Below are 57,671 nucleotides of genomic sequence, written 5' to 3' on the forward strand. Positions count from 1 at the left end.
ATGGGAGGGTAGTTGCCATAAGAATATTGAGGGAATAAGGCCTTCAAAAAAAATAGTGAGGACGTTTGTTTGCTATACAAAAATTCTTGTTTTCAGTATTAAATACTATGAAATATCCATAAATAAGTAATTATTTGTCAAATTAACAAAGTTAAAAACTTAATAGATACATTGAGTTATCAAGGAAAATTAATTAAAAAAACTATTTACAAATAGGGAGAGAAAAGATGTTAGATACACATGGAAGAAAGTTTGTACAGCCAATAATTAAATATCTTGCAGATAGGTGCATAAGGGCGGGTCTCAGTGCTAATCAAGTTACGATTATAGCCCTTCTATTGGGACTCAGTGTCCCTTTATCTATACATCTGGGTTATTCATTGGTAGGAGCGATTCTTTTATGGGTATCCGGGCTTTTGGATGCTGTAGATGGAACCATTGCCAGGTTAAAAGGGTCTAACCTTTTCGGGGCACTTATGGATATTACCTTTGACAGGATAGTAGAGATTGGGATAATATTGGTGCTGGCTGTAAAATATCCGGAAAATAATTTTTTATTTCTCCTCCTTGCATCCAGCATCATAATCAGTATGACTATATTTTTAACGGTGGGAACGTTATCAACAAAAATAAGTGAAAAATCTTTCTACTACCAGCCAGGTTTAGCAGAAAGAACTGAAGGTTTTATATTTTTTACAGGGATGATTTTATTCCCGCAGTATTTAAAAATAATAGTAATTATATTTATCCTGATAATAATATTTACTGCCGGTCAGAGGATGGCAGAGGCCAGAAAGATATTAAAATAAAAAAAAGAGGAATATCTATCCTGAAATTTGGCAGATACTCCTCTTTTTTTTATTAAGTAACCCAAGTTGCTACCTCATAAGATATTTAAATTTTCATCAAAAAGTAAGGGTCATAGAACTATTAGTTTATTTCATAAATATAGAATTTTAAGAAAATGAGATAAAGAGACTCGCTAAGAGATCATTTTTGAGGTTAAAAACCATTTTTTGACGCAGACCAATATCTGACTTTTCTTTGGACTTTTATCTGAAGTTTATAGTCGTCTAGCTTTTCTTTTAAATTCCTTTTTCTAGATGTTTCCTAGCTTCTCAGTAAATATATTGCTAGTTTCGTCGTGCCCACCATGCCCGTCAGGCACCCCGATAAGAAACGGGGATCCATGGACTTACCCCTATAACATCGTTTAGAAAAAGTCTGTTTTTCTTTCCTCTATTTCTTTTTCAGATAAAAAGAAACAGAGCCAGTTAAGGATGGAATCCTTAGGTCTTTTTTACAAATAGCAACTTAGGTTGAATATATATATTTGCTATAAAATTTATTCAACTGTGAATAGCGGCATTTTAAATTCTTCTACCCCGTATGCAGAGATAAGTTTTTTAGTTTCCTTGGATGTGATCCAATTCATAAATATTTTGGCATTTTCATAGTGGATCATCTTATTTTTATCTGGGTTTATAGTAATAACGCTATATTCGTTGATTAGATTTTTATCGTTATCTACTTTGATCTCTAAATGTAACTGATCTTTTAAGTGTAAGTAAGTAGACATATCTGTAAGGGTATAATATCCTTTTTCACTGGCAATTTTAAGGGTGGCAGCCATACCGTTTCCACTGGAAATATACCAGTCTTTGTCTGTATCTATCCCTTCATTTTTCCAAAGGGAAATTTCTTTTTTGTTTGTACCTGAGTCATCTCCCCTGGATATAAATTTATATTGGTTTTTATTTATCTGGTTAAGAGCATCATCCAGATCTTTGAATTTTTTCCCATCTTCAGGTCCCACAAGGATGAAAAAATTATGCATGAATTGAACTCTGTCTATTCCGTTCCCGGCTTTTATAAACTTAAGTTCAGATGTTTTAGCATGAACCAGAAGGGCATCTACCTCACCGTCTTCTCCCATCTTAAGGGCACGGCCTGTACCAACTGCTACAAACTTTACATCAATTCCAGTTTCCTTTTCAAAATTTGGCAATATATAATCCAAAAGACCGCTGTCTCTCACACTGGTAGTGGTAGCCAGTAAAAGCTGGTTTGAAGCTCCAAAACTAGCCAGTGATATTAGCAGCATAAGTGTAAAAATTATTTTTTTCATGGTATCCTCCGATAAAATAAGTATGACAATAAAGTGGCAGAGATATTTTGACTGTATCTATAGTTTAATTTGATCTACTTTAAGATTCGCTCTTCATTTAGATAGATAATGGGCTCGCTAGCCATTATTCGTCCAACCACTGTGATACCGGTTTTTTTGGCTAATTCCAAGGCTGAACTTGTAGGAATACTCCTGGTAACAACAACTGGAATTTCTGCAGCGGCACATTTTAATATCATATCGGTAGAGATCCTGCCGGTAGATATGAGAGCACTATCTCTGAGATCATAATGTTTGATCAGGCAGGCTCCTATAATCTTATCCACAGCATTATGTCTTCCCACATCTTCAAGAGCAATTATCTCTTTATTTGCACAGTATACAGCACAGCTGTGCATTCCCCCTGTCTTCTGATGTTTTACTGCTAATTTAAACATCTCCATAGTGGCATTTTTTAATGTTTCCAGATCAAAGGAGATCCGGGACTCTAAAATTTGATCCAGCTTCAGATTAAAGTTGGGGGAACTGCCGCAAGAGCTTGATAATACAGTGTTTAAAGAAAGGTCTTGGTCCATAGATATAAACTCAGATGTGATATAGATATTTTTTAAACTATTGCAAACTCTGATAGACCCGATGTCTTCCATATCTTCAATGAGGTTTCGTGTATACAGGTGACCCATAGCCAGCTCCTTTAAATTTTCAGGAGTACACATAAATGTAATTATTTTTTGATTATCTATAAACAGACTTACATTGGTTTCTTCACAAACTGGATACATAGTTCTATTTTCCCCTTTTTCTATTTTTTTGCAATTATACCACTTTTAAAAAAAAATGTTAACTTAAATTAAATAATTCTTAAATAAAGGTGGTTAGTGTTAAATTATATTTAAAAAATGATTGATTTATTTTAATATAAGGAGTAAAATTGTTTCGAAAAATGTGAAATTTTTAAGTAGCAAGGAAAAATTAAATTATTTTTTAAAGTTTTGTAGGAGGATATCTTAAGATGGTTACGATAAAGATCAATGGTCAGGAAGTAAAAACTTCAAAAAATATGACTATCTGCCAGGCGGCAGAATCAGCAGGACACATTATACCTTCATTCTGTTATGATGAAAGATTTGAAACAGAAGATAAGTGCGGGATATGTGTTGTAGAGTGTAACAATGAAATAGTAAAAGGATGCTCTGTATTGGCAGAAGAGGGGCTGGAGATAAAAACTCATACTCCGGAAATAATAGAAAAAAGAAGGGAAATCCTGGAAACTATAATAGCAGATCATCCCTTGGACTGTCTGGTATGTAAAAAATCAGGGCACTGTAAATTACAGGATTATTGCTATGAATATGGGGTAGAACAAAGGCATAATGAATGCAGGGAAGAACTTCCTCTGGACAGAAGTAATCCATTTTATGATATAGATCCAAATAAATGTATCTCATGTGGTAAATGTGTGGAGGTATGCAAAACACAACAATGCAACGATGTGTTGACTTTAGACAGTGATAAAAAAAGGGTAAAAACAGCCGGAGATATGGTAACAAATAATTCCGACTGTGTATTTTGCGGGAATTGCGTAAGTATCTGTCCTGTAGGAGCTCTCCAGGCCAAGGAAAAGACAAAATATAGAAATTGGGAAGTAAAAAAGACCCAGACAACGTGTTCATACTGCGGGGTAGGGTGTCAATTTGAGCTTATTACCAAGAAAGATAAGGTAGTAGGAGTAGAACCGGTACTGGCCAGCCCCAATGACGGGCTGCTGTGTGTAAAGGGTAAATTCGGATATAAATTTATAGATCATCCGGACAGACTGAAGACACCATTAATCAAAGAAAATGGTAGGTTTAGAGAGGCTGGCTGGAAGGAAGCATATGAATTATTTGTATCCAAGGCCAATAAAATAAAGGGAGAATTTGGTCCTGATGCACTTGGAGGACTAGCTTCTGCCAGATGTACCAATGAAGATAACTTTTTATTTCAAAAATTTATGAGAGTTGCAATTGGAACCAATAATATAGATCACTGTGCCCGTCTCTGACATGCTGCAACAGTTGCCGGGCTTGCAACTACATTAGGAAGCGGAGCTATGACAAATAGTATCCATGAAACAGAAAATTCGGATTTAATCTTTGTAATCGGATCAAATCCAAGGGAAAATCATCCTGTAATAGGAGCTAAGATAAAAAAAGCTTTGAGAAACGGGGCTAAAGTAATACTGGCTGACCCCAGGGAAATAGATTTATCGGAAGATGCAGACGTATATATGCAGGTAAATGTAGGGGCCAATATAGCCCTTATAAATGGGATGATTCATGTAATTATCTCGGAGAATTTAGTCAATAGTGATTATATCAAAAACCATACTGAAGGGTATGAAGAGTTAAAGGAAATGGTAAAAAAATATACTCCGGAGATGGCTTCGAAGATATGCGGAGTAGCTCCTGAAAAAATAGCAGAAGCTGCCAGATTGTATGCCACAAGTAAGGCTTCTTCAATCTACTATGCAATGGGGATAACTCAGTTTAAAACAGGAACCAATGCTGTAATTGCATTATCAAACCTGGCTTTAATAACGGGGCAGATAGGAAGACCCGGAACAGGAATCAATCCTTTGAGGGGGCAGAATAATGTGCAGGGGTCGTGTGATATGGGTGCATTCCCGGATACCCTGCCTGGATATAAGAGTATTAAGGATGAAAAATTCAGAAAATTATATAGGGAAGAATGGGGTGTTGAATTACCTTCAGAAGCAGGGTTGACTATAACACAAATTATGGACGCAGCCCATCATAAGGATCTAAAATTCTTATTTATCATGGGAGAAAATCCAATTGTATCCGACCCCGATACAACGCATATTATTCAGTCACTGGAATCTTTGGATTTTTTGGTAGTCCAGGACATCTTCATGACGGAAACAGCTGAATATGCAGATCTTATCCTGCCGGCATTATCATTTGCCGAAAAAGACGGTACATTTACAAATACCGAAAGAAAGGTACAGAGGGTAAGAAGCGCTATAAAAGGTCCGGGGGAAGCCAAGGCTGACTGGCTGATATTTATGGAACTTATGAATGAATTTGGATACGATGTTCATTACGACAGTCCGGCAGATATAATGGATGAGATGGCAAGACTCATACCGCAATATGCAGGAATATCCTATGACAGGATAGAAAAAGAAGGATTACAATGGCCGGTAAAGGATAAAAATCATCCCGGGACACCTATCCTTCATGTGGACGGACCTATGAGAGGGAAGGGACTGATAGTTCCTGTAGAATATGATCTGCCGGCAGAGATAGTGGATGAAAAATATCCCTATGTATTGACCAATGGTAGAAATCTATATCACTATCATACCAGAACCATGACTGCCAAAACAGAGGGACTCCATGAAAAGTCACCGGAATCTTATATCGAGATAAATCCAACAACCTGTGAGGAAATAGGGGTAAAAGATGGGGATATGGTAACTGTAACTTCCAGAAGGGGAGCTATCCAGACAAAGGTTGTTGAAACTAAGAAAATCTTAAAGGGCACTGTATTTATGCCTTTCCATTTTGCCGAAGGATCAGCAAATATGCTGACAGGAACAAAGGCTTTAGATGTGAAATCCGGGGAGCCGGAATTAAAATTAGTAACTGTATCTATAGAAAAATATGAGGTGAAAAAATAATGAAAGTAAAGGTTATAATAAATCAAAAAAAATCTATATTTGATACAGAAAAAACTCTTTTACAAAATATAAATGAAATGGGGATAGAGATCCCCACTCTGTGTCATCATGAAGATATAAGCCCTGCAGGAGTATGTAAGGTATGCTCGGTAGAAATTGCAGGGAGGGGGATTCTTACAAGTTGTGATAACTACCCTGAGGATGGGATGGAGTTATTTACCCATTCGGAGGAAGTGGAAAAGTATAGAAAAAACAGGATTGAAGAAATTTTAAAAGACCATTCCAATGACTGTCTGACTTGCGAAAAAGCAATGGGAGACTGTGAGCTTCAAAATATATCCTATGAGTATGGTGTGGAAAACAGAGGGGACGGTACCCGTGAAAAATCAGCCATAGATAATTCTTCATCTGCATTTGTCAGAGATATGAATAAATGTATAAAATGCCAAAAATGTGTGAAAGTATGTGATGAGATCCAGGGGATCGGAGTTTACTGTGTGGAAGAGGACGGGTCTATCGGCATGACCCACGATACAGTGGCTGAAACTGATTGCATCTCATGCGGTCAGTGTGTAAAAATATGTCCGGTAGGAGCACTCCATGAGAAGATAGATTTAAAAAATTTAAACCATGATCTTAAAAATCCCATGAAACATATAGTGGTTCAAATGGCTCCGGCCATTAAAAATACCATAGGGGAGGAATTCGGAATCTTACCGGGAACAGATATAACTAAAAAAATGGTTGCTGCTCTGAAAGATTTAGGTTTTGACAGGGTTTTCTCCACAGATTTTAGTGCCGATGTGACTATTATGGAAGAGGGAACTGAATTTTTAGACAGATTTACAAATGGCGGTAAGCTGCCTATGTTTACATCATGCTGCCCGGGATGGATAAATTATGCTGAGATCAACCATCCTGAATTTTTAGATAATCTATCATCCTGCAAGTCCCCCCAGCAAATATTTGGTGCCCTATCCAAGAGTTATTATTCAAAAATATCAGGAGTAGAGCCTTCCGAGGTATACTCAGTTTCTATAATGCCCTGTACAGCGAAAAAAGATGAAAATATAAGGGATACAATGATGGACCATGAGGGAAATAAAGATGTTGATATGGTAATAACAACAAGGGAATTGGCCAAATTATTCAAATTGAATAAAATAAATTTAGCCGGTTATGAAAAAGAAGAAGAATTTGACCGGCTGCTGGGTGAAGGAACAGGAGCCGCCAGGATATTTGCTTCAACCGGCGGAGTAATGGAAGCGGCTCTCAGAACAGTTTCAGATGTATTGGGAGAAACTAGTCATTCATTGGAATATAAAGAGGTAAGAGGATTTGAAGGGGTAAGAAGAGCTAATCTTGTTTTAGCAGGAAAAGAAGTAAATGTTGCAGTAATAAACGGGATTAAAAATGCAACTCCATTTTTAGAGTCAGTAAAAAAAGGTGAAACAACAGTTGATTTTGTTGAAGTAATGGCCTGTGTTGGAGGATGTTTAAATGGGGGAGGAGCACCTGCCCCGGACAATATGAGAGTTGTAGCGACAAGAAAAATAGGGTTATATGACTCGGATGAAAAATCTGCCTTGAGAAAATCTCATGAAAATTTAGAGGTAAAAAAACTTTATGAAGATTTTTTAGGGAAACCAGGGGGGCATAAGAGCCACCACCTATTACACACCCACTATAAATCCAGAAAAAAATAAGTTTATAAAAAGGAGGTCTGTATTTTATATATAGACCTCTTTTAATTTTTTTGTACCATGATTTATATACAATTTTTAAATTTTGACTATTTATTTGTAACTTTTACCTGTAATAACTTGACACTACCGTTAAAGTATATTAAAATAAGTTAATAAATTAATTTTTTTTAATAATTGAGGTTGAATAATCATGGAGGTAGTAGGTATGAAAAAAATAATATTAGGTATGATGTTGGTAATCGGTTCTTTATCTTTTTCTAGTGAAGTAAAACTAAGTAACATTTTTGATGATTTTAAAAAGGAAAAAAATCAAGAACAGGAGGCTTCTCAGGATAAATTGAATACAGAAAATTCAACAAAGATAAGTAATATTTTTGGCAATTATAAACCATTAAATGTAAATAATTAATAGTTATTTACATGAATCAAAAAATAAAAAGCCCTCCTATTACTTTAATCACTATTAAAGTTAGGGGGGCTTTTTTATTCACTGATCTCTATCTTTTTAGTTTTGCAAGCATTGCTTTTGCCACAAGAGGTTTTTGAATTACACTAGGTCCGCATATACAACCGCCTTTACATCCCATACCTTCCAGCAGTGTATTTGACTTAGCTAATCTGAATTGTTTAAAGGCTTGAGCTCCTTCCTTAATTCCATCCATTTGAATTAATTGAAGTTCCTTTTCACATTTATTTACAACAGCCTGTGCAACTCCTCCGCTTTTGGCAAAATTCCAACCATCATAGCTTCCCTCAATTTTATCATTTGCCAAAGCTTTAATATCAATTCCTCTGGCATCTGTCCATGATAATATATCTGTAAAGGTTAACACATTGTCTACTATACCATATTTTACAGCCTCTACCTTTTTAGCAGTGCAAGGACCGATAAATACTATCTTATATTCAGAATCTTCCTCTTTAAGCTTTTTAGCCAGAGCCATCATAGGAGAATCTACATGGGATATATATTTTGTCATGTCCGGCTGGTGAAGTTTTATATACTCGTAGAAAGCCGGACAGCAGGAAGTAGTCATTTTTTCCTCTCTTGTCTCCATTTCACCAGCTTCCTCATTGATTACCATATCTGCACCTAATGCCACTTCAATTGATTTGGTAAATCCAAGCTCTAAAAACAATGATTTTATTTTTTCCAAAGTAATGCCTGCACCAAACTGTGTAATTATAGCGGGTGCAAACATTGCAACAACTTTATTATTATTTTTTATATGAGATGCAACATCTATCAGATGGGTTGGGGATTCTACAGCACCAAATGGACATGCAGAATGACATGCTCCGCATGAAACACATTTGCTTCTATCTATACTTGCAACACCTTTTTCATTAGCTTTTATAGCTCCTACACCGCATGCTTTCTCACAAGGTCTTGATAATTTAACGATTGCAGAATAATCACATGCTTTTTCACAAAGTCCGCAGCCAACACATTTTTCAGCATCTATTATAGCTCTTCCTTTAGAAAAAGTAATTGCATTTTTAGGACATACTGCCTTGCAAGAATGTGCGATACAGTTTCTGCAGAGGTCTGTTGCATAATATTGACCACTCGGACACTGGTCACATGCTTCTTCAATAACTTCCACAGCATAGTCTCTACCTTCATATTCAGCGGGAATTTTTTCACAATTGAATTTCTTTTTTAACAGATCTAATAACTCAAAAAGTTCCATGTCTCTAACTTTATTGATATTGAAATTTAAATAGACCTTTATTCTCTGTTTTAAAATCTCTCTTTCCCTGTAGATTGAATCCCTGTAGGTTGGTTTTTCCCCACTTAACAGCATCTTAGGCAGTTTAGTAAGTTCTTCTAATAACACTCCATTTTCATAAAGATCTACGATTGCCTGAAGAGTAAGTTTCCTTAACTCCTTAACTGAATTTAATTTTATACTCATATTTCCTCCTAATTATTAAAAATATTTATATTTATCGTAATTATATACTCCCTGGGGAATTGTGTAAAGTAAAATTAAAAATTAATTAAATCGGGCTTAAACGACTGCTGGAAAAAGTTTTTGGGTGGGGTATTTTTTTTTAAAATGAGAATAGAAAGGATCTAAAGAGTGAGTTCCCTATATTCTTCCGGGGTATTTATATTTACAAATAACCTGTCATCATCTATCTCTACAAATTTAACCTTGGCTTTCCTTAAGGGGATCATTATCTTGAGATCATCGTTATTTATAGCCTCTTTGATATATTTAAGAATACTTATGTTATAGAGAGCACAGAGAGGCTGAGGCCGATCCTTGTAGATTGGGATTACAGCATCGAAATTATCCAAGTCATTATAAAAATTCAGGATTTTTTCCTGGCTTAAAAAGGGCATATCACAGGCCGCGATGAAACAGCTGTCGCTGACGGATGAAAGAGCTGTATAGATCCCTCCCAGGGGTCCCTTGCCCCTTATAAGGTCTTCAAAGGTCTCTACCTGATATTCCTTATATAAGTTTTTTTCATTGGATATTATGGCTATCCTATCAAAATCATTGAATTCATCCAGGATTCTCTGGAGAAAATACTCATTTTGAAATTTTAAAAAAGATTTGGTAAAGCCGCCCATTCGGGAATTTTTCCCCCCTGCAAGGAGGGCAATATTTTTTTTCATAAGAGGTGCTCCTAAAATTATAGATTTTATACCTTCCTATAATATCATATGGAGTTTTAAACTTACATAATTATTTATTGGAATTGAATTTTCCCTTTATATTTTACACATAATTCAGGAAATATTCATAATCTATAAAGATTTATATCTTTTGGAAGGTTTTCCTGAAAGGCTGCCAATAACTGCTTCCCATTTTTCTATATAAAAACATTCTAGTGCCGGATTATCAGCTGTTTTATAAATTGATTTAACGATGGGGCTTATCTCTAATATTTTTTCTTTAACAGTAATATTGTCAAGAAATACGGTTTTCCCACGTAATCTTGCCCATTCCATCTTATTGTTCATAACAGATAACTCAACATTAGGATTTACCATAAGCTGATTATATACTTCTTTTTGATTATTTGTACAAAAATAAAATCTATTTCCTTCACCATACATAAAATCAAAGGGTCTTACTCTGGGTTCTCCCTTTTCAACTGTAGCTAAATATGTATGTGGATTTTCTTCTAAAAATTTAATGATTTCATTCATTTTTATCTCCTTTTTTCTATTTATTTAATAACTTTTCCAATACTTTTATAATATCTTCACCTAGTGATATGGCTTTATTTTTAAGATTTTCATTAAGCCGTGAATCCGATTTATTTATTCTTACAAGGCTGGCATTTTCAAACTCCTGGGTCATAATCTCAAAGGGGTACCTGATCAAGCCGGGGGTATTATAACCTATCCCCAATTCAAGAAATAACAGTTTTTTACCTTTATTTTTATTGATGAAACCTTTGTAATCTCCAAGGTTTTTCATATGAGGGGTTTCTACGAAGGTGTTATCGCATCTGAGGTTCGGCACAAGAGGCTTGTTACACCTTGGACACAATGGGATATCCTTTTTATCTATTTCATATGGAGAGATCATATTATCTATCATAGTTCTTACCATATGGGCATTATAATAAATTTCATCGGAACATGGTTCAGAACACTGGAAAAAAGCGTAATCACCTTGCGGGGCAAATATTCTTTCCTTTGAAAATTCTGTTTTTTCAAACTGTCCGTCAGCATTACTTGTAATTATAAAGTGATCTTTATCTTTTACTAACTCATATAGAAGTGAATGGCTCTTTAAAAGTTCAGTTTCATATCTTATATGGTATATATGTCTTGCCCAGTATCCCCAATATTTTTGAGGATTAGAATCCTTTAAAACCCAGTATCGTCCCTGAAGGGCAGGAAGGGAATTAAATCCCATCTTATAATATTCAGGAAACCATTTTTTTACTAATTCAACATCATAATAATTTAATCCTCCAGATGCTGAAAGACCGGCACCACCACCAATTACTATTGCGTCAGCTTCCTTAATCCAGTTTTTGATTTTTTTAATATCATCGGAGGAGTTTTTTGTATATTTCATTGTCTTTATCTTTGAAAACATTAAAAATCACCCTTTTTAAATTTGTACTGCCTTTTAAATATTCAGTTACTGTATTAACAGCTGTTTCAGCAGCCTCTTCATTGGGAAATCTAAATTCTCCCGTGGAAATACAACAAAAAGCTATAGATTCCAATTTATATTCATCTGCTATTTTCATACATGACAGATAACAATTTCTTAAATCTTCAATGTCATGATCTTTCAGCTTCCCTTTTATAATAGGACCTACCGTATGAATAATATATTTTGAAGGTAGATTATAACCTCTTGTTATCTTAGCGGTTCCTGTTTTTTCCAGAGATCCCTGCTGCTTCATCAGCCTATCACACTCCAGTCTAAGTTGGATTCCAGCCATAGAATGGATAGCATTATCGATGCACCTGTGACCTGGGATAAAGCATCCTAACATCTGGTTATTGGCCGCATTCACTATTGCATCTGCATTTAAAGTAGTTATATCTCCCTGCCATAAAATTAATCTGCTGTCTATTGATACAGATTTTAAATTATCTGCATCTGTTATCTTATTGTTTATGGTTTTTAAATACTTATCCTGTACATTTAAAAAATCATCTGAAACAGGAAGAGCCTCTCTTATATTCATCAGATGACGGATAAGTATTTTTTTCCCTTCTATATCCTTAGGTATGGCTATCCTGCCGTACTTTCTTTTTTCTTCCAATAGGTTTTTTAATAAATAATCAGCCATTTCTATTAAATTCATAAACTATCTCCTTAAAAAAATTGTATGATCCGGTGAATTAAATAGTACAAAGTTTAAATATTTAATTTAGTTAAAATTTTTATTTTAAAACGGAGAAGATAAGTCTATTGCACCCACCGGACATACTGAAATACAGTCACCACAATCATCACATCTCTCAGAGATTACACGGTATGGAGTTCCCTTTTCTATTGCTTTAAAGCTGCATTTTTTATAACATAATCCACATTGGATACACCTGTCTGTTATCTTTGGACCAGCTTCATTATACGGCATACCCCCAAAAGCAGCTCTTGTTCTCAATAATTTATGATCTCTGTTTTTACAAGAAAAATCAAAATCGAAGATTTCAACTTTTGCCTTATGTATCATGAAGTTTCCTTTTTTCATAGCGGAATACTTATCCATATCATATACAGCCAGCTGAAGGTCCTTGTTTGTTTTGGCTTTTTCTCTGACTTCTTCTTCAGGCATAAATCTGACTTCACCGATAAGTCTGATAGAATAACCTGGGGGAAACTCAGCTCCTAAATCTCCGTCGTGAGATAATATTCTGGTATCACTTACACCGCAGACAGTTATTTTTCCAGTTTCCATAAGTTGTCTCCCAAAAGGTTTATTCCACATAGTTCTAAAATATATTCCCTCTTCATCACATCCGTTAAAATGAGCTACTCTGCTGTGAACTTCGTTGTTGTAAATAGTGGAAAAAGTCAGAACACCAATCCTGTCAAATAATTCGTAGATTTCTTTAATTTTCATCTCATCACTCCTTGTTTTTTTTATTAAGTTAACCCCAGCTACTTTATATCTTCTTCAACAGCTAGCGTTCCATAGACAAATTTACCCGAATCAAAGGGGCACTTTAAGGCCGTTAAATACATTTTAATTTAAAACTGTTCATGTTCTAAAAATTTTTTTAATTCTTCCGTGTTTGGATCTGTTAAAATATTAACTTCACCTTTTTCATGAATTTTTCCATCATTCATAAACAATACATAATCTGCAAATTTTTTTACAAAACTTATTTCATGTGTTACAAAAATAAAGTGTTTTCCAGAAGTTCTCAATTCAGTAACTGCTTCTAATACCTCTTTTGTAAGTATCGGATCGAGTGCTGCTGTAGGTTCATCCATAAAGATTAATTTTGGATCGGTTGACAGTGCTCTGGCTATTGCTGCTCTTTGAGCTTGTCCTCCTGAAACTTTTGAAGGTTTTTTATGCATTTCATTTTCTAAATGCAGCTGTCTTAAAAGATTTTTTCCTATCTCCTCGGCTTCTTCCTTTTCATAACCTTTTGTTTTTTCTAAAATCAGGCTTATATTTTTTAAAAGAGATAAGTGGGGGAAAAGGTTATGCTGTTGAAAAACCATTCCAATCTTATTTTGATATTCTTTCAAATTACTTTTATCAACAGATGTATTATTTATAATTATTTCGCCTGCATCAGCAAATTCAATCCCTGCCAGCAGTCTGAGAAGTGTAGATTTTCCACATCCGCTTTTCCCGATAATTCCAATAGATTTATAACCCGATAATTCCAAACTGATATCTTTGAGAATTAACTGTTCATATGATTTTTTTATGTTTTTTAACTTTAACTGCACAGAGACCTCCTAATCATTTTGATTCCATTGTTTTGAATAATATTTTGCCAGTCTAGATAAAGGGATTGTTATAACTAAATATACCATCCAAAGTACAAAATATCCTTCTATATATCGATATGTACGGTTAGAAACTACACTAACCGAATAAAATATTTCAGATATTGCAATTGTACTTAAAATGGAAGTTCCCTTTACTATGGAGGATAGATTATTAATTAATCCAGGGATAATTGACTTGATCATCTGCGGTAAAATAATATAACGATATCTCTGAAAAAGATTAAATCCGTAGAAATCCATTACGATAAATTGATTTTCATCAATTGTATTATAAGCCCCTTCATAAACATTGGTCATATAAGGACTCATATAAAGTGTAAGAGCCGTAAAACCTAACATCAGTTTATCACTGATATTAAAAGCCACACCTATTATGTAAACTACAACGAACACTAAAACCAGCAAGGGGGTTCCCATAACGATCTCTTTATATACTATAATCAAATACTTTAAATATCTATTGGAAGATTCTGTCATTAAAAACAAGAGAAACCCTACAATCATACTTGCAAACAATACTGCTAAACTCAAAAAAACTGTTGTTCCTATAGCTTTTATCAATTGTTTTTTGTATTGGAAAATAACTGAAAAATCCAGTACATCTGCTACCTGATTGATAATAAAAGTAAAAAAAAGTATATAGACAATGGCAATAACAATAACCGGTAATATTCTTTTCTTTAACATAATCATTGACCAGGGGATAAATAGTAATCTAAAGTCATATTATCATCATATAACTTTTCTTTAATTGCTTGATCCCAATCCTTTCTTAATTGATTATTTAAACCGCTTGATTCCATTTTTTCAATAAACTCATTAACCTTCTTTAACAGCTCGGCATTTCCTTGCTTAACCGCCATACCTGTTAAACTGAACTCTATAGGGTTTTTATACATAATTGTTGTATCTTTATTTGTAGCATGCATACCGTAAAGAGTATATGATCCGACTAAAGCATCGGAATTACCTGTAACAACTTCTCGTTCAGCCACAGCATCAGAAGTTATACTTTTAACTTCGTAACCGTATGACTGGGGAATCGATACAGCTATTGAACCGTTTATCCCAATAAAATTAGTGTTTTTAATATTAAAAAACTTCTCAATAGGCATATCATTTGTGATATCATGAAAATCAGCAAATTCTTTATTTACTAAAGCTACAATTTTACCGTATAAATAAGGGTTACTAAAATCAACTGTTTTTTCACGTTCTTCGGTAATGCTCATAGAACCGATAATGATATCTATCTCTTTTCTCTGGAGGGCAGGAATAAGCATGGAAAATTCAGTATTAACAATTTCTACATTTTTCCCTAAATATTCTCCCAATGCTTCAGCAATATCTATCTCTATGCCCGACGGATTTCCATTATTATCAGACCCTGTAAACGGATAAAATTTTAAATCCATTCCTACACGAAGGGTTTCTGTCTGCTCTTTTGAACATGCCATGAGAAATAACAAGAGAATAACTGCTAATGTTTTTAAAAATATTTTTTTCATATTTTCACTCCTTATATAAATTAATTAAAAATTATTGAAGATCTTATAAAGGTCTTCATAATTTCAACTTTGAACAGTATGTTAATTTTTTTAAATTCAACCTCCATTTACTTGGATGTCCAAGTATGTTTTTAAAAAAATAGAATTAGTGGGACTAATTCTATTTTTCTTCTTTAAAATTATTGTATATTTTGATTAAAACATTTCTAAAAATTTCTTTTTCTTCTTCTTTAACTCCTTTAAATTGGATATCATATAATTTCTCAGAAATTTGATTAAAACCTTCCTCTAACTCCTTCCCTTTAGGTGTTAGAAATACGAAATTTGATCGCTGATCGCTTTCGTTTTTCTTTGTGGCTGTAAAGCCAATCTTATTCAATTTTTTTACCAAGGTGGTAACAGTTGAACGGTCTTTGTTGATTTTTTCTGCAATTTCAGTCATTGTCAATTCCCCATGTTTTATCAGTGTAACTATGATATCACCGTGGGAAGGGACAATTCCTTTTATTCCCAGTTTTTCTAATTCAGAAATAATAAACATGCTGGAAATTTCTCTAATTTTACTTATTAAATTAATCGTATTGTCATATCTCATAAATCTATTTTACTTGGATATCCAAGTAAAGTCAAGATTTTTTTTATCCAACATATGCCCTTAAAGAAGTTCCAGGTGTCGCATGTATAATTATATTTGAAGACCTGCTTTATACCCTTCTTCTAGAGCATTAATACCATCTCTAACCTTCACTGCATCACCTATAGTTATTACTTCTTTCACTTTATTTTTCAAAATGTCTGCCAATTTATTTTCAGATCTAGAACCTATTGCCATTACAACAGTATCAATATTATCTAATTTTATTTCTTCGTTGTTTCTTTCAACTAATACACTATCTTCAAAGATTTCTTTTACCGCTGTATTTAGCATTATATTTACATTATTTTCTTTTAAATCTTTCATTAAGAAATGGTTGACTAATGGTATTCCAAGTTTTGCGATAGCATCCTGCATTTCTACAATAGTTACTCTGCTGCCATGGTTAGCTAGATGTGCAGCTGTCTCCGCACCTACTTGACCTCCACCTATTACAACTACATTATTTCCGGTATTTTTTCTACCAGCTAAAATATCCTGTGCTATTATAACATTACCTGAATCTACTCCAGGAATACCAGGCACAATAGGATTTGCTCCTGTAGCTATAATAACTGCATCTGGATTTTCTTTATCAACAATTTCTTCTGTAAGTTCTGTTTTTAAGAAAATATTTACTCCCAGCTTACCTAACTGCGTCTTTTGCCACACTGTCAATGTGTTAAGCTCTTCTTTATGAGGAGGTACCGCTGCTAATAACCACTGACCACCCAATTTATCTTCTTTTTCATATAAATGTACTTCATGTCCTCTTTTAGCTGCAACTATCGCTGCTTCCATTCCAGCAATTCCACCACCTACAATGAAAACTTTCTTTTTATTTAACGCTGGCTTAATGCTTAATTCTTTTTCCTTTCCACTTTCGGGATTTACTAAACAGTGCACTGGCTGCCCTTTAAAATAAGCTCCTACGCATCCTTGTAGACATCCAATACAGTGAATAATGTCTTCAAGTCTTCCTTCTTTTGCTTTGTTTGGCAGTTCCGGATCAGCAAGACCAGCTCTGCTCATAGCTACTAAATCAGCTTTTTCTGACAATAATACTGTTTCAGCAATAAGTGGAGTGTTAATTCTTCCTACTGCTATTACCGGGATAGATACAATCTTTTTAATTTCAGATGCTAAATCAACAAAGAATCCATGTGGAACTGCTGATGGTGGCGCCATATAATACATAGATTTGTATACTCCAAAGGCTACATTAAGAAGATCTATCCCTGCCTTTTCTAGTAGTCTGGCTATTACTTTTGAATCTTCTATAGTAAGTCCACCATCTACAAATTCATCAGCAGAAATTCTAACAGAGATTAAGTAGTCTTCTCCAACTTTTTCTCTAACACTTTCTATTATTTCTAATAGGAAACGGCATCTATTTAATATGGTCCCTCCATATTCATCAGTTCTTTTATTTGAAAAAGGTGATAAGAATTGATTTATTAAATATCCATATCCCCCTTTTAGTTCTACCCCATCATATCCTGCCTTTTTTACTCTTAATGCAGCATCACTGAAATTTTCTACAATTTCTTTTATTTCTTCAACGTTAAGTTCATGAGGCACATCTAAAGGATAGAAAGTATTTGGGTCCTTTATAGGTGATGGTGCAACAACTGCTTTAGGTAAAGATAAATAGTTTTTAACTTCTCTTCCAGGATGACCGATTTGAGCAACTATCCTTCCACCATAGTTATGAACTCTTTCTGTTAACTTAGAATGACTTTCAATTTGTTCATCATTCCATACACCTGGAACAAATGGTGAATCTTTACATAACTCATCAATACCATAGTTGTCTGTGATTATTAATCCCCATCCACCTTTAGCTCTCGCCTCATAATATTCAATAAGTCTATTAGTTGCTATCCCATCTGGATTGCAGTAACTTGTTGCCACCCCTGTATTAACTAATCTGTTTTTAATTTCTAAATTACCAATTTTAATTGGTTGAAAAATACTTCTAAACATTATATGTTATCCCCCTATTTAAGTTTTTACCCTCTAAATTCTATCAATTCTCCGTCGGGACCGACAAAGACTACTCTACGCCAACCCTCTTCCCTTGGTTCTCTTGCTTCAACAAGATGAGGTTCGGTATCCACAGGGATACCGGCATTTACCAGACGGGCATAGTCTTCGTCGAAGTTATCGCTTTCAAGACAGAAGTGAAATCCCTGATCTGCTGAACCTGAACCAGTCGTCAAGTGCATCATCTCTAAAACAGTATCCCCCAGCTTGAGATAAACTATTTTTTCTACTGCGGGAAAAGGTACATCGTGCTCAAAATATTTTTTAAAGCCAAAATATTCTTCATAAAAATGTATAGATTTGGCTCTATCCTTCACAGTAAATGCTATATGGTCAATTCGTTTAAACATAGGTTATTCCTCCTAATAAATTATTGTAACGCGATTAAATTTTTCAATATACTCTCTTGCGTTTTTATACAAGAGCATAGTTTTATTACTTTTTTGTGTCAATTATGTTTTGCAGCAGAGCTTTGCATTTTCCACATTCAGTACCTGCTCCCGTTGCTTCTCCAATTTTTTCAACTGTATCTGCACCATCTTTAACTGCATTAACTACAGTTTCCATAGAAACAGCTTTACATCCACATGCTACTGCTAATATTTTTTCTACCTTTTCAATGCATCCACCGCAGCCTGTGCCTGCTCCTGTGATTTCTTGTATCTCCTCTAGAGTACGAGCACCGCCAACCATTGCTCTCCTGATATCCCCAAAACTCACTTGTTTACAGTGACAAATAATTTTATCTACAGGGATAAGAACAGCTACCACATACAAATCACCATCACTTCTAAGGGAATGCATTGTCCCGGCAGGAACAACAAAGGTATCTCCTACATTTAACTCCACTTCCCCATCTTCTAAAACTCCAAAACCGGAACCTTTTATACAATAAAACACTTCATCACAATCGGCATGTTCATGCATAGGAACCTCTGTATCCAAATGGATATGGTATACATTTTCCTCGATAGATTCTTTAATTAAATTTAAATTCATGTTTTTTACTCCTTTTGTAAGTTGATTAATATTTTATGAAAACTTAACGTATATCTAATTAGATATAAAGTCAATTTTTTACCGTGTATCTGTCTAAAAATTTATACCTCTATTTCTATAAATTTTCAGTTGTTAATTTTAAAAAAAATGTTTTATGCCAATTTATTTATCCACCTCTTGCTTACAAATCTTTTCATTCCAATTAAAATACGAATAAATTCCTCAGCTAAAGTAGCTAAGTATACTATGTATATAGGTAGTTCCAAATAAAAGGCTGCAAATATTGCACCAGGTATCCCGACCACCCATAGAGCTATAAGATTTATTCCCATAACAAACTTCGTATCTCCACCGCCTCTCAGGACTCCTACCATCTTTGTCATGCTCAGTGCCTTAAATGGGAAAGATATGCAGAATGCTATCAATGTATATTGACCAAGTTTCAATACATTTTCATCTACATTATACATTCCAACTAACTTAGAGGAGAATAACCCTAGAGGAGCTGCTAAAAGAAGTGCTAGACCGAATGAAACTTTGTAGAATTTTTTCCCATCAGAATAGGCTTCGCTTAATTTCCCCTGTCCTATTTTATGAGCTATCATTACTGTGGCTGCATTAGAAAATCCAATTACTCCAGCTATTGCTAATCTTTCAAAACTATTTTCTATATTTATTGCGGCTAATGACTCCGTTCCTATCCTGCCATAAATACCGCTGTACACAGTCTGTCCCAATGCCCATAAGGTGTCATTTATAATAACTGCTCCTGCCGTTACAATAAATGACTTTAACACAACCATATCAAAGGAGAAGAACTCCTTTAATTTTATAGCTATTGGGTATCTTCTCCTATAGATGACTCCTACTACAACTACACACTCTATCCCACGGGCTATAGATGTGGCTAAGGCGGCACCTTCTACTCCTAATTCTGGAAATCCATAATTACCAAATATAAGCAGATAATTCAGCACAATATTCACCACTAATGATAAAAAACTTGTCAACATAGGCAATTGGCTTTCTCCTAATCCCCTAAGCAATATAGAGAAGGAAAATGATACAGCTGAAGCCATATATGACCAGGCTACTACCCTGAGGTATTTAGAAGCTGTAATTATAACCAAAGGATCCTTCGTATAAAGCCCCATGATATACTCTGGTGTAATATAAGATATATACCAGAAACACAGTGCCATCAATATACTCAATATGGTAGATATAGATACGATATATTTCACCTTGGAATAATCTTTTTTTCCGTGATATTGGGCTATAAATACCGCTGCTCCACTGTTTATTCCCGTGATGAAAATTGTCATTAAAAAAACTATCTGGTTGGCTAAACCTAAGGAAGCTACTTCCATACCTCCTAATTTTCCAATCATAAATACATCTGCCATATTTACAGATGCCAATATTAAACTTTGAATTGTTATTGGCAGTGCCAATATAAATAACGTTTTGTAAAAACTTCTCTTCATCTCTTTTCCTCTTCCTCCTAAAAATAATTAAATATAACAAGCCTGTTGTTCAATTACTTTTTTGTGTCAATTATGTTTTGCAGCAAAGCCTTACATCTTCCACATCCAGTACCTGCTCCTGTTGCTTCTCCAATTTTTTCAACGGTATCTGCACCATCTTTAACTGCGTTAACTACAGTTTCTATAGAAACATCTTTGCATCCACAAGCTACTGCTAATATTTTTTCTATATCTTCAGTGCAACCAGCCCAACCTATTCCAGCTCCTGTGATTTTTTGTATCTCCTCTACAGTACGGGCACCGCCAGCCATTGCTTTCCTGATATCGCCAAAACTGACTTGTTTACAGTGACATATAATTTTATCTGCAGGTATAAGAACGGCTACCACATACAAATCTTCCTCACTTCTAAGGGAATGCATTGTTCCTGCAGGAGCAACAAAGGTATCTCCTACATTTAACTCTACTTCCTCATCTTCTAAAATTCCAAAACCGGAACCTTTTATACAATAAAACACTTCATCACAATCGGCATGTTCGTGCATAGGAACCTCTGTATCAAAATGTATATCATATACCTTTGTCTCAATAGATTCCTTAATTAAATTTAAATTCATGTTTTTACTCCTTTTATTATTATTATCCAATTTTATTTAAACCCTAATCAAATTTGCGCTCATCTACCACACGAATAAGAAAAGCTGCAACATAGAGATCTCCATCACTTCTTAGGGAATGCATTATTCCGGCAGGGGCAATAAATGTATCTCCTACATTTAACTTTACTTCTCCGTTCTCCAGTACACCAAAACCAGAACCTTTTATGCAATAAAAAATTTCGTCTAGATCTTCATGCTTGTGCAGTGGAACCACTGCTTCTGAAGAAATATGATATACATTTTCCTCAATAGATTCCCTAAGGCTATTTAATTCCATACTTTCGCTGTTTAACCAGCTATTTTTATCGTGTCTTATTATATTTCTAAATTCACTGGGGCTGATTTTTGTATTTTTTTTAAAAAATCTGGTCATATTTGACGGTTCTGTAAATCCTAATTCATAAGCAATCTCATTGATACTTTTTTGTTCGAAACTGAGTTTAAGTCTTATTTTTAGAATTAATTGCTGAATAATATACTGCTTTGCCGACATATCAATAGCTTTTCTGGTCATTAAATTAACCGTCTTTTTCGAGACATACATCATATCAGCATACTCTTTCACAGTTTTCACACTATTAATATTCTTTTCAACTAATTCAGTGAACTGTACAAATGTTTCATTTTTTTTATATTTTGATAGATTTTCTCCTAAGCGGCTGTTGGAGAGTATCTGCATAAAAGTGTTGAAAGCTGAAGCGATTACCTTGTTATCTAAAAACTCATAGGCATTTTTGTACATATCATTTATTACATTTAAAAGGGTTGTTAATGTTGTCGTATATAAATCGAGACAATTAACATGTGGATTTAAATAACTCAGCTTAAACAATTCTTTTACTTCAGAAGTTTGACTGCTTAAAAATTCACATAAAAACCCTTCTGTAAACGTTATTAAATACCCCTCTAAACTGTTAAATTCACTATAGCTATGAACACGATTCCTGGATATCATCAAAAGATCACCTGCTTTAACGGTGTATTCTAAAAAATCAATTTCATGGACACCCCTGCCTCCAGTGATAAAAATTAAATTGTAAAAAGAGGTACGGTATGGTGTTTTAATGAAAGATTCATCCACAGATTCAAAAAAACTCTTTAATGATATGATTTCAAAACCTTTGTTCTGCCCTTTTTTATTCATAAACTCAATCTGCTCTACATTACTCATAATATCTCCTTTTATATTCCTTTTTTTAAGTCAAACATTTCACAAATCTATATAAATTTAAAATATACTGAAAACAAGTAACTATAATCAGTATAGATCCAATTCTAACATTTTACAATGTTATACCTAGACCAAAAACATTCAAAATGAAACCCTTAATCATTTTGGCAGTATATGGATAATTTCCTTTTTTTTTTTGCTCTTTCACATCCAGTACCTGCTCCTGTGATTTTTTATTAAAGTATTTTAAAGGTTTTTTTATTTTTGTCAGTATTTAGTATATTAGATATTAAATAAATTATTTTGTCACTTTAATCGAAAAAAACCTATTGAAGGAGGGGGTAATATGAAAAAATTGACAACACTATTAATCATTTTAATGAGTCTTAGTCTGTATGGAGCCCAGTATGAAAAAGCTGTCTTTGCAGGGGGATGTTTTTGGTGTATGGAGCATCCCTTTGAAAAGATGGAGGGGGTTAAATCTGTGGTGTCTGGATATACCGGGGGAACTACCATTAACCCTACCTACGAGAACTATGGTTCAGGAGGGCATATTGAGGTTGTGGAAATCATATATGATCCAAATGAGGTCAGTTATGGGGAGCTTTTGAAGGTTTATTGGAAACAGGTAGATCCTACAGACCCGGGGGGACAATTTGGAGACAGGGGACATGGGTATACTACAGCGATCTTTTATTTCAATGATTTTCAGAAAAAGGAGGCAGAACTGTCTAAAAAAAATCTGGAAAAAAGAATGGTATATAAAGACAAAATAGTTACTCCTATCCTGCCTGCTGCTGCTTTTTATAAAGCTGAAGAGTATCACCAGGATTATTATAAGAAAAGTTCATTGAAATATAAGTATTACAGGAGCCGGTCCGGAAGGGATGATTTTTTGGATGAAATTTGGGGAAAAGACAGAAAAGACTGGGGGAGGAATGAATTGAAGAAGAAATTAACAGATTTAGAATTTAAGGTAACACAGGAAGAGTTTACGGAACCGCCATTTAACAATAAATACTGGGACAACAAAAAAGACGGGATCTATGTGGATGTTGTTTCCGGGGAAGTACTTTTCAGCTCTTTGGATAAATATAAATCTGGAACAGGGTGGCCAAGTTTTACCAGACCATTGATTGCAGAAAATATTGTGGAAAAGGAGGACAATAAGTTTTTTCAAAAAAGGACGGAGATCAGAAGTAAGGCTGGAGATTCTCATTTAGGTCATCTGTTTAACGATGGTCCGGAACCTACAGGACTCAGGTACTGCTTAAATTCAGCATCTCTCAGGTTTATCCCGGTAGAAGACCTGGAGAAAGAAGGGTATGGTGAATTTAAAAAATTATTTAAAGATAAATAATTTTTTAATATTTTTTTGATACAAATTATTTATATGAGCTTCTGGAAAGAGGTGGATTTTTTAAATCCACCTCTTTTATTTTTTTCATTAAGACTGTTTACATTGAATAAACATGGGAAAAATGTTAAAATGAAAAAAAAATGGGAGGTAATAAGATGAATAAATTCAAAAAATTTTGCAGCGGTGGAGGATGAACTTCTAAAATAGGACCGGGTGTTCTATCAAAAGTGTTGGCTCATATCCCAAAAGCATATGATGAGAATCTGCTTATTGGATTTGATAGTGCTGATGACGCGGCAGTATATAAGGTAAGTGAGGATATGGCCTTAATTCAAACGTTAGACTTTTTTACTCCCATAGTTGAAGATCCATATACATACGGAAAGATAGCAGCAGCTAACTCTCTCAGTGATGTTTATGCAATGGGTGGGGATGTTCTTACAGCATTAAATATAGTGTGCTTTCCGGAAAAATTAGATCCTAATATATTGGGGGAAATTTTACGTGGGGGAGCGGAAAAAGTAATGGAATCAGGGGGAATCTTAAGCGGAGGACACTCTGTAAATGATGAAAATCCAAAATATGGATTATCCGTAACAGGAGTGGTACACCCTGATAAGGTAATAGCCAATAACACATGTAAGGCAGGAGATAAATTAATCCTGACAAAACCACTTGGGATCGGAATAGTAACAACAGCTCATAATGTAGGAGAAGCCAATGATCGTTCTTACAAGGAAGCCATAAAACTCATGGAAACACTGAATAAATATTCAGCTGAAAAGATGAAAAAATATGAGATAAATGGGTGTACAGATGTAACTGGATTTGGGTTCTTAGGGCATTTATCGGAGATGCTGAATGATGAGATCAGTATAATAGTAGACAGTAAAAAGGTACCTTATATAAAGGAAGCTTATGAATATGCCGAAGAATTCCTGATTACCTCTGCCGGACAAAAAAATAGAAAACATCTGGGAGATAAAGTAGTTTTAGAGGGAGTTCCATTTCCTATGGAGGAGATATTGTTTGATCCGCAGACTTCAGGGGGATTACTCATAAGTGTAGCAAATGAAGATGCAGATAAACTTTTAGCTGATCTGGAGGAACTGGATATAAAATCCAGTCTTGTAGGAGAAGTTGTAAGTAAAAGTACATATAGAATGAAAGTTATATAGGCGATAAAAGGGGGATTCAAAAGTGAAAAAATTATTATCAAATTTACCAAAGGTAGATGAATTTTTAATAAGTGAAAAATTAGAAGAATATAAAGATAGTGTTCCATATAATATCCTGATTAAATCTATTCGTGAGGGAATTGCATTCTATAGGGAAGAGATATTGAATAATAGATTGGCTGATACGGAGATGGAGAAGGAAGACCTGAAGATGGAGATCACCAATAAGATAATAAAGCTGATTGAATCTAAAAATCAATTAAATCTTAGAAGGGTAATAAATGCCACAGGAACGATTATTCATACTAACTTAGGCAGATCCAAGTTAATGGAAAGCAGTGTGGAAAATATAGTAAATATAGCCAGCAACTACAACAATCTGGAATATGATATACCTAGCGGTAAGAGGGGGAGCAGATATTCCCATATTGAAAAATTAATCTGTGATATTACAGGAGCAGAAAGTGCCCTGGTAGTAAATAATAATGCAGCAGCAGTATTGCTGGTTTTAGACACCCTGACTAAGGAGAGGGAAGTAATAGTATCCAGGGGGGAACTGGTAGAGATAGGAGGCTCCTTTAGAATTCCTGCTATAATGGAATATAGTGGATCTAAGCTGATAGAGGTAGGAACAACCAATAGAACTCATAAGAAAGACTATTTGGAGGCTATAACACCTGAAACCAAAGCACTCCTGAAAGTTCATACTTCTAACTACAAGATCATGGGATTTACTAAGGAAGTAAAGAATGAAGAGTTATCTAAGATGGCTAGAGATAAAAAATTGATCTCCATTGAAGATTTAGGCAGTGGAGTACTGGTAGATTTTGCTAAATACGGGTATAAGAAGGAACCTACAGTTCAGGAGAGTTTAAAATCCGGTATAGATGTAGTTACATTCAGCGGGGATAAACTTCTAGGAGGTCCTCAGGCTGGAATAATAGTAGGGAAAAGACAGTATATTGAAAAGATGAAAAAAAATAATCTTTTACGTACTCTGAGAGTAAGTAAATTGACTATAGCTGCCCTGGAAGTTACCTTGAGGGAGTATTTAGATGAATCGCAAGCTGTAAAAAATATTCCTACCCTTAGAATGATATTAGAGGGGAAAGATGAGGTCGAAAAAAGAGCTCATATTTTATATGAAAAATTAAAAACTCTAGAAACTCTGGAAGTGGATCTTGTTGAAACCAGTGCAATGATCGGAGGAGGGTCTATGCCTACGGAACTTATGGATAGTTTTGGGGTAGCCATATCTTATATAGGAAGCAGTATTGTTAAACTAGAAAGAGTTCTTCGGAATAATTCATTATCTATAGTTGGTAGGATTCAAGGTGGAAAACTGGTTTTAGACTGTAAAACTTTGAATGAGAACGATATGGACAGTATTTATGAAATTTTAAGTAAAGGGATTGATACAATATGAGTATAGTAATTGGAACGGCAGGACATATAGATCATGGTAAAACTACATTGATAAAAAACCTTACAGGGGTAGATACCGATAGATTACCGGAAGAAAAAAAGAGGGGAATCTCCATAGATTTAGGATTTAGTTACCTGGATCTACAGGGAGAAAAAGTAGGGATAATAGATGTCCCGGGACATGAAAAGTTTGTAAAAAATATGATGGCAGGAGCTACAGGGATAGATATAGTTATGCTGGTTATAGCTGCTGATGACGGAATAATGCCCCAGACCCGTGAGCATTTTGATATAGTCAGACTTTTAGGGATCCATCACGGAGTTGTAGTGATAACTAAGTGTGATAAGGCCAGTAAAGAAAGGGTACTGGAAGTAAGACGTGAAATAGAAGAAGAGTTAGGGGGAAGTTTTTTAAGCGGGGCTTCTATGATTGAAACCTCTATAGACAATCCGGACTCTTACCAAGAGGTAAGGGACTCGTTGAGTGAATTAGTAAAGACTATCAAAGATGAAGAACAGGAAAAAATAGTTTTTAGGATGTCGGTGGACAGATCATTTAGTGTAAAGGGATTTGGAACGGTGATCACAGGAACATCCCAGGGGAAAGACTTAAAAGTAGGAGATTCATTGCAGATATATCCAGGTGACAGGGTAGCAAAGGTCAGAGGGATACAAAACCATGGCCTCAGTGTGGATACCCTCAGTGCAGGGAATAGATGTGCCATAAACCTTGCAGGGATAGATAAGGAAGATATAAAGAGGGGAAGTGTAGTAGCTACTCCTAATTCCCTTTCTGTAACCAGGCTTATGGATGTAGAAATAAATTATCTGTCTTCCAACAGCAAGGTGCTGAAAAATAACCAAAGGGTTAGATTTCATCACGGAACCAAAGAGATCATCTGTAGAATAAAATTACTGGATCAACAGGAATTAAAAGCCGGGGACAGCGGTTATGCCCAATTGATCTTAGAGAAGGAATTGGTTGGTTTCACTGGAGATCTGGGAATACTTCGTAATTATTCTCCTATGTTTACCATTGGAGGAGTAACTATTTTAAATCCAATGGCTGCCAAGGCCAAAAGATTTGATGAAAAATTAATCGGAAAATTAAAGGGCGGGAAGAGTGATAACAGTGTTAAACTATCCAGCGTCATTGAGGAGTTAAGTTCTAAATATCCATCTTTTGAAGATATAAAATTAAATTTTGGAAGTGCTGAAGATATCACTGAATCTTTGGAAAAACTGGTTAAAAATAAGGAAGTTTTAGAGTTAACAGCTTTAAATGAAACTGTATATATGCATAAAAACTTCTTAGAGGAAAAAAAGGCGGAGCTTTTGTCTATGTTGGAGGAGTTTCACAGTAAAAACCCCCTTCTTATAGGAGAAAATACTTCAACTGTTAGAAATAAGGTTTTTTCTAAAAAATTTAAGAATAAAAACTATTTAGAGATCTTATCAAAATTAGAGGATGACAAAGTTATAAAGGTAAACTCCGGTCTGGTTTCAGCCTTTGACTTTGAGATAAAGTTAAGTAAAAACCAGGAAAAAATTAAAGAGATAATTTTAAAAACCTATAAAGATAATGGCTACAAGCCTCCTAAATATGAGGAACTTTCTAAATTAACGAGCGATCCCAAAGAATTAAAGAGGGTTTTTGATATGATGGTATTGTTAGGAAAATTGAAGTTCATAGAAAAGGATGTTTTTCTTCTGGACTCAGATTATAATAATCTAATGATGGTAATAAATCAGCTGGGAGAAGGCGGAAAAGAGATAGCCCTTCCTGACGTTAAAGGGAAGATAGACACCAGCAGAAAATATTTGGTTGCATATCTGGAACATTTGGATAAGGTGGGAGTAACTAAGAGGGTAGATAACGCAAGGGTACTGGTGTAATAACGAAGAGATTAACCGCGAATTACGCGAATATTTGAGTGATCATAAGAAAACCTGAGAAATATGTGACAAAGAAAAAAAGAAGTTTTAGTCGCAGATTATGCAGATTAACACAGATTAAAATTATTTTTTAAATCTCGGACACAAAGTACACAAAGGAAAAGAACGCTAAGTAGAAGAATTTAAAATTCTAAATTCAGAATTATTTTGACTTCGTGAGCTTAGTGTAAGGGTTTAATGTTTTGAATCTGCGGAAATAAAAGTTATACATCTGTGTAATCTGTGTCAAAAAAAAGCTCCTATGAAATGACTATAAGGTTTATAAATTTGGAGAAAATTAGTGTAGATTGGTGGCAAAAATATGGGGGGAATCAATTTTGATAAAAATAGATGCTATGGGGATGGCTTGTCCATTACCTGTAATTCAAACAAAAAAAGCGTTAAAAAATATAGAGGAAAATGGAAGCGTAGAAACCATGGTCGACAATGAAGCTTCCATGGAAAATCTGCTGAAAATGGCTAAAGAGATGGGACTGGAGTCCAGTTATGAGAAAGTGGAGGAGCATAAGTACAGGGTAGTAATCACCAAGGGTGAAGGCGGAGCTGTTGCTGATTCAACTGATGCGGCATCAAATGAAAAGATGGTCATAGCTGTCTCTTCAGATAAGATGGGAGAAGGGATCGATGAATTAGGAGATGTATTGATGAAGGGATTTATCTATACATTGACCGAGATGGATCTTATGCCGACTACGGTTTTATTCTATAATGGGGGAGCTAAGCTCACAGTAGAAGATGCTCCTACACTGGAAGATCTAAAAACTTTAGAGGAAATGGGAGTGGAGATATTAACCTGCGGAACCTGCCTTAACTACTATAATTTAGGGGATAAATTGGCAGTAGGAGAGGTAACTAATATGTATACCATCATGGAAAGACTGCAGGGTGCAGATAAGTTAATAAGACCATAGAATTATCTGACTCTTCCTTCTTATGGTTTCTCTCCACAAGAGAAACCAAAGCAAGGTGTGGAAGGGAGATCAACTAATTTGAAGGAAAAACTTGGACACAGAGATACACAGGAGAACAGAGAGGTGCACAGAGAAAACCTCCGTGTAGCTTTAGTTTAACATCTCAGCGGGTCTCTGTGTCAAAAGAAGATTCTAAGGGTTCCGCCCTTAACTGGGTTCATTTCTCGGCTTGATCTGAGAAACGAACCAAAGAGGAACAAGAAGTTTATAATTGTCTTAACTAGTAATGCACGATCGTCATTGTAGAAACAGTATAGCTGAAGCGAAACGACTATAAACTTCGAAATTAAAAGTCAAAAGATAAAGTCAGATTCTAGTCTGCGTCAAGTTTTTTGAATCTAAAAAAGTGAGGGTAAAAATGAAAAAAACAGAAGAATTTAACCTTATCTCCTTTGAGTCCACTCATATGGCGATAAAGAGTGAAAAATTATTAAAAGAAGTAAATTTAGATATAAGAATAATTCCTGTACCTAGGGAGATAACATCCAGCTGCGGACTGTCACTACGTATAAACCCCTTAGATTATAAGGCTGCAAGAGAAATTTTGGATGAAAATCAGATAGAAATGTCAGGCTGCTATATGGTTAAAAAAACAGGATTAAAAAAAGAAATTCTTGACATCAGCAATTAAATTATTGTAATATTAGTTATAAAATATTTAAACCCATATATTTCCATAATTTGGTTGGAAGTTTCTACGAGTCACCGTAAATGGCTTACTATGGGGTTAATTAATTATAATTTCTTCCATGGTTTTGTAAAAGCTTTCAGGAGTTTTTAACAATTATGATTGAATTGTAAATAATCAACCCCTTGTATATAGCATGGGGTTTTTTATTTTTAACAATTATATTATAAAAAAGGGAGAAAGAGATGGATTTTTTTCAATTGGAAAAACATGGAACAAACATAAAACAGGAGATGGTAGCAGGAACAACTACGTTTTTAACAATGGCTTATATTATATTTGTAAACCCGGGAATATTGGGTGAAACCGGTATGGATAAGGGAGCTTTGATTACTGTTACTTGTTTGGCAGCCTTTATAGGAACCATGATAACTGCCCTTTGGGTTAATGCACCATTAGCTATGGCACCTGGAATGGGATTAAATGCATTCTTTACTTATACCCTGGTATTTGGGATGGGAGCCACTTGGAATGTAGCCTTGGGAGTAGTATTTATATCAGGAATCGCATTTTTATTACTTACAATGACCGGATTCAGGGAAAAAATAATAGATGCTATCCCCCTTCAACTTAGATTAGCAGTAGGAGCAGGTATTGGATTGTTTATTGCATTTATCGGAATGAAAAATTTAGGATTAATTGTAGCTAACCCGGCAACTTTGGTAGGATTAGGACCCCTAAGTCCCACTGTAATCTTAGGATTGATAGGACTTACAATAATGGGTGGACTGGAAATAAAACAGGTGAAGGGTGGAATTTTAATAGGAATAGTTATAACCACTGTCTTAGGAATGGTTTTAGGGTATGTAGAATTACCAAATGGAATAATGTCTACTCCTCCGAGCATAGCACCTATAGCCTTTAAATTAGATATATTGGGAGCCTTGAAGCTGTCTATGATTGGACCGATATTTTCATTTATGTTCGTAGATTTATTTGACTCGGTTGGAACCATAGTAGCCTGTGCAAATGAAGCTGAGATGATAGATGAAAAAGGAAAGATAGAGAATGTGAGTAAGATATTGGAAGCCGATGCAGCAGCTACTGTAATAGGGTCATTATTGGGGACCAGTACCACTACTACCTTTGTAGAATCAGCTTCCGGAATAGCCGAAGGGGGAAGAACGGGACTTACATCTGCCACAACGGCAATCCTATTTTTCTTAGCTATGTTTTTTACTCCGGTGATAGGAGTAGTTCCGGCATTTGCTACGGCACCGGCGCTTATTATTGTAGGAGTATATATGTTTAAAAATCTTATAGATATCGACCTGCACAAGATAGAAATTGCTATCCCGGCATTTTTAACAATAATTTTGATGCCATTGACATACAGTATCAGTACCGGGATTACCTTTGGATTTATTTCATATGCAGTTATAGAGATTATATCTGGAAAGGTTAAAACAGTAAAACCTACTATGTGGATAATTGTTGTTTTATCTACAGTGGAATTATTATCTAAATAAATTCATTTAAATATATGGCAGTTTTAAAGGTCAGATCCTTTGAAACTGCTTTTTTTATGTGGTATAATTAGGTTATGGAAAGAGGGGAGGGTTGATTATGAAAAAAACTATGTTTATATTCGATTTTGACGGTACCATAGCCGATTCTTTACACATGGGAATAGATCTATACAATAACCATATAGCAAAAAAACTCAGGTGTAAGAAGATAGAAAAAAATGAAATAGAGGATTTAAAGGAAAAGCATACCTACAAATTGCTGAAAGATCACGATATCAATCTGATTAAACTTCCAATTCTTCTGTTTAGATTGAAAAAATTGATGTCTCAAAAAATGGGTGATATCCCTCTTATAGATGGGATAAAGGAAGTTTTGATATCTTTAAATAAAATGGGATATAAGATGGGAATATTGACATCTAACAATAAAAAAAATGTAGATAACTTTTTAAACCACTATGAGCTGAGAAATTTATTTGAATTTATCTATTCTGAAAAAAATATATTTGGAAAGGATAAAGCCATAAATAAAATAATGAAGATAGAAAAATTAGATAGGATCATATATGTAGGAGATGAAACACGGGATATAGAGGCATGTAAAAAAGTAGAAGTGCCTATTGTATCTGTGGGGTGGGGATTTAATACATCTGCCAACTTAAAAAAACATGACCCGGATTACCTTATAGAAGACCCAAAGGAACTCCTTGAGATAGCAGAGGGGCTGGAGTAAATAAAAATAGGATTAGAAGTAAACCTTCTAATCCTATTTTTATTTATTCTTTAATTTGCTTTTTTTCTGTTAAAATATCTGATCATAGATACCGACCAGATGATTAAGATTACGCTGATAACATGAGGTGCACGGAAACCGTAAAACATCAGGTCTTCACTTCTAAAGAAACTGACGAAAGTCCTGATAAGGCTGTATTCTATAATATAGATAAACCATACTGTTCCTGGTTTATAATTTTTATGTCTGAAGAAAAACCAAATAGACAGAAAAGCCATAAAGTTTAAGATTAACTCATATAACATGGCCGGGTGTAAGGCTAAGCCCGGAAACTCTCTTCCTGCAGGGGATGAATCCGGGAATACAATTCCCCAGGGGACTAACTCCTTAAATTTCATTTGAGCGGTTAAACTCAAAGAGTTATAGGTGTTGTACCACTCCACAAATTTTGGTTTGATAGAAAATATAACACTAAAAGGGGTAAATGTAGGAACCCCGTGAACTTCCCCGTTCATAAAATTACCGATCCTACCGATTGCCTGTCCTAAGATAAATGGTGCAGCAGCAATATCTCCTAAACTCCACATAGATATCTTGTGTTTTTTAGCAAAGAAATATGTTCCGACTATCCCTCCTAAAATTCCACCGTGGATAGCCATTCCGCCTTTCCAAACTGCCAATATATCTCCCGGATGACTAAAGTAATAAGTGGGATTAAACAACACATAATACAGTCTCCCCCCCAATAAACCAGAGATCATGGCTATAAAGGCAAAGTTTTCCATGAGTGCAGGGTCAAATCCCTTTCTCTTTCCTCCTATTTTAGCCAGTTCAATTCCTAATAAAAATGCAATGGCATACATAAGACCATAGTAGTGTACTTCAAAACTTCCAATGGTAAAAAATACCGGATCCATAAAATAACCTCCTAAAATTATTGACATCTTTAGAATTATACCATAAACTTTAAGCATAGTAGAAAATTATAAAATATATTATTTTTTTCACTTGTTTGGAAGTGGAATATTTGTTATTATATAACAAGGTTAAAATTATAATTATTCAAATTTAAAGGCAAAAATACTTAAAAAAATAAATGTTTAAATTGAAATTATTGAGGAGGAGTTAGAATGCATAATATTGAAAATGTAAGTGATGACATTTTTTGGGTAGGGGTAAATGACAGAAAAACTCAAAGATTTGAGAACTATCTGCCGCTAGATAAGGGAGTTTCTTATAACTCATACCTTATTTTAGATGAAAAGGTAGCACTTATTGATACAGTAGAGATTGGAACCAGTGAGAATTTCCTAGAGAAGGTTGAGGGAGTATTACAGGGCAGAAAGATAGATTATCTGATAATAAATCATATGGAACCAGACCATGCGGGAGCTATAAAGGATATAATCAGACTGTATCCAGATGTCACTCTGGTAGGAAATGTAAAGACTTTTCCAATGCTGGATGCATTTTATGACTGTGCAAAGGAAGGTTGCGAAAACAACAGGTTGGTAGTCAAGGAAGGGGATACTTTAGAGTTAGGTAAACATACCCTTACATTTGCCATGGTACCTATGGTACATTGGCCGGAATCTATGGTTACGTATGAATCTTCTACAGGAACATTATTTTCAAATGATGCATTTGGAAGTTTTGGTTCGTTAGACGGAGGGATCTTTGATGACCAGTTAAACCTTAGTTTCTATGAGGATGAGATGAGAAGATACTATTCAAATATCGTAGGTAAGTATGGAGCTCCTACACAGGCTGCCATAAAAAAATTAGGCGGATTGGACATCAAGTGTATAGCTCCTTGTCACGGTCCTGTATGGAGAACGGATATATCTAGAGTATTAGGTCACTATGATGCATGGTCTAAGATGGAACCGGAAGCAGAAGGGGTAGTAATAGTTTATGGTTCTATGTATGGAAATACAGAAAAGATGGCAAATGCAATTGCAAGACAGCTGTCTAAAGAAGGAATCATCGATATAAAGTTATATGATGCATCTAAGACAGATCACTCATATATAATCAGTGATATATGGAAATATCAAGGGTTAATCATAGGATCTTGTTCACATAACAATGCAGTTTATCCAAAAGTTCAGCCACTTCTGTCTAAACTGCAAAACTATGGGTTAAAAAATAGATATCTGGGTATCTTTGGAAATATGATGTGGAGTGGTGGCGGAGTAAAAGGGATACAAGCCTTTGCCGATTCACTTAGAGGTGTAGAAGTTGTAGGAGAACCTGTAGAGGTAAAAGGATCTCCAAGATCGGAAGATTATACAAAGTTAGAAGCTATTGCAACTGCTATGGCTGATAAATTAAAAGCAGCGAGAAAATAAAAGTATTTATATAATATAAAAGCTGGAGATGACATAATGTCATTTCCAGCTTTTTTTTTGAAACAGATTCCAAACCCTTGACGCTGACTAAAATCTGATGCTTAAATACAGACAAAACCAGACTAAAACCTTCAGCACTAAGAAATGAACCCGTATTAAAGATGGAATCTTTAGAGCTTACCTTTCAACTCAGAGCACACTAAGACCTTCAAAGATACGATTGGTGTTCATTGGTGGCTAAAATTTTAGTTTTTAGAAGCTTTTATTAATAATTCTGTCATATTGTTGGCAAATTCTATGGGATCCTCTAATTGAAATCCTTCTATAAGTAAAGCTTGAGAATATAATACTTCTGCATACTTACTTAAATTTTCCGGGTGTGTTTCATTGACTTTAATCAAGGCTTTAAAGAGTTCATGGTTGGAATTTATCTCTAAAATTCTCTCTGCCTTGAGAGCTCCCATGGGGTTATCACCTGGTATCTCAGCCATTACTTTTTCCATCTCAAATGAGATCCCATCTGTACCGCTCACCAGGCAGACAGCACTGGATTTAAGCCTTGTAGTAGGTCTGACTTTAGAAACTTTATCTCCTAAAGCTTCTTTAATCTTAGTAAATAGATCGGAATTATCTTTTTCAACCTCATCTAACATCTTCTTGTCATCCTCACTGGAAAGCTCTTCATTGGCTTCGTGGATAGATTTAAATGTAAGGTTTTCAAAACTTCCCAGAGATTTGATGGCAAATTCATCTATTTTATCGGTAAAGTATAAAACTTCCCACCCTTTTGCCTTAATTCCCTCCAATTGAGGCATCTTTTCCAGACTTTTGATATTATCCCCGGAAACATAGTAGATATGTTTCTGATCTTCAGGCATCCTATCCTTATATTCCATTAAAGTGGTCATATTATCATCTTTTGTAGTGTTGAAAATCAAAAGATTTTTCAGTGTATCCTTATATCTGCCGAATTCTTCGTAGATTCCACCCTTTATATTTATACCGAATTCATTCCAAAATTTAATATATTCATCTCTATCGCTTTCTAACATCTTCTCCAATTCTTTTTGGATCTTCTTCTCTAAATTTTTAGCGATTATTGCTAACTGCCTGTTTTGTTGTAAGATTTCACGGGAAATATTCAGAGAGAGATCTGGAGAATCCACCAATCCCTTGATAAATCTGAAGTGATCCGGGATCAATTCTTTGCACTTTTCCATGATAAAGACATTTTTACTATACAGCTGCAGCCCTTTTTCAAACTCTTTGGAATAAAAATCCATAGGAGTTTTAGACGGGATATAAAGCAGTGCTGCATAATCTAAATTTCCCTCGACTTTAAAATGAATAGTTTTTAAAGGGTCGGTCCAGTCGTGGAATTTTCCCTGATAAAATTCATTGTATTCCTCTTCTGTGATTTTAGTTTTAGATTTTTTCCATAGAGGGGTCTGGGAATTTATTTTTTCCAACTCGACTGTTTCTACTTTTTCCTTAGTTTCTTCATCTTCAATAGTTTTAGTTACTTCAAGTAAGATTGGATATCTTACATAGTCAGAATATTTTTGAATCAATTCTTTGATCTTATACTCCTCCAAATATTCTGCATTGGAATCCTCTTTATTCTCTTCCTCTCTCAGATGGAGGATGATCTCAGTTCCCCTGTGAGATTGTTTAGTGTCCTCTATGGTAAAGCTGCCTTCTCCTGTAGATACCCATTTTACCCCTGTATCAGAATCGGGACTTTTAGTTTTAAGAGTTATCTTGTCAGCTACCATAAATGATGAATAGAATCCCACCCCAAATTGTCCGATGACAGAGAGGTCATTATTGTTATTTTTTGCCTCTTTGAGAGCTTGTGTAAATTCACGGGATCCTGATTTTGCAATGGTACCGATATTTGAGACAACCTCTTCGTGGGTCATTCCAATTCCATTGTCTTTGATAGTGATGGTGTTTTTTTCTTTATTTATAAATATCTCTATCTTAAATTCGTTATCATTTTTCAATATATTTTGATCTGTAAGGGCTTTAAATTTTAGTTTATCCAGGGCATCACTGGCATTGGAGATTAACTCCCTTAAAAAAATTTCCTTATGTGTGTAGATAGAATGAATCATTAGGTTTAATAGTTCTTTAGTTTCAGTTTGAAAATTTAATGTTTCTTTATGCATAGTAAATCCTCCTAAAAATTTTTTAGCACTCGATGTTCTAGTGTGCTAATTAGTTTTTAACACATTTTCAGTGCACTTGTCAATCTCTCACTAAAAGAACGACGGCTTTATAAAAATATGGTTAGTTTGCCGATATCTGGACATATTTTATTTCCTTTTTTGTTTTAAACTTTCCATAAAGTATTGAAATAGTTCCTTCATATCCCCATTGTTCCCTTGGGAATACATCATCTCAGGATGCCATTGGACTCCTAATATGAAGTGATTATCATCTATATATTCAATAGCTTCGATTACATTATCGCTGGATTTAGCAGAAATTTGCAACTTATCCCCAACTGCTTTTATACTCTGGTGATGAAATGAATTAACCCATAGATCATCAGTAAATAACTTATTTAGAAAGGAGTCTTCAACTGGAATAATTTTATGTACAGGAATATGAGGGCTGCCATCACCTTGAAGGTGCTTTAGATAGACCTCTTCATTATATTTTAAATCCTGGTAGAGGGTACCGCCGAAGTACACATTTAATAGCTGCATCCCCCTGCAGACTCCCAAAATAGGGATGTTTTTTTTGATTGCATATTTTATAAGAAGCATATCGAAGGAATCCCTTCTCAGGTCTGGAGTTTGAGTTTCCGGAAGGGATTCCTCCTGGAATAATTGAGGATTGATGTCGCCTCCCCCGGTTAAAATTAAACCATCTATGAGATCGATATACTTAGAAATAGTTTTTTCATCCTCGGTCAAGGGTAAACTAATGGGAGTTCCTCCAATCTTTATTATAGAATCGGAATAATGGTTATTTACATAATCCCTGATAAATCCTGTATTATCAAAATCACGCTGAGAGCCGCTGAGCCCTACTATCATATTTTTCATAAAATCCTCCTTAAATCTGAATAAACTCAGTATTTATATATACTATGGAAGGGAAAGGATGTCAATTGTGCCATACATCAACAATGTCGCAACTGTTTCAGAGCTTATATCTCCTACTCGGAGCCATAATATTACAGATATGGCATTTACAAGGATCCATAGGTACCAGTTTTCCGTATACCTCTTTGACATTAAAAATAACGCAACGATACAATATTCACCTTTTTTCCATCCTTTAAAATCGCCCGCTAAGATCATTTTCTGCTCCCCCTTAAGTTGTTTTATTTATGATTTAACAAAGGAGTTATAAATGCAAACACTATAAAGAAATAGGGCGGCTGTCTTTTTTAAAGGGAGAAACTGTTATTTATAAACTTACAGTTTTCAGATAAAAAAAATCAAAGATAAGAAAAAAAAATCAAGGAATATGATAAGTTTAGTCGAATATAAAATACCAGGAAGGTGAAATAAAATGGAATATGTGATTCAGATATTTATCAACGCCATGACTATGATTGCTATATTGAACCCATTTGGAAATGTACCATTGTTTATAGGGTTGACAGAGGATATGGGGAAAATTACCAGGAAAAAATTATTTAAAGTGATAGTCATTACCGGCTTTGCCATAATGGCGACATTTGCTCTTATAGGATCATTTATGATGCATAGTTTTTTCAGGGTGGAGATGAAAGAAGTCAAGATAGCGGGAGGAATAATCTTAGTTGTTGTAGCTTTAAAGAATCTCTTATTTAATGAAAAACATAAGAAAAAAAATGAGCCCCAGGAAGAATTAACAGAGGAGGAGGAGATCAAACAGGGGATAATTCCCATGGCTTTCCCCATGTTAGTTGGTCCGGGGTCGTTGGCAGGGGTACTCCTTATCAGCCAGGAGGCAGGGGGAATTTCCAGTGTCCTCTCCTGTGTTGTGGTATTTGTAATTACCCATCTTATGTTTTCTGTTACAGATATTATAGAAAAAATATTTGGGGAATTGGTTTTATTTGTACTGTCCAGGGTGATGCAGTTGTTTATAATGGCTGTGGGAATAAAAACTATTATTAGCGGTGTAACTATGGTTGTGCAGGGTATAGGAGGTTAAGATGAAAAAAGCAGCAGTGTATTTAGCTGAAGGATTTGAGGAGATAGAGGCGCTGACTACAGCGGATATTTTGAGAAGAGCAGAGATTGAAGTTGATTTAGTTGCTGTGGGAGGAAATTTACAGGTAGCGGGAGCTCACAATATAAAGGTGATAGCTGACATTCTGATAGAGGAGATAAGTCATGAGAACTATGATATGATGGTCCTGCCAGGTGGGATGCCGGGAACGTTAAATTTAGATTCATCGAAAATACTGAAGAAACAGATTATAGATTTTGATCTGGAGAGTAAATATATAGGGGCCATCTGTGCCGCACCCCTTATAATTGGAAAGATGGGATTTTTAGAAGACAGGCAGGCCACCTGTTACCCAGGTGTGGAGTCACAACTGTTTGGAGCTGCCTATAGGGATGATTTAGACGTGATCGTAGACGGGAATTTTATAACGTCCAGGGGACCAGGTACGGCTATGGCATTTGGGTTGAAATTAGTGGAACTTTTAAAGGGTAAAGAAATAAGTGAAAATTTAGCTTCTGATCTTTTAGTTTAAGGATACAATAAATGGTTAGATATTACGTCTTTATGATTAAAGTTTAAAACTTTTTAATCTTTAAAAAATGGTAAAAATATAGTATAATTATCGTGCTGAGAAGGATTATATATAGGAGGATTTAAAATGGGATTATTTGATTTTTTAAAAAAAAATAAAGAGGAAGATTATATTGAAATATACTCACCGTTAAATGGTAGAGTTATCGACTTATCAGAGGTACCTGATGAAGCATTTGCTCAAAAAATGATAGGGGACGGATGTGCTATAGATCCTACAGAAGGATCTGTTCATGCTATAGCTGATGCTGAGATCGATATCTTCGATACTAATCACGCAGTTAGTTTTGATCTTGAATGCGGATTAGAGATGATAGTACATTTTGGAATAGATACAGTAAAATTAGATGGACAAGGGTTTGAGAGACTGGTTACTCCTGGAGATGTAAAAGCTGGGGATGAATTGGTAAAATACGATCTTGAATATATTACAGAAAATGCAAAATCTACAAAAACTCCAATAATCATATCTAATATGGATGAAGTTGCTGAGTTAAAGGTAGTAGCTACAGGGGATGTAAAGGTAGGAGACCTGTTAATGAAGGTAAAATTAAATAAGTAATAAATTTTAGGGATGAGAGATCATCCCTATTTTTGTAATAAAAATTAGGAGTTTAATAGATTCATTAAACTCCCAATAGATTTTTTTACATATGCTTTTTAAATACTTCCTTTAATTTTATGATCCCGTCTTCAATACTTTCAATCATAACTTTTTCGTGGTAGTTATGTTTGTTTAAACTTTTGTTGTACATAGGGTCATAGTATTCTATCATCATTTGACGGGCAGCTTCCCTGATTTCACCGTGTTCTACTAAATCGATAAATTTACTGTGGGCACTGCCATCCATATATCTTTTTAATTTTTCTGCAACTTCCAATAAATTCCCTTTCAACTCATCGATCCCGGTGTAATCATCCATGATGATGTCGAGTCTCATCTCTGTAGGAGCTTCTACTAAAATTTTCACTCCCTCCTTCATTGTATCCCAAAATGGATCCGGGATATGAATAGGACCTATCTTTCTGCTTTCCCCTTCTATCACTATCACATTATTTTTCCTGTGTTTAACAGCATCATATAACAGAGATTCAAAAGTTTTCTGGCTTCTGTCCTGGGGTATCCCTATATGCCCGAAGTGGGAACCTCTGTTCTTTGCCATTCCCTCTAGGTCGATAGTTTCAACACCTTTGTTCTGCAATTCATTCAAAATTTTTGTCTTTCCCGTACCTGTTTTTCCATGGAGAGTTATCAGTGTCACTCCCTGGACTATATTTTCAAGATCTTCTATAATGAAAGCTCTATAAGATTTATATCCCCCGCTCAGTCTGGCAGTTTTATATCCCATGGATTTGAAAAATGAAGTCATAGACCCGCTTCTCATCCCCCCTCTGGCACAGAAGAATATGATATTATCGCATTTTTTTGAGAGTTCACTTATCTGCTTGGTGATATCTCCCAACCTTTTAGAGATAGCTTCTATACCCAGCTGCTTAGCTTTTTCCTGGGATTCTTTTTTATATGCAGTTCCCACCATTACTCTCTCTTCATCCAGTAATACCGGTATATTAATGGCTCCTGGGATAGTCGATTCCTGGTATTCCTTGGGAGTTCTTACATCTATTAAGATATAGTTATTTTTTTCTAATAATTCCTTATAACTTAATTCATTTTTATTCATATCATCGTATATATTGGTTTTCAAAAAATTCACCTTCCTTCCCCTTATTATAACATAACAGAGGTTAAAAGTTGATATGAAATAATTATAATATGTAAAATAATTTTAATTTTTTTCCTCTTTTATTCCGCATTGAGATATGGTGCAGGATTTTCCGTTGCATTTCATAGTCCCGGCTACTCCTACAACGGTAGAGTTTTCATAACTGTCCTTTAAAACTACGGTATTTCCTCCGATCTTAGTTCCCCTGGCAATGGTAATATTTCCCAGAACCTTTGCTCCGGCACCAATTATTACATTATCTTCAATAGTTGGATGTCTTTTCCCGGAATCTTTACCTGTTCCTCCCAGGGTAACCTGGTGGTAGATAGTAACATTATTCCCGACTATAGCAGTTTCTCCTATAACTACACCCATTCCATGATCTATAAAGAGTCCCCTGCCTATAGTTGCTCCGGGATGGATCTCTATCCCTGTAATGAATCTGGCAATTTGAGATAATAATCTGGATAAAAAGAAAAATTTTCTTTTAAATAATCCATGGGCGATCCTGTGGATAAAGATGGCATGGATAGACGGGTAGAGGAAGAGAACCTCTATATTTGATTTTGCAGCAGGATCGATACTTCTTATATTTTTTATATCATATTTTAAATTTTTAAACATTATTCCTCCATACGCTATATAATTATTTGCTTATATACTAATGTATTTCTGTTGAGATGTCAAGAGAAATAAGCTAAGGTTTACTTTACTAGACTGTTTTTGTAAATACTCCTGTGGAGATGTACTTTTCCCCGCCATCTGGAGCTACTGTTACCACAATTTTGCCCTCTCCTAATTTTTTAGCCAATATTTTAGCAGCGGCAATATTTGACCCGCTGGAGATTCCTAAGTAAAGACCATCACTGTCCAATACGTTCCTGGTCATCTCATAAGCTGTTTCATCATCTATGGTAATAACTTCATCGATGATGGATGTGTCTAATATCTGGGGGATAAATCCTGCCCCGATTCCCTGGATCTTATGAGCTCCGCCGGTTCCACCAGACAAAACAGGGGATTTAGACGGTTCCACTGCCACAATTTTTATATTTTTATCACATTCCTTCAGGTATTTTCCCGTACCCCCAAGGGTTCCGCCAGTTCCTACCCCTGCTACAAAACCATCTATCCCCGGAAGTTCATCGTATATCTCTATCCCGGTAGAAATATAGTGTGCTTTTATATTAGATTTATTTTCAAATTGATTTGGAATATAGTATCTGCTGTCGGCCTCTGCCATCTCATAGGCTTTATTGATAGCTCCTGTCATACCCTTTGTGGGCTCGGTCAATACCAGATTTGCCCCATAAGAACTTATTATATCCTTTCTTTCCTGACTCATACTGGAAGGCATAACCAAAGTTACTTCATATCCCATGGCTTTTCCAATCATAGCTAAAGCTACTCCTGTATTCCCGCTGGTAGGTTCTAAAATAATGTCTCCCTTTTTTAATTTACCATCTGTCTGAGCATCTATTATCATTTGGTGCGCTGCCCGATCCTTTATAGATCCGCTGGGATTAAACTTTTCTAACTTTACATATATATCAGCCAGGCCTTTTTCTTTTTTTAATTTAACCATTGGAGTGTTTCCTATTAATTGAACAATATTTTCATACATCTGACTACCTCCTATTTTGCTATAAATGCGTTAAATATTTAATCTAAAACAATCTTATCATTAACATAGTCTAGGAGTCAATAATAGAGGAGTTTATTTAAAAAAAACTTATCTTGACTTAGCGGGTCAGATTTGATAAGATTCTTTTTGTAAACGCTATAAAAATAAAACTAATATAAGGCGGTAAAAATTATGAAAAATTATGTATGCGAAATATGCGGATATGTTTATGATCCAAAAGTTGGAGATGTAGAAAATGGAATAGAAGCAGGAACTAGTTTTGACAGCTTACCTGAAGAATGGATCTGTCCTCCATGTGGAATGGGTAAAGACGTATTCGCAGAAGAGAACTAAAAATTTAATCCCCCCCCGGAATTTCCAGGGGGGATTTTTTTATTTACTAATTTACTTCTTTAGCTCCTACTTTCGCCTTCTTTATGATCGCATTTAAAATAAATAATTTAGTATCATTTATTTTAATATTCGCGATATCGGAGAATCAGAAAGAGGAAGTTCTATATAGATTCAGAGAGCTCCTTTAAGATCTCGATTGTTTTTAAGATCTCCTCCATGGTATTCTGGTGGGAAAAACTAAACCTTACCATCCCATCTTCATTGGTTTTAAAATCATTGTGCATCAATGGAGCACAATGGATTCCAGGTCTTGTGGCTATCCCATATTCATAGGATAAAACTTCGGAAAGATCGCTGGATGGAATTCCTTCTAAATTTATAGTCACAATGGGAGAACGATAAAAAGTAGTGAAATCCCCGTATATTTTTACCTTTGGCAGATCTTTTATTCCTTCATAAAAAACCTTGGCCAGAGACAGTTCTTTTTCACGGATTGTATCCATCCCTGTGTTAAAGATATATTTCAAACTGGCATTTAGTCCTGCTATCCCATGGATATTGGGTGTACCGGCTTCTAATTTATCGGGCATAGTTTTGGGATGCTCCTCTGAAAATGAATGGGAACCGCTCCCTCCTACAAGGTATGGATTCAGGTCTACCTTAGGAGATACATATATTCCTCCTACCCCTGTAGGACCCATGAGCCCCTTATGTCCTGTAAAACACAGGATGTCTATATTATTCTTCACTACATCCACAGGAAATACTCCCAGACTCTGTGACCCGTCTACAATAAAGATAAGGTTGTGCTTATGAGTTGTCTTTCCTATCCTGTCTATATCCACCAGGTTTCCTGTTAAGTTAGAGGCATGAGTGACTATAACTGCCTTGGTATTTTCATTGATATTTTTTTCTAATTCATCATAGTTTATATTTCCAATCTTATCTGAACCAATAAATTTTACCTTGACCCCATCTTTTTTTAATTTATATATTGGACGGAGTACCGAGTTATGCTCCAGAGTTGTGGTGATAATTTCATCTCCCTCTGAGAGACCTAACCCCAAGATTGCCATATTCAGAGACATAGTTGAGTTCCCTGTAAATGCTATATTCAACGGATCTTCTGCACCTATGAGTTTGGCTAATAATTCCCTTGTTTCATAGAGCACCCTGGATGAACGAAGAGAATATTCGTGTCCTCCCCTGCTTGGATTCCCAAAACTATTCAGTGCCTCAACCATGGCTTCTCCCACAGCCTTTGGTTTTGGCAGTGTAGTTGCAGCGTTATCAAAATAAATCATAATTTTTCCCCACCTTTTCATTTAATTTGTAATTTAGTTTTATTCTATCTTATTTTGATTTAAAGGTACAATATTAATTTAATTTATTTTGCTTAGATATTAAAATGAATTTGTTGAATGGTGTGATTCAAGATGATGAAAAAATAAAATTAATGGAATATTTCCTTAAAAAAAACTTAATTCACTATTGACAGGATCTGTCGGTATGTTGTAAGATAAGACAAAATTAACTAATAAAATACAATTCAGGAGGAAACATGAAATTTTTTCAATGAAAGTGACAATTGATTAAAACTTCCGGTGGAAGTCACGAGATCTACTGCAAATGGATAACATGAATAAAACTAGTTTAGATAAATTAATATCTTTCTTTTCCTGTAGTTTTAAAACTGCACCTATTCTTTTTTCAGCATAGATCATTTTATTTTTAAATAAATTTCAACTTTTTACGAATCAAATCCCAAAGGGATCATATTTTAATGCCACTAGTCATGGGGGCTTTTTTAGATGAAAAATTATCAATTATAGAGACGGAGGACGCTCCTTTTTTTGTTGTGCTATTTTTTAAAATTATAGATAAATTAAATAATATCAGGAACTAAAAATTATTGTAAAACTAAAAAAATATAAGGAGTATAGAACAATGATTAGATACATAATGAAAAGGCTATTCATGCTTATACCAGTAATAGCTGTGGTAATGATTCTATCTTTTTTGATTACCCACATAATGCCTGGGGATCCTGTAAGAATGATGATGGGTGATTTTGCAACGGAAAAACAGGTATCTGCCATGAAACATCACCTTGGATATGATCGGCCATTTTTTACACAGTTTGGAGAGTGGTTTTCAAGAATAATAAGAGGAGATCTGGGAGAATCCTTATTTTTATATGAAAAAGTTTCAACGGCTATTTTTTCAAGGCTGGAACCTACATTTATGCTTGCTCTTGTGGGAGAGAGTATAGGACTTTTGATAGGGATACCCCTTGGCGTGATAGCAGCAGTTAAACATAGAAGCTGGATGGACCAGTCAGCAATAGGGATATCTCTGGCAGGAGTTTCAATACCTAGTTTTTGGCTCTCTATTATGCTTATATATTTATTTTCTGTTAGACTTCACTGGTTTCCTGTACAGGGTTATGTTCCTATAGAAGAGTCGGGAATAGGAGTCATAAAATATCTTGTTCTGCCGGGATTAACTCTTGGATTTATGCAGGGGGGGATAATAGCCAGGATGACAAGGAGTGCAATGTTGGATGTACTCAGACAAGATTACATAAGAACTGCCATGGCAAAGGGAGTAGCAGAAAAATTTGTGATCATAAGGCACGCTTTAAAAAATGCCATGATACCAGTTGTAACAGTTATAGGATTTAGTCTGGCTGTACTTTTAGGAGGGACATGGGTTATAGAAACTGTTTTTAACATACCGGGAACAGGGAGTCTCGCTATTAATTCTATAATGAAGAGGGACTACCCTGTTATACAGGGATGTATGATATTTATAGCTTTGGTCTATGTAATTATAAATATAATGGTAGATGTGAGTTATGCATTTTTAAATCCAAAGATTAAATATAAATAAAAAGGAGTGTTAACATTGGAGAAAGATATAAAACAAATGATTTTAACAGTTAGAAAACATCCTTATATAGCCATAGGAGGAGTAGTAATTGCAGTAGTTTTTTTTATTGCCTTGGCAGCTCCCCTCCTGACAAAATTTAATCCTTTGGAACTAAACGGAAAGTCTAGACTTCTGCCCCCTTCATTGGTACATCCCATGGGAACCGATCATTTTGGAAGGGATATTATGAGCCGATTGCTTTATGGGGCAAGGACATCTATGCAGGTTGGGATTTCAGTGGTAATAATCAGTACAATCATAGGGGGATTAATAGGGTTAGCAGCGGGATATTACAATAAAATAGATAATTTAATCATGAGAATTTTAGATGGATTTATGGCATTTCCAGGAATAATAATTGCCATAATTTTAGCAGCTGTTTGGGGAGCCGGTAAATTAAATATAATATTGGCACTTTCATTTGCTTATTTTCCTCAGATGGCAAGGGTTGTAAGGGGTTGTGTTCTTACCGGGAAAGAGTGGGAATGTGTAGAATCTGCCAAATCTTCAGGAGCTAAAGACGGGCATATACTTTTAAAATATATACTGCTTAATTCATTATCACCAATAATAGTACAGGCTACATTTACTTTTGCCGTAGCAATATTAGATGAGGCAGCTCTGAGTTTTTTAGGGCTGGGAATAGAACCACCTCATCCAAGCTGGGGTGGGATGATTACCGAAGGAAGATCTTTCATGGGTGTAGCACCTTGGGGAATGATATTCCCTGGAACAGCAATAATGGTTACTGTTTTGGGACTTAACCTTTTAGGAGACGGACTGAGAGACTATTTGGATCCGAGACTCAAGGTGTAGATCTATGGAATATCTATAATTTTAGAAAATCAAAAGGAGATAAATGTGAAAGATGAGACTAAAAGTGTAAATAACGGAAAAAATAAAAATGATACAGAGCTGAAGGACGTTGTCGTCCTTGCAGCAGCGGCATTTTCAATAATAGCTCCCATTGTTATCTGCACCATGCTGGGAATAATGGCAGTTTTTATGCTGCTGAATATTTTATTTTAAGAAAGTTCGTAGAAATGAAGGGAGAAAAATGGACAAGTTATTGGAGATAAAAAATTTGAAAACCTATTTTTATAAAAATCAGGAGGTAATACCTGCAGTAGATGACATCAGTTTTTGTGTGAAAAAAGGAGAAACTGTTGCCATAGTGGGAGAATCAGGAAGCGGAAAGAGTATAACTGCCTTGAGCATATTGGGGTGCATTCCATCTCCTCCAGGAAAGATAGTAGGCGGGGAAATAATATTTGAAGGAAGCAATTTATTTGAAAAATCAAAAAAAGAAATGAGAAACATTAGAGGCAATGAGATATCTATGATATTCCAAGAACCGATGACATCTTTAAATCCAGTATATACAATTGGCAGACAGCTCAGTGAGGTATTTGAGCTTCATCAGGGAATGAAGAGAAAAGAAGGGATTAAAAAAGCAGTTGAATTACTTAGAATAGTCGGTATACCTTCTCCAGAAGAAAGGGCAAAACAATACCCACATCAAATGTCTGGGGGGATGAGGCAGAGGGTCATAATAGCAATGGCTTTGGCCTGCAGACCAAAATTGATAATTGCAGATGAGCCTACAACAGCCTTGGATGTGACTGTACAGGCACAAATTCTTGATCTTATAAAAAATCTGAAAAATGAAATTGGGACTTCTATGCTTTTAATAACTCACGATTTAGGTGTAGTAGCTGAAATGGCAGAAAAAGTTATAGTTATGTATGCAGGGAAGGTGGTGGAGTCGGCAGGGGTAAAAGAGATTTTCAAAGATCCTAAGCATCCCTATACCAAAGGACTTCTTTCATCGATGCCATCCTTAAATGGGGGTAATAAAAGATTAAATACAATAGAGGGAGTTGTCCCAAAACCTACAGAACTTCCCAAAGGATGCCGATTTAGTCCCAGGTGTGAATTTGCAAAAGAAATATGTAAAGATTCAGAACCGCCCCTTTTGAATATGGGAGACCGATCTCTGAGCTGCTGGATGGAAGCACAGGAATATATTGAGGAGGTCAACAATGAATACTCTGCTTAAGGTAGAAAATGTTTCTAAATGTTTTTTAGCCTCGGAAGGATTATTTTTTAAAACAAATAAAAAAGTGAGAGCACTGGATGGTGTGACTTTTGACATAAAAAAAGGTGAAATTCTTGGGATAGTAGGAGAATCCGGATGTGGGAAATCCACTTTAGGAAGGGTTATACTCCGACTTTTAGATGCGGATTCAGGAAAAATTTATTTTGACGGGAAAGAACTTCTATCCCTTTCAAAAACAGAAATGAGAGATATGAGAAGAGATATGCAGGTAGTGTTTCAGGACCCCTTTGCATCTTTGAATCCCAGAATGAAAGTGGGAGAACTCATAGGGGAACCTCTCGGGCTCCACGGGATGAAAGATATTCATGAAATAAACAGGAAGGTAGAAGAGATCACCCAGCTAGTTGGACTAGATAAATATCATCTAAAAAAATATCCCCATGAATTTTCCGGGGGACAGAGACAGAGGATATGTATTGCCAGAGCCTTGATATTAAAACCAAAGTTGGTCATATGTGATGAGGCGGTTTCTGCTTTGGATGTATCTATACAAAGTCAGATAATAAATCTATTGAATGATTTGAAAGATGAACTGGGTCTGACTTATATGTTTATATCTCATGATCTTTCAGTTGTAAAACATATAAGCGACAGGGTAGGCGTTATGTATTTAGGGAAAATAGTAGAGGTTACTTCTACAGAAAATATTTTTAATGAACCCAGGCATCCCTATACCCAAGCCTTAATTTCTGCAATTCCAATTGCCGATCCGGATATAAAGAAAGAATAATATTAAAGGGGGATATGCCCAGCTCTTTAAATATTCCTAAAGGGTGCAGATTTCATATGAGATGTATTCATGCTGAAGAAATATGTAAAAAGATAGAACCGGAATTACAAATAAACAAAAAAGATCATTTCACAGCCTGTCATTTGGCGGATAAATTTTAAAAATTTAATCTAAAGTTTTTACGATCAGTTATAAATTGATATTTCGCGCTTACAAAGCTCATAATAATATTAAGATATAATTCTTATTTAAGGTGTGCACCATGGCGAAAGTTCAGTTACAAATATTAAGAAAAAAATAAATAGGGGGGGAAAATGAAAAACAAAAAAATTAAAACAATTTTAAATTTTGTTTTAACAATTATTATTGCTGCAATTTTTGTGGCATGTTCTACAGAAAAAGACGGGGAAAATGAAAAGCAGGACTCGGTTAAAAACAACAAATTTGGCGGGACCATAGTGGTGGCACAGAAAATGACACCTCCTCATCTTGACAGCGATAAATCTACGGATTGGGCAATATCTTCAATAATGAATCATATTTATGAAGGTCTATTTGAATTTGATGCAAATTTTGAACCTCAGCCTTATCTAGCTGAGAGCTATGAGATCGAAGAAAATGGTAAAGTTTATACAATTAAACTTAGAAGAGGAGTATTATTTCATAATGGAAAGGAGATGACCTCTGAGGATGTAAAATTTTCATTTAACAGATGGTTAAAAAATAATGATGCAGGGAATATGATTGCTCCTTATTTTGACAAACTGGAAATAACTGGCCCCTATGAACTGAAATTTGTTTTTAAGAGAGCTTATGCTCCCTTCATCAGTATTTTAGGATCCCATGTTTCAAATCAAAAACTTGTTATAAGACCAAAGGAACTTATAGAAAAATACGGTGATAATGTAATGAGGGAACACATAGGAACAGGTCCTTATAAATTTATAAAATGGATTCCGGACCAGGAGGTTAGATTAGAAAAATTTGTGGACTATGTGCCCAGTGATAAACCAGTATCAGGTCTTGCTGGTAAGAGGATAGCCTACGCAGATAAAATAATAATAAAATCAGTTTCTGAGCAGGCTACGAGAATTGCCGGGGTTCAAACTGGAGAATTTCAGTTTGCTGAAGAAGTTCCCCAGGATCAATATAAAATACTTGTAGATGATCCCAATGTAGAACCTGTAATAGTTAAACCAGACGGGATGGAAATGCTGATAATAAACTGCGGTATTCCTCCATTTAATAATATATATGCAAGGAGAGCTCTTGTTGCTGCAATAGACATGGAAGAACTTGGAAGGACAATGATAGGGAATGAAAATTTTTGGAGTGTAGACGGGTGTATATATCCTAAAGGAACAGTATGGTATGAAGAAAATTCAGGAGCAGGGGTATATAACAACTATGATCTTCAAAAGGCCAAAGACCTTTTAAAAAAATCCGGTTATGACGGCACACCTATAGTGATAGTCAGCGGACAGGATAATAAAGTTGAAAAATACGGAGCAATAGCCCTAAAAGAGCAGCTTGAAAAGGCAGGATTCAATATTAAAATCGAGCTTTTTGACAGACCTACAGTTGTTGAAAGACGTTCGAAGAAAGAAGGCTGGAATTTGCATCTTTCGTATTTTTATATGACTTGTCCAGATCCTCAGGTTGAAGGAGCATGGACAGGAACAAATGCATGGATCTCAAACTGGGATGACGATGATTCCCGTGCTATGGATAAGATATTTGAGAGGATGATGATAGAAACAGATAAGAAAAAAAGGTTTGAGATAGTCAAAGAATTCTATGATAAAACATGGGAAACACTGCCGTATATAAAAACTGTTGAATACAGCAGAATGCATATTGCAAACAATTCACTCAAAGGATACGCTAATTTCTGTCAGCCGTTCTTTTGGAATACATGGATAAAGAAAAAATAGAGTTTAATTAAAAGGGAACAGCTGATAGAGCAGTTCCCTTAAAATTTGTTTATTTATTGAAAAAGGTCTGTGCAGGGTCTGTTATTTATTAAAGGAGAGTTGGTTTTTGTGGAAAAAAAACAATATATAGATGCAGTAAAAAAAATGAATTGTGTTTTAGATTTAAAAAGAAAGGTAGTGGGAGTCAGGTTTTTGTTTACAGAGAAGGAGTTTGAGGAAACTCAGGCAGAAAAAACAAAAGGGAGGATGCCTTACTGCAAAATGATTAACCGTGCAATGGGTGGTGACAAGATCAAGGTGGATTTTGATAATTTTGGATGTTTTGCTGCAGCCAGAGTTCTTGGGATTGTAGACCTGGATGACTGGTATACTTCGGGACATTACTATGGAAAATGCGGGCTGTACCAGGATATGCCCACAGCAAAGGAAATTACAGATAGTATTTCAAAATGTAATCATAAGTGCTATGGTATAGAAATCATGCCCCTGGAGGAGTTTAATATGGAACCACATGTAGTAATTATTGCTACAAATACATTTAATACAATGAGACTTATTCAGGGGCATGCCTATAAATATGGAACCCATACAGGATATAAGTTTATAGGTGGTCAGGCCATGTGTGCCGAATGTACAGCACATCCATATGCTACAAACGATATTAATATTTCCCTCCTCTGTGTAGGAACCCGTAGAAGCGGTTTTAATGAAGATGAGATAGGAATTGGAATACCTCTGAGAAAATTCTTGGAAATGGTGGATGGGCTATGTAAGACAGTTACACCAACGGAACCTAATATAAGAAAAAAAGTGATAGAAGAAAAACTGAATGCTCACGGAGTCTCCGATGTTGAAATAATATATAATAAAAATTATGGAGATAATATGCACAAGCATGATTTTGCATATTTCAAAAAAAGAGATGAACAATAAAATGTCTATTCGTAGTCACAATTAAAAATAAGAATATAAAGATTAAATTTAAAGTGTAAGAGTTTAGCACGAAGGGAAGGGAAGTATGAAAAATATTGTAAAGGAATTAGGAATTTTAATTTTAGCTGCATTTTTACTTGCAGCAGGGGTATATTATTTCTTAGCTCCAAATGAAATAGCAGCAGGAGGGACTACAGGAATAGCCATAATAATAATGAATTATTTTCCAAATGTAAACATAGGTTTTTTAATGATGGCTATGGATATAGTACTATATATAGTAGGGTTTTTTATAATAGGTCCTGTATTTGGAATTAAAACTGTATTTTGTAGTTTTACAACTTCGTTTTTTATATCCATGATGCAGATATATTTTCCAATATCAGCACCTATGAGTCATGATATATTGATTCAGCTTATATTTGGAATATTGATGTGTGGGGCCGGTATGGCATTAGCCTTTTCCCATGAGGCATCTACAGGGGGTCTGGATATAGCAGTAAAGATAATAAATAAGTATTTTAAAATAAAAATTGGCCATGCTGTTTTTTTAGTAGATATGTTTATAATCTTAGCTGCCATAAAAACTTTTGGGGTTGAAAAAGGGATGTATGCAATGCTTGGAGTATCTATGCTTTGTATGAGTATAAACCTAATTATGGAAAAATTTAACCTTTATCAGCAGGTGATAATAAGCAGTGAGAAAATTAAGGAAATTAGAAGTTATATAATAAATATATTTGGAGGTAAAATTTCGATATATTATGCAAAAGATGGATCTTCTGACTGCGATAATGCCATAATAATGACTGTTCTAAAAAAAAGAGAATTTTTTGAACTAAAAAAATATGTAGATTCTATAGATGAAAATTCATTTATAACTGCTCATGATATAAATGAAATCCATGGAAATGCTTATATAACAAAGTAAAAATTGTTAAAATAAAAAAATAAAGTAGATTTGTTCAAGCAAGTACAGTATTTAATATAAAAGAATTATATGTGTTATTGAACTTCGATGATTAAAATGAATGCAGCCTTAGAAACGATTTCAAGGATAAATAATTCTTTAAAAAGTTGATTCTCTTTTCTCAGACAAAATGTTTCATTAAACTATTTAATAGGGGATTTTAAAACTAAACTTAATTAGACTGAAAATTATTAAGTATGTGATTAAAATATCAATAAATAAGGTTTCAACCGGCCTTCAATATGGATTTATACAATGAATAAATAACTTCTATTTTGTATATTTTTTGTATTTAAATTTTAACTAGATTATATGGTATAACTTCATTGTGATAAATTAAATACAGATGTATTTTATTATTTTTAAGAAAGATGGAGGAAAAAAATGAAAGAAGCAATCAAAGAATTTAAGGGTGAATTTGGAAAGTTAAAGGGAAAAACCAAGGCTGTAATTATAGGGTTTTTCCTGACAATGATTTTTACCGGGTTAACTAATTTATCTTTTCGTTTATATGTATAATAATAATTATTTAATTTAAAATTGGAGATTTTAGATCAATAAAATTAAGGTTAAGAGAGGAATATTCCTCCCTTAATCTTTTTTTACGTTTAGAATTTTTATGATTGAAGATCTTTAAAATAAAAAAAATTAAGATTAAAATTATAGAATTTTTCTGGGAATGTTCTTTATATCTTCAGTGGATTTATTTATGTGTAACCAGATTACCGGGAATTAAAAAAAATCATTTTTCTTTAAATAATGAGGAGGGCATTTTTATTTATATTATATATAAATTTTCGGCCGGATGGTCATTGAGATACCTTGAAATGAGCTTAATTTCATCTTTTTTAAGCTAAGCCTAATTTAATTTTTAAAAAACGATTGTTATTTTTGTAACAAAGTGTAAATTGTGGTATATTAAATTATAGAGATGAAATATTAAATTGTTCTTAAAAAAACGATGGAGAATAATGGTTTATTTAATTTTATTAAAAGGAGATGGTTAGTTATGGATTTAAAATGGTTTAGAGTTCCAAAAGACATTGTATTTGGAGAGGGAACACTAAAATATTTATCGGCTATTGAGGGGAAAAAAGCTGTACTGGTAACTGGTGGTAATTCTATGAAAAGATTTGGTTTCTTAAACCAAGCCAGAGAAGAACTTGAAAAAGCAGGAATGGAAGTAATGATAATAGATGGTGTAGAGCCAAATCCATCTGTAAATACTGTTGTTGACGGTGGAAGGAAGATGGCTGAATTTAATCCTGACTGGATCATAGCAATCGGCGGAGGATCTGCATTAGATGCTGCTAAGATCATGTGGGTATACTATGAAAATCCGGAAACTAAATTTGAAGATCTAGTGGCCGGAAAATTCCCAACATTAAGAAAAAAAGCTAAATTTATAGCTATTCCTTCTACAAGCGGAACAGCTTCAGAGATAACTGCATTTTCTGTAATAACAGATACTGTAAATAAAATTAAATATCCATTGGTATCCTATGAGATCACACCGGATATTGCAATTTTAGACCCGGTTATTCCTTCTAAAACTCCGGCTCATATCACTGCTAATACAGGAATGGATGTAATGACCCATGCTATTGAATCATATACTTCTACTGCTGCTACCTGTTACACAAAACCACTATCGATGGAATCAATTAAGATGGTTTTCGAAAGCCTTACATCTGCCTATAGCGATGGAGATGATATAAAGGCAAGAGAGGATATGCATAATGCATCTACGCTTTCAGGAATGGCTTTTACAAGTGCTTCTTTAGGAATAGTGCATAGTATGGCACATAAGATTGGAGGAGAATTAGGAATAACTCACGGCCTTGCAAATGCAGTATTATTGCCATATGTTATAGAATATAACAGAAAATCTACAGATGGTTTTGATGAGATAGAAAAAACCCTTGGAGTAGATGACATTGTGACTACTGTCAAAGAATTGAATCAAAGAGTAGGAATCCCTCTATCTTTAAAAGAGATAGATGAGGTTGAGGTTTCAGAAGAAAATTTTAAAAATGTTCTGGAAAGAATGAGTATAAATGCATTCAATGATCCTTGTACTCTGACAAACCCAAGAAATACATCTGCAGAAGATATTAAAGAAATTTTTCTGGCAGCATATTATGGAACAACAGCTAAAAATATATAGAAGAAATTAAAAAAATATTTCCTGGATTATCAAATCAAATGCAACCTTTAAAAAAACACCCCACGAAGTATTTTGGGGTGTTTTTCAGTTTAGACGTTTTCTCGGTCTATTATTAAGTGCCTTTACAGCTCCCCTTACTTTATCATACCTTTCATTAGTCCTATATTTTTGCATCGAGTATCATAACTTATTTCCATATGTAATTTTATTTTTTTTTAGTGAAGGAAAAGATTAGTGTTCACAGTATAGTATAATTACAATTTAGTGATTACTTGATAATGTTGTGTATGTTGTTAAAATTTAATAGTTTTACTAAGAAAATCTTAATAGTGCAGTTCAAGAATATCTTACAGGGTATTTTTAAAAATCTTGAATCGCACCATTGAGAATTTAAAGGAGGGGTAAAGGATGTTAGATTTGAGTAAATTATTGGGGTTTGACAAGGTAAATATCAAAACCAGTATTCAAAACTGTGTCAAAGAATACGGTATCGAGTATGAAGGCGTAAGAATTGTTTCTGCAAAGGAAGGGTTTATTGTTTTGGAAACTCCGGAAAAAAATAAAATTATTCTCGCGACAAATTCAATTCAATACGTGGAAGAATTTACTCTAGGTTATTAAAAAAAAGGGCTTAAATGCCCTTTTTTTTATTGTCTAGGAAATTGTACCCACAAGGGGCGTCACCAAAACACTACCAGCAGGTGGCATCACCAAGATTTCTAAAGATTATTACATAATCTAAGAACCTTGAGATATTAGTTTACTATATAAACATAGAATTTTGAGATAAAAATTATAAAATCCTAGATTATGCCTATCTGGATGCAACGTCACGTTGCTTTTTTATATATAGTCATAGATTCTCTCCTTACCTATTTAATTTAATTAATACCAATAAAAAACTTAATTAAAGTTGACAACATTTAAGTTGAGTTTATCTCTAAATAATTATAAAATGTACGTGTAATGAGTACGGCAGTACTAAATTTATGTCACTCTCTCCCAAAGAGCACTCATTACAACTATTGTATTAAGAAGGCTCTTGAATAATTTTTTTAGAGCCTTTTTATATACTCATAGAAATATTGCAGCAGTGGAGAGGTAAATAAAAAAGATGGTTAGCTCACCCTTTTAAATTACTTCATTATAGAAAGTAGCATTACAATCTGGACATCTTGGTAGTCGGTCACTATTACTCTTCAGTATTATTTCTGAATAGCACATAGTACAAATATAAGTTCCTTCACCTGGCTTTTCATCTTTTGCGTACATAGGATCCCGCCCCTCCTCTAAAAAAAATTTTAAAGACTTTAAGTCTTGAATTATTTAACCTATAGAATTATACAATAAAAAACTTATAAAATCACTAAAAATTACTAAAAAATTGGATAAAGAAGATGAAACCTATTTCCTTTTGATATTATGATTCAAACAAATTGCTGTATAATCCAAGCAACTGAGCCTCTTCAATTATATGACCCTCCATAGCTTTCTCTAGCTGTTTCTTTCAGGAAATCTTAAAAATATTTCTTTAAACTTATGGTTCAATTCTTTAAAACTTTCCAGTACACAGGGATCAAAATGCTCCGGCATGGTCCTCCCATCTCCCGCTGTAATAATTTTCACAGCTTCTTCATGGGTAAATGCCTCTTTATAATGCCTCTTGCTCATCAAAGCATCATAGACATCGGCCATGGCCATGAGCCTTGCGCAAATAGGAATTTTTTCTCCGGCTAGTCCTTCTGGGTAGCCCGAACCATCCCATTTTTCATGATGAGAATAAGCTATCTCCTTTGCAAAACGCAAAAAAGAGTTGGTTCCCATGGTTTTTTCTGCCTTTAAGATGGAATCTCTCCCATAAATCACATGTTTTTTCATCTCTTCAAATTCATCTTTTGTTAATTTCCCTTTTTTTCTCAGGATCCTGTCCGGAATCCCAACCTTACCTATGTCATGCAGCTGGGCTGAATTGACAATTAATTCGATATTTGTTTCATTGAGATAACTGGAAAACCTGGGATGATCTTTGAGGTGTTCTGCCAGGATTCTTACGTAGTTTTTTGTACGATAAACATGCATCCCGGTCTCGTTGTCTCTGGTTTCAGCTAAAACAGCCAGACTCTTGATGGTAACCTCCTGGGTCTGCACCAATTCTTTTGTACGTTCATCTACCTTTTGCTCCAGAACTCCATTCTGTTCTTCTAATTTAGATTTAACCTGTTTCAGTTCCATATCCCTTGCATTGATTCGTTTAATCATAGAATTAAAATTTTGGATCAGGTAGCTGAACTCTTCATGGGAGTTATGTATGATTTCATGTTTATAATCACCGTCGGAGACTTCATTTACCGCATTGGATAATTTGGTGATAGGTAAAAATATTTTATATACCAATAAAAGTAAGATCCCCAGAAGCAATAAAGTTCCACTGACAATATACTTTTTAATAAACAAATCCTGGTATTTCAAGAGAATCCCCTCAAAGGAGCTAGTGTTTGCCTGTACAAAAACAACACCCATTATATCATTTTTGTTTGCCTTACTGTAGGCCGTCCCTTTGATGGGGACTGCAACCTCGAGTTTTTTCTCCTTAAGATTCGAATTAATATTCTGCAGCCTATTCTCTCTGATAACCTTATCTACAATTTCTATTTTTATTTTTTTATTTATTTCCCCCTTGTCATTGGAAGAAATGATCTTATTATGGAGGTCGTATACACGTATTATTTTTATAAAAGAATATGCTCCGATTTTTTCAACCATCCTCTGTATGGAGTTGAGATCCCCTTTATCTAAA

55 protein-coding genes, 1 pseudogene and 1 riboswitch (1 of these 57 running past the window's edge) are annotated in these 57,671 nt (G+C 34.7%); of the genes and pseudogenes, 28 read left to right on the forward strand and 28 right to left on the reverse strand.

Annotated elements, in window-relative coordinates; translation table 11 throughout:
• Positions 1 to 227: 227 nt before the first annotated feature.
• Complete coding sequence (locus DYH56_RS03890; protein ID WP_114641552.1) at positions 228 to 809, forward strand: CDP-alcohol phosphatidyltransferase family protein; 582 nt, start codon at positions 228 to 230, stop codon at positions 807 to 809.
• Positions 810 to 1,345: 536 nt separating this feature from the next.
• On the opposite strand, the gene DYH56_RS03895 is transcribed toward DYH56_RS03890, so the two are convergent.
• Positions 1,346 to 2,128 carry an ABC transporter substrate-binding protein gene (locus DYH56_RS03895; protein WP_114641553.1) on the reverse strand — a complete coding sequence of 261 codons (783 nt, stop codon included), beginning with the start codon at positions 2,126 to 2,128 and terminating at the stop codon, positions 1,346 to 1,348.
• Positions 2,129 to 2,202: 74 nt separating this feature from the next.
• Positions 2,203 to 2,910, reverse strand: coding sequence for a formate dehydrogenase accessory sulfurtransferase FdhD (gene fdhD / locus DYH56_RS03900; protein ID WP_114641554.1), 708 nt, complete (start codon positions 2,908 to 2,910; stop codon positions 2,203 to 2,205).
• Between the two features lie 230 nt (positions 2,911 to 3,140).
• Here fdhD and fdhF point away from each other — a divergent pair, with 230 nt between their 5' ends.
• From fdhF to DYH56_RS03915, 3 genes are all read left to right on the forward strand, one after another.
• Positions 3,141 to 5,813 (forward strand): formate dehydrogenase subunit alpha, encoded by a 2,673-nt coding sequence (gene fdhF, locus DYH56_RS03905; RefSeq protein WP_114641555.1) that lies wholly within the window; start codon positions 3,141 to 3,143, stop codon positions 5,811 to 5,813.
• Positions 5,813 to 7,519 carry a [FeFe] hydrogenase, group A gene (locus DYH56_RS03910; RefSeq protein WP_114641556.1) on the forward strand — a complete coding sequence of 569 codons (1,707 nt, stop codon included), beginning with the start codon at positions 5,813 to 5,815 and terminating at the stop codon, positions 7,517 to 7,519. Before fdhF ends, DYH56_RS03910 begins: the two co-directional genes overlap by 1 nt.
• A gap of 205 nt (positions 7,520 to 7,724) precedes the next feature.
• Positions 7,725 to 7,928, forward strand: a complete 204-nt coding sequence (locus DYH56_RS03915) for a hypothetical protein (RefSeq protein ID WP_114641557.1) — start codon at positions 7,725 to 7,727, stop codon at positions 7,926 to 7,928.
• An 88-nt stretch (positions 7,929 to 8,016) separates the two neighbouring features.
• Here the strand turns inward: DYH56_RS03915 and DYH56_RS03920 are convergent, their stop codons facing one another.
• From DYH56_RS03920 to DYH56_RS03995, 16 genes are all read right to left on the reverse strand, one after another.
• Positions 8,017 to 9,438: a monomeric [FeFe] hydrogenase gene (locus DYH56_RS03920; RefSeq protein WP_114641558.1), complete on the reverse strand. Its 1,422-nt coding sequence runs from the start codon at positions 9,436 to 9,438 to the stop codon at positions 8,017 to 8,019.
• A gap of 161 nt (positions 9,439 to 9,599) precedes the next feature.
• Positions 9,600 to 10,151 carry a molybdenum cofactor guanylyltransferase gene (locus tag DYH56_RS03925; protein WP_114641559.1) on the reverse strand — a complete coding sequence of 184 codons (552 nt, stop codon included), beginning with the start codon at positions 10,149 to 10,151 and terminating at the stop codon, positions 9,600 to 9,602.
• Positions 10,152 to 10,283: 132 nt separating this feature from the next.
• On the reverse strand, positions 10,284 to 10,688 hold the full coding sequence (locus tag DYH56_RS03930) for a pyridoxamine 5'-phosphate oxidase family protein (protein WP_114641560.1): 405 nt from the start codon (positions 10,686 to 10,688) through the stop codon (positions 10,284 to 10,286).
• Positions 10,689 to 10,704: 16 nt separating this feature from the next.
• Positions 10,705 to 11,571 (reverse strand): SIR2 family NAD-dependent protein deacylase, encoded by an 867-nt coding sequence (locus DYH56_RS03935; protein ID WP_199532967.1) that lies wholly within the window; start codon positions 11,569 to 11,571, stop codon positions 10,705 to 10,707.
• Positions 11,543 to 12,316, reverse strand: a complete 774-nt coding sequence (locus DYH56_RS03940; RefSeq protein WP_114641562.1) for a protein-ADP-ribose hydrolase — start codon at positions 12,314 to 12,316, stop codon at positions 11,543 to 11,545. Before DYH56_RS03940 ends, DYH56_RS03935 begins: the two co-directional genes overlap by 29 nt.
• Before the next feature lie 84 nt (positions 12,317 to 12,400).
• Positions 12,401 to 13,078 carry a 4Fe-4S binding protein gene (locus tag DYH56_RS16235; protein WP_233499995.1) on the reverse strand — a complete coding sequence of 226 codons (678 nt, stop codon included), beginning with the start codon at positions 13,076 to 13,078 and terminating at the stop codon, positions 12,401 to 12,403.
• A gap of 128 nt (positions 13,079 to 13,206) precedes the next feature.
• A complete protein-coding gene (locus DYH56_RS03950) occupies positions 13,207 to 13,923 on the reverse strand; it encodes an amino acid ABC transporter ATP-binding protein (RefSeq protein ID WP_114641563.1) in 717 nt (238 codons plus the stop codon).
• A gap of 9 nt (positions 13,924 to 13,932) precedes the next feature.
• Positions 13,933 to 14,673 (reverse strand): amino acid ABC transporter permease, encoded by a 741-nt coding sequence (locus tag DYH56_RS03955; protein ID WP_158539045.1) that lies wholly within the window; start codon positions 14,671 to 14,673, stop codon positions 13,933 to 13,935.
• A gap of 2 nt (positions 14,674 to 14,675) precedes the next feature.
• Positions 14,676 to 15,494 carry a transporter substrate-binding domain-containing protein gene (locus tag DYH56_RS03960; RefSeq protein WP_114641565.1) on the reverse strand — a complete coding sequence of 273 codons (819 nt, stop codon included), beginning with the start codon at positions 15,492 to 15,494 and terminating at the stop codon, positions 14,676 to 14,678.
• Positions 15,495 to 15,654: 160 nt separating this feature from the next.
• Positions 15,655 to 16,089 carry a MarR family winged helix-turn-helix transcriptional regulator gene (locus DYH56_RS16115; RefSeq protein WP_114641566.1) on the reverse strand — a complete coding sequence of 145 codons (435 nt, stop codon included), beginning with the start codon at positions 16,087 to 16,089 and terminating at the stop codon, positions 15,655 to 15,657.
• Positions 16,090 to 16,179: 90 nt separating this feature from the next.
• On the reverse strand, positions 16,180 to 18,114 hold the full coding sequence (locus DYH56_RS03970) for an NAD(P)/FAD-dependent oxidoreductase (protein WP_114641567.1): 1,935 nt from the start codon (positions 18,112 to 18,114) through the stop codon (positions 16,180 to 16,182).
• A gap of 26 nt (positions 18,115 to 18,140) precedes the next feature.
• Entirely contained in the window at positions 18,141 to 18,524 is a 384-nt protein-coding gene (locus DYH56_RS03975; protein WP_114641568.1) for a VOC family protein, read from the reverse strand.
• Positions 18,525 to 18,609: 85 nt separating this feature from the next.
• A complete protein-coding gene (locus DYH56_RS03980; RefSeq protein ID WP_114641569.1) occupies positions 18,610 to 19,173 on the reverse strand; it encodes a (2Fe-2S)-binding protein in 564 nt (187 codons plus the stop codon).
• A gap of 152 nt (positions 19,174 to 19,325) precedes the next feature.
• Positions 19,326 to 20,660, reverse strand: coding sequence for an MATE family efflux transporter (locus DYH56_RS03985; protein WP_114641570.1), 1,335 nt, complete (start codon positions 20,658 to 20,660; stop codon positions 19,326 to 19,328).
• 53 nt (positions 20,661 to 20,713) lie between these two features.
• Positions 20,714 to 21,277: a (2Fe-2S)-binding protein gene (locus tag DYH56_RS03990; RefSeq protein ID WP_114641571.1), complete on the reverse strand. Its 564-nt coding sequence runs from the start codon at positions 21,275 to 21,277 to the stop codon at positions 20,714 to 20,716.
• 43 nt (positions 21,278 to 21,320) lie between these two features.
• Positions 21,321 to 22,490 carry a helix-turn-helix domain-containing protein gene (locus DYH56_RS03995; protein ID WP_114641572.1) on the reverse strand — a complete coding sequence of 390 codons (1,170 nt, stop codon included), beginning with the start codon at positions 22,488 to 22,490 and terminating at the stop codon, positions 21,321 to 21,323.
• Positions 22,491 to 22,836: 346 nt separating this feature from the next.
• Here DYH56_RS03995 and msrB point away from each other — a divergent pair, with 346 nt between their 5' ends.
• The 8 genes from msrB to DYH56_RS04035 all read left to right on the forward strand — a co-directional run bounded on the left by msrB (position 22,837) and on the right by DYH56_RS04035 (position 32,270).
• Entirely contained in the window at positions 22,837 to 23,850 is a 1,014-nt protein-coding gene (msrB, locus tag DYH56_RS04000; protein ID WP_114641573.1) for a peptide-methionine (R)-S-oxide reductase MsrB, read from the forward strand.
• 203 nt (positions 23,851 to 24,053) lie between these two features.
• On the forward strand, positions 24,054 to 25,028 hold the full coding sequence (gene selD / locus DYH56_RS04005; protein ID WP_255414675.1) for a selenide, water dikinase SelD: 975 nt from the start codon (positions 24,054 to 24,056) through the stop codon (positions 25,026 to 25,028).
• Positions 25,029 to 25,050: 22 nt separating this feature from the next.
• Positions 25,051 to 26,454: an L-seryl-tRNA(Sec) selenium transferase gene (selA, locus tag DYH56_RS04010; protein ID WP_114641575.1), complete on the forward strand. Its 1,404-nt coding sequence runs from the start codon at positions 25,051 to 25,053 to the stop codon at positions 26,452 to 26,454.
• Positions 26,451 to 28,349 carry a selenocysteine-specific translation elongation factor gene (gene selB, locus DYH56_RS04015; RefSeq protein WP_114641576.1) on the forward strand — a complete coding sequence of 633 codons (1,899 nt, stop codon included), beginning with the start codon at positions 26,451 to 26,453 and terminating at the stop codon, positions 28,347 to 28,349. The genes selA and selB overlap by 4 nt, the downstream gene beginning before the upstream one ends.
• A 377-nt stretch (positions 28,350 to 28,726) precedes the next feature.
• A complete protein-coding gene (gene yedF, locus DYH56_RS04020) occupies positions 28,727 to 29,320 on the forward strand; it encodes a sulfurtransferase-like selenium metabolism protein YedF (RefSeq protein ID WP_199532970.1) in 594 nt (197 codons plus the stop codon).
• A gap of 418 nt (positions 29,321 to 29,738) precedes the next feature.
• On the forward strand, positions 29,739 to 30,011 hold the full coding sequence (locus DYH56_RS04025; protein ID WP_114641577.1) for a putative Se/S carrier protein: 273 nt from the start codon (positions 29,739 to 29,741) through the stop codon (positions 30,009 to 30,011).
• Positions 30,012 to 30,024: 13 nt separating this feature from the next.
• Positions 30,025 to 30,122, forward strand: a riboswitch (purine riboswitch).
• Between the two features lie 131 nt (positions 30,123 to 30,253).
• Positions 30,254 to 31,537, forward strand: a complete 1,284-nt coding sequence (locus DYH56_RS04030) for an NCS2 family permease (protein WP_114641578.1) — start codon at positions 30,254 to 30,256, stop codon at positions 31,535 to 31,537.
• 97 nt (positions 31,538 to 31,634) lie between these two features.
• Positions 31,635 to 32,270 (forward strand): HAD-IA family hydrolase, encoded by a 636-nt coding sequence (locus DYH56_RS04035; protein WP_114641579.1) that lies wholly within the window; start codon positions 31,635 to 31,637, stop codon positions 32,268 to 32,270.
• Between the two features lie 50 nt (positions 32,271 to 32,320).
• Here the strand turns inward: DYH56_RS04035 and lgt are convergent, their stop codons facing one another.
• The gene (gene lgt, locus DYH56_RS04040; protein WP_114641580.1) at positions 32,321 to 33,187 is read right to left on the reverse strand and encodes a prolipoprotein diacylglyceryl transferase; all 867 of its coding nucleotides are present in this window, start codon (positions 33,185 to 33,187) and stop codon (positions 32,321 to 32,323) included.
• Between the two features lie 213 nt (positions 33,188 to 33,400).
• Here lgt and DYH56_RS04045 point away from each other — a divergent pair, with 213 nt between their 5' ends.
• On the forward strand, positions 33,401 to 34,621 hold the full coding sequence (locus tag DYH56_RS04045) for an FprA family A-type flavoprotein (RefSeq protein ID WP_114641581.1): 1,221 nt from the start codon (positions 33,401 to 33,403) through the stop codon (positions 34,619 to 34,621).
• A gap of 245 nt (positions 34,622 to 34,866) precedes the next feature.
• On the opposite strand, the gene htpG is transcribed toward DYH56_RS04045, so the two are convergent.
• From htpG to DYH56_RS04060, 3 genes are all read right to left on the reverse strand, one after another.
• Positions 34,867 to 36,792, reverse strand: a complete 1,926-nt coding sequence (htpG, locus tag DYH56_RS04050) for a molecular chaperone HtpG (RefSeq protein WP_114641582.1) — start codon at positions 36,790 to 36,792, stop codon at positions 34,867 to 34,869.
• A 147-nt stretch (positions 36,793 to 36,939) separates the two neighbouring features.
• The gene (locus DYH56_RS04055; protein ID WP_114641583.1) at positions 36,940 to 37,677 is read right to left on the reverse strand and encodes a gamma-glutamyl-gamma-aminobutyrate hydrolase family protein; all 738 of its coding nucleotides are present in this window, start codon (positions 37,675 to 37,677) and stop codon (positions 36,940 to 36,942) included.
• A gap of 42 nt (positions 37,678 to 37,719) precedes the next feature.
• Positions 37,720 to 37,935 (reverse strand): nicotinamide mononucleotide transporter, encoded by a 216-nt coding sequence (locus DYH56_RS04060; RefSeq protein ID WP_114641584.1) that lies wholly within the window; start codon positions 37,933 to 37,935, stop codon positions 37,720 to 37,722.
• Positions 37,936 to 38,149: 214 nt separating this feature from the next.
• Here DYH56_RS04060 and DYH56_RS04065 point away from each other — a divergent pair, with 214 nt between their 5' ends.
• The 3 genes from DYH56_RS04065 to DYH56_RS04075 all read left to right on the forward strand — a co-directional run bounded on the left by DYH56_RS04065 (position 38,150) and on the right by DYH56_RS04075 (position 39,950).
• Positions 38,150 to 38,779, forward strand: coding sequence for a MarC family protein (locus DYH56_RS04065; RefSeq protein WP_114641585.1), 630 nt, complete (start codon positions 38,150 to 38,152; stop codon positions 38,777 to 38,779).
• A gap of 1 nt (position 38,780) precedes the next feature.
• A complete protein-coding gene (locus DYH56_RS04070) occupies positions 38,781 to 39,329 on the forward strand; it encodes a DJ-1 family glyoxalase III (protein ID WP_114641586.1) in 549 nt (182 codons plus the stop codon).
• Between the two features lie 126 nt (positions 39,330 to 39,455).
• Positions 39,456 to 39,950, forward strand: coding sequence for a PTS sugar transporter subunit IIA (locus DYH56_RS04075; protein ID WP_114641587.1), 495 nt, complete (start codon positions 39,456 to 39,458; stop codon positions 39,948 to 39,950).
• Positions 39,951 to 40,035: 85 nt separating this feature from the next.
• Here the strand turns inward: DYH56_RS04075 and mnmH are convergent, their stop codons facing one another.
• From mnmH to cysK, 3 genes are all read right to left on the reverse strand, one after another.
• On the reverse strand, positions 40,036 to 41,103 hold the full coding sequence (gene mnmH / locus DYH56_RS04080) for a tRNA 2-selenouridine(34) synthase MnmH (RefSeq protein WP_114641588.1): 1,068 nt from the start codon (positions 41,101 to 41,103) through the stop codon (positions 40,036 to 40,038).
• Between the two features lie 72 nt (positions 41,104 to 41,175).
• The gene (gene epsC / locus DYH56_RS04085; RefSeq protein ID WP_114641589.1) at positions 41,176 to 41,736 is read right to left on the reverse strand and encodes a serine O-acetyltransferase EpsC; all 561 of its coding nucleotides are present in this window, start codon (positions 41,734 to 41,736) and stop codon (positions 41,176 to 41,178) included.
• Positions 41,737 to 41,824: 88 nt separating this feature from the next.
• Positions 41,825 to 42,736: a cysteine synthase A gene (gene cysK / locus DYH56_RS04090; protein ID WP_114641590.1), complete on the reverse strand. Its 912-nt coding sequence runs from the start codon at positions 42,734 to 42,736 to the stop codon at positions 41,825 to 41,827.
• 192 nt (positions 42,737 to 42,928) lie between these two features.
• On the opposite strand from cysK, the gene DYH56_RS04095 reads away from it, so the two are divergent.
• A complete protein-coding gene (locus tag DYH56_RS04095) occupies positions 42,929 to 43,090 on the forward strand; it encodes a rubredoxin (RefSeq protein ID WP_114641591.1) in 162 nt (53 codons plus the stop codon).
• 161 nt (positions 43,091 to 43,251) lie between these two features.
• On the opposite strand, the gene DYH56_RS04100 is transcribed toward DYH56_RS04095, so the two are convergent.
• Positions 43,252 to 44,394 (reverse strand): aminotransferase class V-fold PLP-dependent enzyme, encoded by a 1,143-nt coding sequence (locus DYH56_RS04100; RefSeq protein WP_114641592.1) that lies wholly within the window; start codon positions 44,392 to 44,394, stop codon positions 43,252 to 43,254.
• 643 nt (positions 44,395 to 45,037) lie between these two features.
• On the opposite strand from DYH56_RS04100, the gene DYH56_RS04105 reads away from it, so the two are divergent.
• The 11 genes and pseudogenes from DYH56_RS04105 (at position 45,038) to DYH56_RS04145 (ending at position 55,495) form a co-directional block, all read left to right on the forward strand.
• On the forward strand, positions 45,038 to 45,982 hold the full coding sequence (locus DYH56_RS04105) for an ABC transporter permease (protein WP_114641593.1): 945 nt from the start codon (positions 45,038 to 45,040) through the stop codon (positions 45,980 to 45,982).
• Between the two features lie 15 nt (positions 45,983 to 45,997).
• Positions 45,998 to 46,837, forward strand: coding sequence for an ABC transporter permease (locus tag DYH56_RS04110; RefSeq protein WP_199532971.1), 840 nt, complete (start codon positions 45,998 to 46,000; stop codon positions 46,835 to 46,837).
• Between the two features lie 45 nt (positions 46,838 to 46,882).
• Complete coding sequence (locus tag DYH56_RS15870; protein WP_158539046.1) at positions 46,883 to 47,050, forward strand: hypothetical protein; 168 nt, start codon at positions 46,883 to 46,885, stop codon at positions 47,048 to 47,050.
• Between the two features lie 28 nt (positions 47,051 to 47,078).
• Complete coding sequence (locus tag DYH56_RS04115) at positions 47,079 to 48,080, forward strand: ABC transporter ATP-binding protein (RefSeq protein ID WP_114641594.1); 1,002 nt, start codon at positions 47,079 to 47,081, stop codon at positions 48,078 to 48,080.
• Positions 48,064 to 49,031, forward strand: a pseudogene (locus DYH56_RS04120) (ABC transporter ATP-binding protein). The gene DYH56_RS04115 and the pseudogene DYH56_RS04120 overlap by 17 nt, the downstream one beginning before the upstream one ends.
• A 153-nt stretch (positions 49,032 to 49,184) precedes the next feature.
• Positions 49,185 to 50,804, forward strand: a complete 1,620-nt coding sequence (locus DYH56_RS04125; RefSeq protein ID WP_114641595.1) for an ABC transporter substrate-binding protein — start codon at positions 49,185 to 49,187, stop codon at positions 50,802 to 50,804.
• Between the two features lie 108 nt (positions 50,805 to 50,912).
• Positions 50,913 to 51,737: a DUF169 domain-containing protein gene (locus DYH56_RS04130; RefSeq protein WP_199532972.1), complete on the forward strand. Its 825-nt coding sequence runs from the start codon at positions 50,913 to 50,915 to the stop codon at positions 51,735 to 51,737.
• Between the two features lie 85 nt (positions 51,738 to 51,822).
• Positions 51,823 to 52,668 carry a YitT family protein gene (locus DYH56_RS04135; protein ID WP_114641596.1) on the forward strand — a complete coding sequence of 282 codons (846 nt, stop codon included), beginning with the start codon at positions 51,823 to 51,825 and terminating at the stop codon, positions 52,666 to 52,668.
• A gap of 423 nt (positions 52,669 to 53,091) precedes the next feature.
• Positions 53,092 to 53,226, forward strand: coding sequence for a hypothetical protein (locus DYH56_RS16340; RefSeq protein WP_255414671.1), 135 nt, complete (start codon positions 53,092 to 53,094; stop codon positions 53,224 to 53,226).
• A 490-nt stretch (positions 53,227 to 53,716) separates the two neighbouring features.
• Positions 53,717 to 54,874 carry an iron-containing alcohol dehydrogenase gene (locus DYH56_RS04140; protein ID WP_114641597.1) on the forward strand — a complete coding sequence of 386 codons (1,158 nt, stop codon included), beginning with the start codon at positions 53,717 to 53,719 and terminating at the stop codon, positions 54,872 to 54,874.
• 408 nt (positions 54,875 to 55,282) lie between these two features.
• Positions 55,283 to 55,495, forward strand: a complete 213-nt coding sequence (locus DYH56_RS04145) for a hypothetical protein (RefSeq protein WP_114641598.1) — start codon at positions 55,283 to 55,285, stop codon at positions 55,493 to 55,495.
• Positions 55,496 to 56,005: 510 nt separating this feature from the next.
• Here DYH56_RS04145 and DYH56_RS16435 read toward each other — a convergent pair.
• Together DYH56_RS16435 and DYH56_RS04155 are read right to left on the reverse strand one after the other, a co-directional pair.
• On the reverse strand, positions 56,006 to 56,200 hold the full coding sequence (locus tag DYH56_RS16435) for a zinc ribbon-containing protein (RefSeq protein ID WP_369406328.1): 195 nt from the start codon (positions 56,198 to 56,200) through the stop codon (positions 56,006 to 56,008).
• 168 nt (positions 56,201 to 56,368) lie between these two features.
• Positions 56,369 to 57,671, reverse strand: partial view of an HD domain-containing phosphohydrolase gene (locus DYH56_RS04155; protein WP_199532973.1) — the 3' portion only. 194 nt of this gene lie beyond the right edge of the window; 1,303 of the gene's 1,497 nt are visible here — the last part of the coding sequence; the start codon falls outside the window, past its right edge; the stop codon is at positions 56,369 to 56,371.

It is taken from the genome of Psychrilyobacter piezotolerans, assembly GCF_003391055.1.
GTDB classification, from domain to species: Bacteria; Fusobacteriota; Fusobacteriia; order Fusobacteriales; family Fusobacteriaceae; genus Psychrilyobacter; species Psychrilyobacter piezotolerans.

What these genes read in the sequence shown, in the direction of transcription:
- DYH56_RS03890 (WP_114641552.1), top strand. Translation starts at nt 228, where the DNA reads ATGTTAGATACACATGGAAGAAAGTTTGTACAGCCAATAATTAAATAT.
- DYH56_RS03895 (WP_114641553.1), bottom strand. Translation starts at nt 2,128, where the DNA reads ATGAAAAAAATAATTTTTACACTTATGCTGCTAATATCACTGGCTAGT.
- fdhD (WP_114641554.1), bottom strand. Translation starts at nt 2,910, where the DNA reads ATGTATCCAGTTTGTGAAGAAACCAATGTAAGTCTGTTTATAGATAAT.
- DYH56_RS03910 (WP_114641556.1), top strand. Translation starts at nt 5,813, where the DNA reads ATGAAAGTAAAGGTTATAATAAATCAAAAAAAATCTATATTTGATACA.
- DYH56_RS03915 (WP_114641557.1), top strand. Translation starts at nt 7,725, where the DNA reads ATGAAAAAAATAATATTAGGTATGATGTTGGTAATCGGTTCTTTATCT.
- DYH56_RS03920 (WP_114641558.1), bottom strand. Translation starts at nt 9,438, where the DNA reads ATGAGTATAAAATTAAATTCAGTTAAGGAGTTAAGGAAACTTACTCTT.
- DYH56_RS03925 (WP_114641559.1), bottom strand. Translation starts at nt 10,151, where the DNA reads ATGAAAAAAAATATTGCCCTCCTTGCAGGGGGGAAAAATTCCCGAATG.
- DYH56_RS03930 (WP_114641560.1), bottom strand. Translation starts at nt 10,688, where the DNA reads ATGAATGAAATCATTAAATTTTTAGAAGAAAATCCACATACATATTTA.
- DYH56_RS03935 (WP_199532967.1), bottom strand. Translation starts at nt 11,571, where the DNA reads ATGAAATATACAAAAAACTCCTCCGATGATATTAAAAAAATCAAAAAC.
- DYH56_RS03940 (WP_114641562.1), bottom strand. Translation starts at nt 12,316, where the DNA reads ATGAATTTAATAGAAATGGCTGATTATTTATTAAAAAACCTATTGGAA.
- DYH56_RS16235 (WP_233499995.1), bottom strand. Translation starts at nt 13,078, where the DNA reads ATGAAAATTAAAGAAATCTACGAATTATTTGACAGGATTGGTGTTCTG.
- DYH56_RS03955 (WP_158539045.1), bottom strand. Translation starts at nt 14,673, where the DNA reads ATGTTAAAGAAAAGAATATTACCGGTTATTGTTATTGCCATTGTCTAT.
- DYH56_RS03960 (WP_114641565.1), bottom strand. Translation starts at nt 15,494, where the DNA reads ATGAAAAAAATATTTTTAAAAACATTAGCAGTTATTCTCTTGTTATTT.
- DYH56_RS16115 (WP_114641566.1), bottom strand. Translation starts at nt 16,089, where the DNA reads ATGAGATATGACAATACGATTAATTTAATAAGTAAAATTAGAGAAATT.
- DYH56_RS03970 (WP_114641567.1), bottom strand. Translation starts at nt 18,114, where the DNA reads ATGTTTAGAAGTATTTTTCAACCAATTAAAATTGGTAATTTAGAAATT.
- DYH56_RS03975 (WP_114641568.1), bottom strand. Translation starts at nt 18,524, where the DNA reads ATGTTTAAACGAATTGACCATATAGCATTTACTGTGAAGGATAGAGCC.
- DYH56_RS03980 (WP_114641569.1), bottom strand. Translation starts at nt 19,173, where the DNA reads ATGAATTTAAATTTAATTAAAGAATCTATCGAGGAAAATGTATACCAT.
- DYH56_RS03985 (WP_114641570.1), bottom strand. Translation starts at nt 20,660, where the DNA reads ATGAAGAGAAGTTTTTACAAAACGTTATTTATATTGGCACTGCCAATA.
- DYH56_RS03990 (WP_114641571.1), bottom strand. Translation starts at nt 21,277, where the DNA reads ATGAATTTAAATTTAATTAAGGAATCTATTGAGACAAAGGTATATGAT.
- DYH56_RS03995 (WP_114641572.1), bottom strand. Translation starts at nt 22,490, where the DNA reads ATGAGTAATGTAGAGCAGATTGAGTTTATGAATAAAAAAGGGCAGAAC.
- msrB (WP_114641573.1), top strand. Translation starts at nt 22,837, where the DNA reads ATGAAAAAATTGACAACACTATTAATCATTTTAATGAGTCTTAGTCTG.
- selB (WP_114641576.1), top strand. Translation starts at nt 26,451, where the DNA reads ATGAGTATAGTAATTGGAACGGCAGGACATATAGATCATGGTAAAACT.
- DYH56_RS04025 (WP_114641577.1), top strand. Translation starts at nt 29,739, where the DNA reads ATGAAAAAAACAGAAGAATTTAACCTTATCTCCTTTGAGTCCACTCAT.
- DYH56_RS04030 (WP_114641578.1), top strand. Translation starts at nt 30,254, where the DNA reads ATGGATTTTTTTCAATTGGAAAAACATGGAACAAACATAAAACAGGAG.
- DYH56_RS04035 (WP_114641579.1), top strand. Translation starts at nt 31,635, where the DNA reads ATGAAAAAAACTATGTTTATATTCGATTTTGACGGTACCATAGCCGAT.
- lgt (WP_114641580.1), bottom strand. Translation starts at nt 33,187, where the DNA reads ATGGATCCGGTATTTTTTACCATTGGAAGTTTTGAAGTACACTACTAT.
- DYH56_RS04045 (WP_114641581.1), top strand. Translation starts at nt 33,401, where the DNA reads ATGCATAATATTGAAAATGTAAGTGATGACATTTTTTGGGTAGGGGTA.
- htpG (WP_114641582.1), bottom strand. Translation starts at nt 36,792, where the DNA reads ATGCATAAAGAAACATTAAATTTTCAAACTGAAACTAAAGAACTATTA.
- DYH56_RS04055 (WP_114641583.1), bottom strand. Translation starts at nt 37,677, where the DNA reads ATGAAAAATATGATAGTAGGGCTCAGCGGCTCTCAGCGTGATTTTGAT.
- DYH56_RS04060 (WP_114641584.1), bottom strand. Translation starts at nt 37,935, where the DNA reads ATGATCTTAGCGGGCGATTTTAAAGGATGGAAAAAAGGTGAATATTGT.
- DYH56_RS04065 (WP_114641585.1), top strand. Translation starts at nt 38,150, where the DNA reads ATGGAATATGTGATTCAGATATTTATCAACGCCATGACTATGATTGCT.
- DYH56_RS04070 (WP_114641586.1), top strand. Translation starts at nt 38,781, where the DNA reads ATGAAAAAAGCAGCAGTGTATTTAGCTGAAGGATTTGAGGAGATAGAG.
- DYH56_RS04075 (WP_114641587.1), top strand. Translation starts at nt 39,456, where the DNA reads ATGGGATTATTTGATTTTTTAAAAAAAAATAAAGAGGAAGATTATATT.
- epsC (WP_114641589.1), bottom strand. Translation starts at nt 41,736, where the DNA reads ATGTTTAAAAATTTAAAATATGATATAAAAAATATAAGAAGTATCGAT.
- cysK (WP_114641590.1), bottom strand. Translation starts at nt 42,736, where the DNA reads ATGTATGAAAATATTGTTCAATTAATAGGAAACACTCCAATGGTTAAA.
- DYH56_RS04095 (WP_114641591.1), top strand. Translation starts at nt 42,929, where the DNA reads ATGAAAAATTATGTATGCGAAATATGCGGATATGTTTATGATCCAAAA.
- DYH56_RS04100 (WP_114641592.1), bottom strand. Translation starts at nt 44,394, where the DNA reads ATGATTTATTTTGATAACGCTGCAACTACACTGCCAAAACCAAAGGCT.
- DYH56_RS04105 (WP_114641593.1), top strand. Translation starts at nt 45,038, where the DNA reads ATGATTAGATACATAATGAAAAGGCTATTCATGCTTATACCAGTAATA.
- DYH56_RS04115 (WP_114641594.1), top strand. Translation starts at nt 47,079, where the DNA reads ATGGACAAGTTATTGGAGATAAAAAATTTGAAAACCTATTTTTATAAA.
- DYH56_RS04125 (WP_114641595.1), top strand. Translation starts at nt 49,185, where the DNA reads ATGAAAAACAAAAAAATTAAAACAATTTTAAATTTTGTTTTAACAATT.
- DYH56_RS04135 (WP_114641596.1), top strand. Translation starts at nt 51,823, where the DNA reads ATGAAAAATATTGTAAAGGAATTAGGAATTTTAATTTTAGCTGCATTT.
- DYH56_RS16340 (WP_255414671.1), top strand. Translation starts at nt 53,092, where the DNA reads ATGAAAGAAGCAATCAAAGAATTTAAGGGTGAATTTGGAAAGTTAAAG.
- DYH56_RS04140 (WP_114641597.1), top strand. Translation starts at nt 53,717, where the DNA reads ATGGATTTAAAATGGTTTAGAGTTCCAAAAGACATTGTATTTGGAGAG.
- DYH56_RS04145 (WP_114641598.1), top strand. Translation starts at nt 55,283, where the DNA reads ATGTTAGATTTGAGTAAATTATTGGGGTTTGACAAGGTAAATATCAAA.